The sequence below is a fragment of the Micromonospora sp. SCSIO 07396 genome, from assembly GCF_053667945.1.
The window spans coordinates 2,779,747-2,835,993 of the sequence record NZ_CM132210.1 but is presented as its reverse complement, the minus strand read 5'-3'; the positions used below and the strand labels follow the sequence as shown (position 1 = coordinate 2,835,993).

Here is a 56,247-nt window from a genome sequence, read left to right as displayed (position 1 = left end):
CGCTGCCCGGTCAGCACCCCGGCCAGCGCGCGGGCCTGCCGCTCACCGTCGGGGGTCAGCTCCAGGTCGGTGTACGAGGTGTGCCGTCGGCTGGCGCTCCACGTCGTCTCGCCGTGCCGGATCAGGATGATCTCGCTCATCCGCCCAGTCAACCAGCATCCGCCGGTCCCGGCCGGTCACCTATTGTCCTAGGATGCCCTAGAGGTGGTGCGCCCCGGCGCACCCCTTCTGACCAGCGCCTACGGCGCGATTTTGTTTCGTCCCGGCCCGATCGGGGACGCCACCGGTGCGGGGCTCCTGCCTCGTGACCGCCGCAGCGACAGGAGGCGACATGAGCTTCACCGACAAGGCGAAGAACAAGGCCCAGGAGCTGACCGGCGCCGCGAAGGAGCGGCTCGGCGACATGACCGACAACGAGCGGATGCGGGCCGAGGGCTCGACCGAGCAGAGCGAGGCGCGGGCCCGGCAGGCCGGCGAGCACGTCAAGGACGCCGGTCGGGACGTACGGGACGCCATGCGTTGACGGTCCGCGCCGGCCGGGTGGCCCCTGGGCACGGTACGGGGGCCACCCGGGTTAGCGTGCGGGCATGCTGGTCGCCCGTTCGTTGGTGTTGTTCGTGCTGGCCGCGCTCGCCGAGATCGGTGGGGCGTGGCTGATCTGGCAGGGCTGGCGGGAGCACCGGGGGTTGTGGTGGATCGCCGGCGGGGTGCTCGCGTTGGGCGTCTACGGTTTCATGGCGACGTTTCAGCCTGATGCGAACTTCGGCCGCATCCTGGCCGCGTACGGCGGGGTGTTCGTCGCGGGGTCGCTGGCGTGGGGCGTGGTGGTGGACGGCTTCCGGCCGGACCGGTGGGACCTGACGGGCGCGGCGATCTGCCTGCTCGGCGTCGCCGTGATCATGTACGCCCCGCGCGGGGCGTGACGGCCGCAGCGCCGGTGACCGGTCCGGGTCGCGGGGGCGGCGGGGTGGTGCGGGTCAGTCGTCGCGGTGCGCGGTCCACCACTGCTGGCCGGCCTCGGGGAGGGTGTCGATCGGGTCGTAGTAGGCGTAGCGCTTGTCGAGCGCCGCCAGGTCGGCCGATTCGATGGAGGTGCGGTAGTTCTTGGTCCAGTAGGAGATGCCGCGTTCCCGGTCGTACTCGGTGAGCATGTGCACCCAGCGCTTGCCGACGAAGGGCACGTCGCAGACGATCCGGGGGGTGGCGTAGCCGGGCAGGTAGCCCATGATGTCGTGCTGGAGCTGCTGGGCGTACCAGACCGGGACCCGCCAGTGCTCGGCGTTGGGGATCATGTCGCACATGTAGAAGTAGTAGGGCAGGATGCCGGCTTCGCCCTGCAGGGCGAAGCAGAGGTCGAGCAGGTCGGGGGCGGTGGCGTTGACGCCGCGCATGAGGACGCCCTGGTTGCGGACGTCGCGGACGCCGACGTCGAGGGCGGTCTGGGTGGCCCTGGCGACCAGTGGGGTGATCGACTGTGCGTGGTTGACGTGGGTGTGGATGGCCAGGTTGACGCCGCGGCGGGCGGCGGTGCGGGCGACCCGTTCCAGGCCCTCGACGACGTCGTTCTGGAGCCAGTGTTGGGGCAGGCCCATCAGGGCCTTGGTGGCGAGCCGGATGTCGCGGACGGTTTCGAGTTCGAGCAGCCGCATGAGGTACGACTCAAGGTTGCGCCAGGGGACGTTGGCCACGTCGCCGCCGGAGACGACCACGTCGCGGACGCCGGGGTGGGCCTTGAGGTAGCTGATGTGGGCGTCGTAGCGGTCGACGGGCTTGAGGGTGAGCTTGAGTTTGTCGACGGCGGGGGTGGAGTTGCCGACCAGGTCCATCCGGGTGCAGTGCCCGCAGTACTGCGGGCAGGTGGAGAGCAGTTCGGCGAGGACCTTGGTGGGGTAGCGGTGGGTGAGGCCCTCGGCGACCCACATGTCGTGTTCGTGTAGTGAGTCGCGGCTGGCGTAGGGGTGCGACGGCCAGTCGGTGCGCCGGTCGGCGGCGACGGGGATCATGTAGCGCCGGACGGGGTCGGCGCGGAACGCCTCGGTGGTCATCGGTGCGAACGGCACCATCGTGTTGATCATCTGGGGTGGCACCAGCATCGACATGGTGGCCAGGGCCTGCTGGTCGGCGGCGAGGTCGGCGTAGAAGGTCTCGTCGACGGTGTCGCCGAGGACGGCGCGCAGTTGCTTGATGTTCTTGACGCAGTTGACGCGTTGCCACTGGGCGCTCTCCCACTGCTCGCGGGTGACGTCACGCCAGCCGGGGAAGCGGGTCCAGTCGGGTTCGACCAGGGGGCTGCGGCGGTACTCGTAGGGCTGCCCGGCGGTGGGTGTGGCGGCGGGGGCGGGGCGGGGCCCGGGGATGGTCGCCATCGGTTGGGTCCGGGTCACGGCCCCTCCTCGTGCTGTGTTCGGCCGGGGTGACCGGCGGTCGATGATTGGTAGATCCCGAAGGCTACTGGAAAATATCCGGCGAAGAAATTAGTCTGCCGTAAGTTTTCCCGCGATGTGGGTCCTGGTCGGGGCTTCGGGCGGCGGAGAGGGGAGGTCGGCGTGACGTCACCGGTGGGTCTGCACCGCGTCGTGGAACCGGCGGGGGTGCTGCCGCAGGCGGCCTGGCGGTTGGACGCCGAGCCGCGGATCGCCCCGAACGAGGTGCGGATCCGGGTGGAGCGGTTGAACCTGGACGCGGCGAGTTTCCGGCAGTTGGCGCAGAAGCACGGTGGGGACGGCGAGAAGGTCCGGGCCGAGGTGCTGGAGATCGTGTCGGCGCGGGGCAAGATGCAGAATCCGGTGACCGGGTCGGGCGGGATGCTGATCGGCACGGTGGAGGAGGTCGGTCGGCGGTCACCGTTGGGGCTGGCGGTGGGTGACCGGGTGGCGACGTTGGTGTCGTTGACGCTGACCCCGCTGGTGATCCTCGACGGGTTGGCCCGCTGGGACGGGCGCAGCGAGCAGGTGCCGTGCGACGGGTACGCGATCCTGTTCGCCAGGTCGATCGCGGCGGTGCTGCCGGCGGATCTGCATCCGGAGTTGGCGTTGGCGGTGCTGGACGTGTGTGGTGCGCCGGCGTTGACGGCCCGGGTGGTCGCCGAGCAGGTGGCGCGGCGGGAGCGGGCCGGTGACGGGTCGCCGGTGTCGGTGGCGGTGATCGGTGGGGGCGGTAAGAGCGGGTCGTTGTCGTTGGCGGCGGCGCGGCGGGCGGGTGCCGGTCGTACGGTGGGGGTGGTGCCGGTGGCGGCGGAGCGGGACGCGCTGGTGGCGGCGGGTCTGGCGTCGGTGGTGGCGTTGGCTGACGCGCGGGATCCGGTGGGGTTGTCGTCGGCGGTGACGACGGCGTTGGGTGGGCCGGCGGACGTGACGGTGGTGTGCGTGGACGTGCCGGGGTGTGAGCACGGTGCGGTGTTGGCCACGGCGGACGGCGGCACGGTGATCTTCTTCTCGATGGCGACGAGTTTCGCGGCGGCGGCGTTGGGTGCGGAGGGGTTGGCGGCGGACGTGACGATGCTGGTGGGCAACGGTTACGTGCCGGGGCATGCGGAGTTGGCGTTGGGGTTGGTGCGCTCGGAGCCGGGGGTACGTGGTCTCTTCGCGTCCCGGTTGGCGGCAGACTGAGTGCCATGACGAACCCCTCGACGTTGTACCGCGGTGGAGTGCTGCACTGTCCGGCGGAGCCGAGCGCGACGGCGCTGCTGGTGCGGGACGGGCGGATCGCCTGGTTGGGTGGTGAGGCGGATGTGCCGGCCGCCGACCGGGTGGTGGAGTTGGACGGGGCGTTGGTGACGCCGGCGTTCGTGGACGCGCACGTGCATGCGACGGACACCGGGTTGGTGTTGTCGGGTCTGGATCTGTCGTCGGTGCGGTCGGCGGCCGGGTTGCTGGATGCGGTGGCGGTGTTCGCGGCGGGTCTGCCGTCGGATGCGGTGGTGTTGGGGCACGGCTGGGACGAGTCGGGTTGGGTGGATGCGGCGTTGCCGGATGCGGCGCGGTTGGATCGGGCGGCGGGTGGCCGGCGGGTGTATCTGTCGCAGGCGTCGATCCATTCGGCGTTGGTGTCGCAGGCGTTGCTGGCGGCGTGTCCGCAGGTGGCGGGTTTGCCGGGTTTCGACGCGTCGGGGTGGTTGCGGCGGGATGCGCATCACGTGGTGCGGGCGGCGGCGCGGGCGGGGGTGACGCGGGCGCAGCGGGTGGCGGCGCAGCGGGTGGCGTTGGCGCGGGCGGCGTCGTTGGGGATCGCGGCGGTGCACGAGTGTGGTGGGCCGGAGATTTCCGACGAGGAGGATTTCACGGGTTTGTTGGGTTTGTCGGGTGCGGGGTTGCCGGAGGTGTACGGGTACTGGGGTGAGTTGTCGGGGGCGGCGCGGGCGCGGGAGTTGGGGGCGGTGGGGGCGGGTGGTGATCTGTTCGCGGACGGGGCGTTGGGGTCGCGTACGGCGCATCTGTCGGGGCCGTACCGCGATGGTGAGGGGTGTGGGCACGGGTATCTGAGCGCGGATCAGGTGCGTGACCATCTGGTGGACTGTGCGGCGCACGGGGTGCAGGGCGGTTTCCACGCGATCGGTGATGCGGCGATCGGGACGGTGTTGGCGGGGTTCGCGGCGGCGGCTGCGGTGTTGGGCACGGACCGGGTGCGGGCGGCGCGGCATCGGGTGGAGCACGCGGAGATCATGAGCAAGCGGTTGATCGCCGGGTTCGTGGAGTACGGGATCGTGGCGAGCGTGCAGCCGGCGTTCGACCGGTTGTGGGGTGGTGCGGGCCGGATGTACGAGTCGCGGTTGGGGTTGGACCGGGCGTGGGAGTCGAACCCGATGGGGGCGATGCACGGGGTGGGGGTGGCGTTGGCTCTCGGTTCGGATTCGCCGGTGACGCCGTTGGATCCGTGGGGTTCGGTGCGGGCGGCGGCGGCGCACCACAATCCGGCGCAGCGGCTGAGTGTGCGGGCGGCGTTCGCGGCGCACACCCGGGGTGGGTGGCGGGCGGTGCATCTGGACAACGAGGGTGTGATCGCCAAGGGGGCGCCGGCGACGTTCGCGGTGTGGGAGGCCCCGGCGGGGGTGGAGCGGGGGTTGCCGGTGTTGCAGTCCGGGGATCCGGAGTTGCGGGGTCCGGGGGATCCGACGCCGTTGCCTGTGTGTCGGGCGACGGTGCTGCGTGGCGAGGTCATCTATGAGGAAGGCGTGTCGTGACGGCGAAGCTTGACCTGGATCCGGCGCTGGTGGCGCGGGCGCGGGAGTTGGCGCGTCGGGCCGGGCAGCCGGTGGTGGAGTTGGCGCGTACCCACACCACGGTGTCGGTGGAGCGGGCGGTGTTGCGGCTGGCCGGGGTGACCGGTGCGGACCCGGACGGTATTCCGTGGGTGAACCGGCTGGTGGACACGGTGGTGGCGGACGTGGGTCTGGGGCACGGGGTGGCGCTGCCGGTGTTCGATGCGCTGGTGCGGGAGCAGCACGGGGACGTGACGCTGCTGGCGCAGAAGGCCGCTGCCGGGTCGGTGCGGTTCGCGGTGCCGACGGGCAGGGCGGCCACGGCGGCGCGGCGGGCGGCGCGGCGGGCGGTGGGGGCGGGGGTGCGGCGGATCGACAGGCGGCGGGCCGAGCGGGATCGGCTCGTGCGGCGGTTCGGGGATCCGAAGCAGCGGCCGTGGATCTATCTGATCGTGGCGACGGGTGACATCTACGAGGACATTCCGCAGGCGCAGGCGGCGGCGCGGGCGGGTGCGGATGTGATCGCGGTGATCCGGTCGACGGGTCAGTCGTTGTTGGACTATGTGCCGGAGGGGGCGACCCGGGAGGGGTTCGCGGGCACATATGCGACGCAGGAGAACTTCCGGTTGATGCGGGCGGCGTTGGACGAGTCGTCGCGGGAGTTGGGTCGGTACGTGCGGTTGACGAACTACGCGTCGGGCCTGTGTATGCCGGAGATGGCCACGTTGGCGGGTCTGGAGCGGCTGGACATGATGCTCAACGACTCGATGTACGGGATTTTGTTCCGGGACATCAATCCGGTCCGGACGTTCGTGGATCAGCGGTTTTCGCGGCAGGTGCACGCGCGGGCGGGGATCGTCATCAACACCGGTGAGGACAACTACCTCACGACCGCCGACGCGGTCGAGGAGGCGCACACGGTGACGGTGTCGCAGTTGCTCAACGAGTTCTTCGCGCATGAGGCGGGGTTGACTGACGGGCAGTTGGGGTTGGGGCACGCGTTCGAGATCAATCCGGATGTGCCGGAGTCGTTCCGGTTGGAGTTGGCGCATGCGTTGTTGGCGCGGGAGTTGTTTCCGGATGCGCCGTTGAAGTGGATGCCGCCGACGAAGCACATGACGGGTGACGTGTTCCGGGGGAATCTGCTGGACGGGTTCTTCAATCTGGTGGGGACGATGACGGGGCAGGGGATCCTGCTGGTGGGGATGATGACCGAGGCGGTGGTGACGCCGTGGTTGTCGGACCGGGACATCGCCCTGCAGAACGTGCGGTACGTGTTGGGTGCTGCGGGTGGGCTGCACGAGGATTTCGTGCCGGCGTCGGGTGGGTTCATCCAGCAGCGGGCGCACCGGGTGTTGGGTGAGGCGGTGGAGTTGCTGGAGCGGATCGGGGAGCAGTCGTTGTTGACGGCGATCGCCGAGGGCACGTTCGGGATCATGAAGCGGCCGGCGGACCGGGGTAAGGGCCTGTCCGGGGTGGCGCGGCACGACGCGGACTACTACAACCCGGCCACGGAGATCCTGGAGCGGCAACCATCATGAGTGAGAAGACGGTGGTGCGGCCGTACGGGGACACGACGGGTGACGGCATGGTGCAGGTGTCGTTCACGTTGCCGGTGTCGCACGACAAGCGGGCCGAGGGTGCGGCGGTGCAGTTGGCGAACAGGATGGGCATCGATCCGGCGATGCTGGTGCACGCGAAGCCGATGAGTGACGGGTTCACGTTCTTCGTGGTTTATGGGCGGGTGAACCATCTGGTGGACCTGGCGCAGGTGCAGGTGGTGGAGCGGGACTTTCCGCTGCTGTCGGCCAAGGAGGTCAACGCGGTGGTGAAGCGGCGGTTGCGGCGCAAGTTGTCGGTGGTGGGGGCGTGTATCGGCACGGATGCGCACACCGTGGGTATCGACGCGATCCTCAACGTGAAGGGTATCGCCGGGGAGAAGGGTCTGGAGTACTACCGGGAGTTGAAGGTGTCGAATCTGGGTGCGCAGGTGAGTGTGCCGGAGTTGGTGGAGGCGGCGCGGCGGGAGCGGGCCGATGCGGTGCTGGTGTCGCAGGTGGTGACGCAGCGTGATGCGCATCTGCACAACACGCGGGAGATGTCGGCGGCGTTCCGGGAGGCGATGCCGGCGGGGAGGCGGCCGTTGCTGATCGTGGGTGGGCCGCGGTTCGACGAGACGATGACGGCGGAGCTGGGGGTGGACCGGATCTTCGGTCGGGGTACCACGCCGGGTGAGGTGGCGTCGTATCTGGTGCATGCGTTGGTGACGAGCAGGGAGGCGCGGGGATGAGTGGTGCCCGGTTGGGGTTGACGGTGACGCATCGGCGGTATGTGCCGTACGCGCATGCCCACTATGCGGGGAACCTGGTGGATGGGGCGTACGTGTTGGGGTTGTTCGGGGACGTGGCGACGGAGGTGTGTATCCGTACCGATGGGGACGAGGGGTTGTTCGCGTCGTATTCGGATGTGCAGTTCGTGTCGTCGGTGCGGGCGGGTGACGTGGTGGAGGTGACGGCGACGGTGGTGCGGGTGGGTACCCGTAGCCGGGGGATCGATTTCGTGGCGCGGGTGGTGTGTCGGGGGCGGCCGGAGCGGGGTGCGTCGGCGGCGGAGGTGTTGGCGGAGCCGGTGGTGGCGGTGACGGCGACGGGCACCGTGGTCGTTGCGGCGGCGGCGTGAGGTTGGCGGTCTGCGCTGACGTCGGGTCGACCTGGACGAAGGCGGCGGTGGTGGATCTGGACGCGGGCCGGTTGGTGGGGGCGGCGTCGGCGCCTACGTCGGTGGGGACCGATGTGCTGCACGGATTGGATGCGGCGGTGGGTGCGGCGGCCGATGGGGCCGGTGCGGGGGCGGCGGGGGCGTTGCCGTGGTTCGTGTGTTCGTCGGCGGGTGGTGGGTTGCGGCTGGCGGTGGTGGGTTACGAGCCGTTGGTGACCGCGCAGGCGGGTCGTCGGGTGGGGTTGTCGGCGGGCGCGAACGTGGTGCACGTGGCGGCGGGCCGGTTGGGGGCGGCGGAGCTGGCGGCGGTGCGGGCGACCCGCCCGGACGTGGTGTTGCTGGTGGGGGGCACCGACGGTGGGGACGTCGATACGGTGACGCACAACGCGACGCGGTTGGCGCGGGCCCGGTGGCGGGTGCCGGTGGTGCTGGCGGGCAACGTGGAGGTGCGGGAGACGCTGCGGGGGGTGTTGACGGCGGCGGGGGTGCCGGTGACGGTGGCGGACAATGTGCTGCCCCGGATCGGGGTGTTGGCGCCGGCGTCGGCGCGGGCGGCGATCCGGGAGGTGTTCCTGCGGCATGTCATCGGTGGGAAGCGGTTGTCGCGGGGGGCCCGGTTCGGCCGGTTGGTGCGGGCGGCGACCCCGGATGCGGTGTTGACCGGGGTGGAGGTCCTCGCCGATGTGGTGGGTGGTGATCTGGTGGTGGTGGATGTGGGTGGGGCGACGACGGATGTGTATTCGGTGTTGACGCCGGACGAGCGGGCCGACGGGCCGGGTCGGGAGGTGGCGGGGTCGTTGTGGCGGGCCCGCACGGTGGAGGGTGACCTGGGGATGCGGTGGAGTGCGCCGGGGGTGGTGCGGGCGGCGGTGGAGGAGCGGTTGTTGGATGCGGCGGGGCAGGAGGCGTTGGGGGTGGCGGCGGCGGCGCGGGCGGCCGAGCCGGGGTTCCTGCCTGTCGACGGTCGGGACCGGGCGGTGGAGGGGCGGTTCGCGGCGTTGGCGGCGACGGTGGCGTTGCGGCGGCATGCCCGGGGTGCGGCGACGGGGGAGCGGGCCGGGCGGGATCTGCGGGACGTGCGGCTGTTGGTGGGTTCCGGGGGTGTGCTGCGTCACGCCGATGCGGGGGCGGCGGTGGGGGTGTTGACGCAGGTGTTGACCGACCATGCGGGTGGGTGGCCGTTGCCGCGGGCGGCGCGGCCGGTGGTGGACGTGGATTATGTGCTGGCTGCCGGTGGGTTGCTCGCCGGGGAGCATCCGGGGGCGGCGGGGGCGTTGCTGCGGCGGCATCTGGGTGGGGATTGAGCCGCGCCGACGCGACACGCCGGGTTGGTGGGGGCGACTGGCCGGGGGTGGGTTGACAGCGGCGGGGGTGTAGGCCGTACCGTCTTTGAGTCCTACTACGGGAAGCGGCTGTTGTTCGCTTCGTCCCTTCGTCCGCTGGCCGAGCGACATTGTTGGTGTATCGCGTCGCGGCGGCCAGGTCCAGCGGGCGGGGGTCGGCGGGGCGGCGCGAACCGGCCGCGGTTACCGGTGTACGGGCAGGGTGAGGGGCACGGCCAGTAGACAACGGCCAGGCGGGGGCAGCCAGTCCACCGTCGGGTCGGTCCGAAGGTCGGCGTCGCTCGTTCTCGCCCCACCGGCCGGGAAGGGCCTGGGAGCATCGGGGCGCGGCTTAGGCCGCGCCCCGATTTCGTGTCCGCCCACCGCTTCGCACGGCGACGTCGGCCGGTTCGGGCTCGGTGGCGTCGGGGTGCCGGGCTGGGGCGGGTAGCCTTCGGCCCGTGATCGTGGTGAGGTGCCGGTGACGACGCTCGACCGGGATGAGACGCGTACCCCGACTGTGGTGCGGCCGGTGGCGTCGCCGTTGCCGTTGCGGGTGGCGGTGCCGGTGGCGGTGGCCGCCGGGGTGGCGTTGCTGGCGGCGTTCCCGCCGTACGGGTGGTGGCCGTTGGCGGCGGTCGGGGTGGCCGGGTTGGCGGCGGTGACGCACCGGCGGCGGCTGCGGGCGGGCGCCGGTTTGGGTTTCCTGACCGGGGTGGCGTTGTTCGCGCCGCTGCTGGCGTGGACGAACCTGCACACCGGGCTGCTGCCGTGGGTGCTGCTGTCGTTGTTGCAGGCCGGCTACCTGGCGGTGCTGGGGGCGGCGACGGCGTGGGTGTCGCCGGTGGTGGACCGGTGGCGGTGGGCGTGGCCGCCGGTGACCGGGGTGTTGTGGGTGGGGCAGGAGGCGCTGCGGGACCGTACCCCGTTCGGTGGGTTCCCGTGGGGGCGGTTGGCGTTCAGTCAGGATGCGTCGCCGCTGCTGGGTTGGGCGTGGTTGGGGGGTGCGCCGCTGGTCACCGGGGTGGTGGCGGTGGCCGGCGGGTTGCTGCTGGTGGCGGTGTGGCGGCGGTGGCCGGGGGTGCGGTGGCAGCCGGTGGTCGGGGCGGCGGCGGGGGTGGTGGCGCTGGTGGCGGTGGGGTGGCTGGTGCCGTCGGGGGCCGATTCGGGTGGCCGGTCGGTGCGGGTGGCGATCGTGCAGGGCAACGTGCCCCGGTTGGGTTTGGATTTCAACGCCCAACGGCAGGCGGTGCTGAACAACCACGTCGACGCGACGTTGCAGTTGGCGGAGCGGGTCGCCTCCGGTGCCGAGCGGCGGCCCGACCTGGTGGTGTGGCCGGAGAACTCCTCGGACATCGATCCGTTGCGCAACGCCGCGGCGGGGGCGCGGATCTCGCAGGCGGCCGACGCGGTCGGCGCGCCGATCCTGGTCGGGGCGGTGCTGGCCGGCCCGGGTGACGGTGAGGTCCGCAACGCGGGCATCCTGTGGCGGCCGGGCAGCGGCCCGGATCTGGGCCAGGTGTACACGAAACGGCATCCGGTGCCGTTCGCCGAGTACGTGCCGATGCGGTCGGTGGCGCGTGCGGTGTCCAAGCAGGTCGACCGGGTGCGGGCCGATTTCGTCGCGGGGTCGACGCCGGGGGTGGTCGACGCGGGTCCGGTGGTGCTCGGTGACGTGATCTGTTTCGAGGTGGCCTACGACGGGCTGGTGCGGGACACCGTCGACGGTGGGGCGCAGTTGCTGGTGGTGCAGACGAACAACGCCACGTTCGACGTGGCGGAGGCCCGGCAGCAGTTGGCGATGGTGCGGTTGCGGGCGGTGGAGCACGGTCGTGCGGCGTTGATGGCCTCGACGGTCGGGGTGTCCGGGTTCGTCGCCCCGGACGGGCGGGTAAGCGACGCCACCGGGTTCAACACCCGGGCGGTGGTGGTGCGGGAGGTGACGCTCGCCGACGGGCGTACCCCGGCCACCCGGGCCGGTCGGTGGCCGGAGGTGGCGCTGGCCGGGTTGGCGGTCGTGGCCCTGGTCGTCGCGGGGGCGGTGCGGCGTCGCCGGGAGGTCACCACCGGCGGGTGAGCCGGCAGGAACGGGGGACGGACGTGGGTGAGGCAGCCGCGGGACAGCCGGGGGTGGGCCGGGTGCTGGTGGTGATCCCCACCTACAACGAGGCCGACAACGTCGCCGACGTGGTGGCCCGGGTGCGTCGGGCCGCGCCGGCGGTGGACGTGCTGGTCGCCGACGACAACAGCCCCGACGGTACGGGGACGCTGGCCGAGGCGATGGCCGGCACCGACGCTCAGGTGCACGTGCTGCACCGGCCCGGTAAGCAGGGGTTGGGGGCGGCGTACCTGGCGGGGTTCGGGTGGGCGCGGCAGCACGGCTACGACGCGGTGGTGGAGATGGACGCCGACGGGTCGCACGCTCCGGAGGACCTGCCGGCGTTGCTGGTGGCGGCCCGGGACGCCGACGTGGTGATCGGGTCGCGGTGGGTGGGTGGGGCGCGGGTGGTGAACTGGCCGTGGCGGCGGCTGCTGCTGTCGCGGTGCGGGAACCTGTACGCGCGGATGGCGTTGGGGATGCCGGTGTCGGATGCGACGGGCGGGTTCCGGGTGTACCGGTTGTCGGCGTTGCGGGCGATGGGCCTTTCGTCGGTGTGTTCGCAGGGGTATTCGTTCCAGGTGGAGTTGTCGCGGTTGGCGCACCGGGCGGGGGTGCGGATCGTGGAGGTGCCGATCACGTTCGTCGAGCGGGAGCGGGGGGCCAGCAAGATGAGTCCGCTGATCGTGGCCGAGGCGTTGTGGCGGATCACCACGTGGGGGTTGCGGGACCGGCGGCCGGTGCGGTGGCGTCGTGGTCACGACCGGTGGCCGTGAGTGGGGGCGTGGCATGCTGGAGGGGCGGGCCTGTCGCCCCGCGGGCATTGTCCGGCCGGTGGCGGTGAGCGGGTGCCGCGCGACGCGGATGAGGTGAGATGCGCCGATACCTGAGGTTCGTGCCACCGGCCCTGCTGCTGGCGGTGGTGGCGGAGTTGGCCGTGTTCATCGGGGTGGGCCGGACCGTCGGGTTCGGTGCGGCGGTGCTGCTGGTGTTCGCCGCGTCCCTGCTGGGGTTGGTGTTGCTGCGCCGGGAGGGGATGCGCGCCTGGCGGGGGTTCCGCACGTCGGTGGAGTCCCGGCAGCCGCCGGGCCGGCAGGTGACCGACGGGCTGGTCGGTTTGGCCGGTGCGTTGCTGCTGGCGATCCCTGGCCTGCTCAGTGGGCTGGTGGGGGTGTTGCTGCTGGTGCCGCCGGTGCGCCGGTTGGCGCGGGCCGGGGTGCAACGGGCCACCGAGCGGCGGGTGTCGTCGATGGTCGCCGGTGACCTGTTCGGTCCGCGTACGGTGCGGGTGCGGCGGGGGGAGCCGGCCGCGCCGCCGCCGGAGGATGTGGTGGCTCCGCAGGTGGTCGACGGGGGGCGGGCCATCGAGGGGGAGATCGTGGAGCCCCGCCGGCCCTGAACACCTGACACACCACGACGCCCCCGGACGTGTTCCGGGGGCGTCGTGGTGATGTGGGTCAGGCGCGGCCGCGGCGGGTGCGGACCTCCTGGAGCCGTTCGGCGAGGATGTCCTCCAGCTCGGCGATGGACCGCCGCTCCAGCAGCATGTCCCAGTGGGTACGCGGCGGCTTGGCCTTCTTCTGTTCCGGTTCGGTGCCGTCGACGAGCCGGGCGACGCTGCCGTCGAACTTGCATTCCCAGGTGGTGGGGACCTCGGCGTCGACGGCGAACGGCACCTCGAACTGGTGGCCCTTGGCGCAGAGGTACTCGCGGGTCTGGCGCGGCGCGAGCTCCGTGTTGCGGTCGGATTCGTAGCTGACCGCGCCCAGCCGGCTACCGCGCAGCATGCGCTCGCCCATGTTCGACTTCCCCTCGCTCGTGGTGCTGGTCTTCCGGTGTAACGGCCGGTCACCGCCGGGGCATTCCCGCCCGGCGGATGGGACGACCCCCGCAAGGGTAGCCGGCCACCACACCGACCCGGCGGGTTCGCCCCGGCCGGGTCGACATCGGTGTGTGCACCGCGATGGTAGCCGCCGTGGGCCGCCGGGGCAGCCGGGACGGGCCGTGCGGGGCCGCCGGTGGCGATAGCATCCGCGGCATGGCCACCACCGTGCATCCCGGCGCGTGTCCCCTGGACTGCCCCGACACCTGCGTCTGGCAGCTCACCGTCACCGACGGGCGTCCGGTGGGGTTGCGTGGCGATCCGGAGCATCCGTTCACCCGGGGCGCGTTGTGCGGCAAGGTGAACCGTTACCTCGACGCGGTCACCGGCCCCGACCGGCTGACCACCCCCCTGGTGCGGGTCGGCCCGAAGGGTGTCGGGCCGGTGTCGTACCGGCCGGCGAGTTGGGAGGAGGCGGTCCGGCGGGTCGCCGACGGGTTACGCGCCAGCATCGACGTGCACGGCCCGGAGTCGGTCCTGCCGTACTACTTCGCCGGCACGATGGGGCTGGTGCAGGGCTGGTCGATGGGTCCGCGGCTGTTCGCGCACCTGGGGGCGTCGCGGCTGCGGACCACCATCTGCACGGCCGCGTCCCGGGCCGCGCTCGGGTCGGTGTACGGCGGGTCGGTCGGTTTCGAACCGGAGTCGGTGGTCGAGGCGAAACTGGTCATCCTGTGGGGGGCGAACCTGCTCGCCACCAATCTGCACCACTGGCCGTTCGTGCGGCAGGCCCAGCAGCGGGGCGCCCACGTGGTCACCATCGACCCGCTGCGCACCGACACCGCCGCCCGCAGCGACGAGCACGTGGCGCCACTGCCCGGCACCGACGCCGCGTTGGCGCTGGGGTTGATGCGGCACGTGCGGGACGTCGGCGCGGTCGACCGGTCGTGGGTGGCCGCGCACACCGTCGGCTGGGAGCGGATGGAGGCCCGCCTCGACCAGTGGCCGGTGCAGCGGGCTGCCGCCGAGTGTGGTCTCGACGTCGACGTGGTGCGGGACCTCGGCGAGCGGATCGCCACCACCCGTCCCACCGCCATCCGGGTCGGGTTGGGTCTGCAACGGCACGCCGGTGCCGGGCAGGCGGTCCGCGCCATCGCGGCGATTCCCCTGCTCACCGGGGATTTCCGGTATCCCGGTGGTGGGGCGTTGGCCACCACCAGCGGGCACCACCGCATCGACGCCGACCGGGTCGCCCGGCCCGCCGGGATGTCCGCGCCGCCGGCCCGGTCGATCAACATGAGTCGGCTCGCCGCGGCGCTCACCGACGAGGCCGATCCGCCGGTCACCGCGCTGGTGGTCTTCGACACCAACCCGGTGGCGACCGTGCCCGACCAGAACCGGTTGCGGCGTGGCCTGACCCGCGCCGACCTGTTCACCGTGGTGCTGGAGCAACGCTGGACCGACACCTGTGACTTCGCCGACGTGGTGCTGCCGGCCACCATGCAGCCGGAACACCTCGACCTGCACACCTCCTACGGCCACCACTACGCCACCCTGAACCGGCCGGTGCTCGACCCGCCGGGTCAGGCGCTGCCCAACACGGAGATCTTCCGGCGGATCGCCGCGGCCCTCGGGTTGGACCATCCGCGGCTGCGCGACAGCGACGAGGACCTGGTGCGGCAGCTGCTCGACGACACCGGCATCGACTACGACGAGTTGAGCCGCCGTACGTACGTGCGGGCCACGGGTGTGGCGGTGGGGTCGGCCCCGTACGCGGCGGGCGGGTTCCCCAGCCTCGACGGGCGGGCCCGGTTCCACGATCCGCGGCTGACCGCGCAGGGCGTCGACCCGCTCGTCGGGTACACCCCGCCGGCGGAGGTGGGTGACGCGGTGCTGGCCCGCCGGTTCCCCCTGGCGTTGATCTCCCCGGCGGGCCGGTTCTTCCTCAACTCGACGTTCGCGTCGCTGCCGTGGCATCTCGGTCGTACCGGCCCGCCGCGTATCCACCTGCACCCCGTCGACGCCGCCGCCCGGGGTCTGGCCGACGGCGACCCGGCGCGGGTGCACAACGACCGGGGGGAGTTCCTGGCCACCGTCGCCGTGGACGACGCCACCCGCCCCGGGTTGGCGTTCACCTACAAGGCGTACTGGGCGCGGTTGAGCCCCGGCGGCAGCACCGTCAACGCGGTCACCGGGGTCCGGGACACCGACCTCGGTGGTGGGCCGACGTTCCACGACACCCGGGTCGAGGTGGCGGCCGCCCCGGCCGACGTGGCTCAGCCCGACTGACCGCTGAGCCGCGCCAACGCGGTGGCCAGGTCACTGACCTGGTTGGCGAGTTGACCGGCGCGGCGTTGGGCGGCGTCGGCGTCGGCCAACGCCCGGTCCAGGTCGGCCAGTCGGGCCCGGTCGGCGGCCGATGCCCGGTGCGCCCGCTGCAACTCGGCGTGGGCCTCGGTCAGCTCGGCGGTCAGGGCGTCCACCCGGGCCAGCGCGGCGGCCAGTTCCTCGGCGGCGTGGGCGGTCCGCGCGGCGGCCTCCTCCCGGGCGGCGTCGGCGTCGGTGCGCGCGCCGTCGGCGTCACGGCGGGCCGCCTGCGCCGCGGCCTCGGCCTGCCGGGCCTGGTCGGCGGCGGCGGTGGCGTCGGCGCGGGCCGCCGCCTCGGCGGCCTGCGCCTGCCGGGTCTCCTGGCGGGCGGCGGTGGCGTCGGCGGCGGCCCGCTGCGCGTCGGTGGCGTGCCGGGCGGCGTCGGCGCGGGCGGCGTCCCGGTCGACGGTCAGGTCCGCGGCGAGTTGCCGGGCGGCGTCCCGGTCGGCGCGCAGCGCCCGCAGCTCGTGGCGGGCGGCGTCGCGGTCCCGTTCGGCCTGCACCCGCAGCGCCTGGGCGGCGGCGGTGTCCCGGCGGGCCGTGTCGGCGGCGGCGACTGCCTGTTCGGTCTGTTCCTGGGCGGCGGCGGCGCGGGCGTCGGCCTGCTCCGCGCGGTCGCGGGCCGCATCGGCGGCGGCGAGCGCGGACCGGGTCTCCTGCCGGGCGCGGGCGGCCTCGGCGGCGGCCGTCTCGGCGGCCTCGCGGGCCTCGTCGCGGGCGGTGTGCGCGGCGGCGATCTCGGCGGCGGCGTCGGCGCGGGCCTGGGCGAGCTGCCGCTGCACCCCGGCCGGGGACAACTCGGCGTGCAACGCCTCGGTGAGGGTCTGCACCACCTGGTCGAGCCGGTCGACGACCTCCCAGGTGCGGGCCACCTGACCGGGCAGGCCGGGGGCGTTGCGGTGGCGCATCCGCGAGTTGCGCGACGCCCGCTGGCAGGCGCCGTCGTTGTCCCGGCAGTACCGGAAGGGACGTCCCGCGCCGGCGCGTTGCGGCACGTCACGTCCACAGTGCGCGCAGGGACGCAGGTCGTCGGGGGTGGTGGGCTGCGGGTCCATCGACGGGGAAGTCTAGAGGCTGCCCGGGCGCGCCCCCACCACCGGTAGGTCCCGGCCGGCCGGGACCGTTACCGTGGGCCGGTGGCCGTCTCCCCGTACATCTCGAAGTTGCGCGCCCACGTGGGGCACGACCTGCTGTTGCTACCCGGGGTGACCGGGGTGGTCCACGACGACGCCGGGCGGGTGCTGCTGGCCCGCCGCGCCGACAACGGCCGCTGGTCGCTGCCGGCGGGTGTGGTCGACCCGGGTGAGCAGCCCGCCGACGCGGTCGTGCGGGAGGTGTGGGAGGAGACCGGGGTGCGGGTCGTCGTCGAGCGGATCGCCGGGGTCGCCACCCACCCGGTGGTGTACCCCAACGGTGACGTCTGCGAGTACCTCAACGTGTGGTTCCGGTGCCGGCCGGTCGGTGGGCGGCCCCGCGCCGACGGTGACGAGTCCACCGAGGTCGGCTGGTTCGCCCCCGACGCGTTGCCGGAGCTGGACGAGTGGGCGCGGCTGCGGCTGGACACCGCCGCCGCCCCCGACGCCGCCCCCTGGTGGGCGCGTCCCGGCCAGCGGCATCCCGCCCTGTGCCGGCCCGACGCGCTGTGACCCGGCGGGTCACCGGCGGTGGGTCACCCGCACCGGGGTGCCCGCCGGCAGGTCACAGCCGGTGTCGCCGTAGGGGCTGCGGACCCGGATCCGTTGGCCGGTCGCGGCGACCAGCCGGGCGGTGACCTGACCGTCGTCCCAGCTCAGCTCGTCGACGGTGAGCCGGCCCCGGCAGGTCACCCCGCGCAGCGTCCCCCGGGGCAGGCCCGGCGGCAGCGCCGGCAGCAGCCGCAGCAGGCCCGGCCGGGACTGCACCAGCGCCTCGATCAGCACCGCCGGCAGGGTGTGCGCCGCGTCGGCGTTGTAGGTCACCCGGCCCGGGTTGTGGGCGCTCATCAACGACCGGAAGAACATGTCCGCCGCGACGATCCGCCTCAGGTACGTCCCGACCAGCGGCCCGTCGCCGAGGCGGGCGGCCACCAGGGCCCGGTGCAGGGTGCCGTGGGCGGAGCCGTCCTCGTCGCCGCGGACGGTCAACGCCCGGTGCGCCGCCGCCGCCAGCTCCGGGGTGTCGTCGGGGTCGATCTCCCCGGTCGGCCACACCGGGTAGAGGTGGCTGACGTGCCGGTGGTCGTCGTCGGGGCGGTAGCCGGGCCACGCCCACTCGGCCAGCGCGCCCCGCGCGTCGATGCGGTAGCCGGGCAGCCGGTCCCGGACCGCCGCCCACCGCTGCGACCCGGTCACCTCGGCGGCGACGGTCATCGCGTGCCGGGCGGCGGCGACGTCCATGGTGGCGTTCACGGCGACCGGCACCGGCCGGCCGGCGTCGTCGAGGGGACCGGTCTCCGGCGAGTACGACGGCACCAGCGCCGGCTGCCCGTCGACGTCGGTGAGCACGTCGGTGAAGAAGTCCGCCACCTCGGCCAGCCACCCGGCCACCTCCCCCAGCGGTTCCCCGGTCACCTGGTGGTGTTCGTACAGCGGGTGCAGCAGCCAGTGCGCACCGGCCAGCCACGCGGTGAACGGCCAGTGCGGGTGGACGTGGAACAGGTGCCCGTGTTCACCGTCGGTGCGGCTGGGCGCCAGTAGGCCCCGTGCCCCGTAGACGGCGTGGGCGTTGTCCCGCCAGTGCCCGACCTGGGCGCGGACCAGCCGGGCGTGCGCGGCGGTCACCTCCGGCAACGCGCCGACGTTCGCGCCGGCCAGTTGCAGGTTGAGGTTCGCGTCGGTGGTGAAGTCCCCCGCCCAGGCCGCGTCCCAGGAACCCGTCCAGATGCCGGTCAGTCGGGGCGGCAGCACCCCGCTGGCGCTGAACAGCAGGTACCGGCCGGCGTGGAAGAGCCGTTCCAGCAGCGCCGGGTCCAACCGGTCACCGGCGGTGGCCTGCCGGGCGAGCAGCGCGCCCACGGGCAGGTCCCGGTCCGCCGCCGACACCGCCAGGTCCAGGTCGACCCGCCGGTAGGGGCCGGTGTGCCGGGTGACGTGCCGGGCCAGCAGCGTCGGGTAGTCGGCCGGGCCGTCGGCGAGTCGCCGCTGCTGCGCGGCGGTGGGCCACGCCGCGGTGGCGGTGCGTTCCACAGCGGTGGTCAGCAGCGCCGGCCCGCGTACCAGCACCCGGTCACCGGCGGGTTCGGCGTCGCCCCGGACCAGGGTCACCGCCTCGAAGCCGTACGCGCCGCCGACGTCGGGGTAGCGGCCCCGCACCCGCAGGAACACCAGCCCGTCGTGGCGGTGGGCGGTGGTGTCGTAGTGCACCGTGTCGGGGCGGCCGGGCAGGTCACCTGTCGCCCCGACGACACAGTCGCCCTGGTCGAGGTGGGTGACGACCAGCCGGTCGGCGCGGGAGACGAAACTGCGTCGCCGCCGCCCGGACCACCGCACCACCACCTCGCCGGTGGTGAAGTCGGTGTGCCGCCGGTAGTCCCGCACCGGCGTCGCGGGGGCGTCGACGGTCAGCGCGAACCCCGGATGGTACGACTGGGTCCAGGCCAGGTCCCGGCCGCCGGTGAGCAGTTCACCGGCCTCGGCGCGGCGGCCGGTGAGGACCAGTTCCCGGATCCGGGGCAGCAGTGCGGCCAGGTGTGGGGCCCGCGCGTCGTGGGTGCCGTTGGGCAGCACGAACCGGTGGTGGTTGACCACCAGCCGTTCGGCGTGCGGGTCGCCGGGGACCATCAGCCCGTACTCGCCGTTTCCGGTGAGGAAGGCGTCGGTCCAGTCGACGGCCGGTGCGTCGTCCCAGACCTGGTGTGCCGACGGGGGTGGCCCGCCGGTCACCGGGGGGTCCGGGCCGTCGGTGCGGCGGTGCTGTCCCGGATGGTCAGTCGGGGCGGCAGCAGCGTCACCTCGGGCACCGCCTCGTCGTGCAGTTTGCGCATCAGCAACGCCACCGCCTGCCGGCCGATCTCCTCGGCGGGCACCGGCACCGAGGTGATCCGGGGTGCGGCCTGTTCGGCGAACTGGTCGGGGCAGATCGCCACCACCGACATGTCCTGCGGCACCCGCCGGCCGAGGGTGGGCAGGCAGGCCAGCACCGGCCCGACGGCCGCCTCGTTCTGCACCACCAGCGCCGACAGGTCGGGGTGCCGGTCGAGCAGGTCGGCCAGTTCCTGACGGATCGCGGCGGGCCCCTCCTCGAAGGGTTGGGTGACGACGGTGACGCCGTGCCGGTCGGCGGCGGCGGCCACCCCGGCGCGGGTGCGGTGGGCGAAGCCGGTGCCCCGGTCGTAGACGGCGGCGGGTGCGCCGAGCAGCGCCACCCGGTGGTGCCCGAGCCGGGCCAGGTGTTCCACGCACACCTGACCGGCGCGGTGGAAGTCCAGGTCCACACAGGTCAGGCCGGTCGGGTCGGCGGGGACGCCGATCAGGACGCTGGGTCGGGTCAGGTCCCGCAGCAGCGGCACCCGCGAGTCGTCCAACTCGACGTCCATCACCAGCATCCCGTCGACCATGGCGCTGCCGGCGATGCGGCGCAGCCCCGACGGCCCCTCGTCGGAGGTGACGAGCAGGACGTCGTGGTCGAAGCGGCGGGCCGTGGTGACCACCGCGATGGCGAACTGCATCACCACCGGCACCTGCATGCCGGCGCGCAGCGGCAGGACCAGGGCGATGGTGTTGGCGCGGCGGCTGGCCAGCGCCCGCGCCCCGGCGTTGGGGTGGTAGCCCAGTTCCCGGATGCTGGCCAGCACCCGGGTGCGGGTCACCTCGGAGATGGCCCGTTTGCCGCTGAGCACGTACGACACGGTGCTGACCGCCACCCCGGCGTGCCGGGCGACGTCGACGATGGTGACCTGGTCGGGCGATTTGCGGCTGCGCCCGGGTGCGCCGGTCACCGGGTACCGCCGGCGGCGACCGCCGGGCGGGGCCGCGGCGCGGCGGCGCGGGTGTGCACGGTCACCGCGCCGACGGCGCGGATGTCGCGGGCGGAGCGGCCCACCAGCAGGGTGTGGGTGGCGTCCTCCAGCACCGGGCCGCCGCGTTGCTCGTCCCACCAGGTCAGGTCGTCGACGCGCAGCCGCAGGGTGACCGTGCGCCGCTGGCCGGGGGTGAGGGTGACCCGGGTGAAGTCACGCAGCTGCCGCAGCGGCTGCTTGACCCGGGAGCGTCGCTGCCGGGTGTAGAGCTGCACGATCTCCTCGCCCTCCCGGTCGCCGGTGTTGGTGACCTCGACGCTCACCTCGACCTCGTCGCCGGCGTTGACCGTCGGCGTGTCGACCCGCAGGTCAGCGTAGTCGAACCGGGCGTAGCTGAGGCCGTGCCCGAACGGGTACAGCGGCTCTCCCCGGTAGTAGAGGTAGGTGCTGTCGGCGCCGATCACGTCGTAGTCGAGCAGGTCGGGCAGGTCGGCGGCATCGGGGTACCACGTCTGGGTGAGCCGGCCGCCGGGGTCGGCGGCACCGAGCAGCACCTGCGTCAGGGCGGTGCCGTGCTCCTGACCGCCGTGCGCCGACCACAGCACCGCCGGCAGGTGCTCGTGCGCCCAGCCCACCGCGTACGGGTAGCTGCTGGTGAGCACCAGCACGGTCTGCGGGTTCGCCGCGTGCACGGCGCGCAGCAGCCGTTCCTGCCCGGCGGGCAGGGCCAGGTCGACCCGGTCCTCGGTCTCCCGGCCGTTGACCATCGGGTGGTTGCCGAGGACGACGACGGCCACGTCGGCGGCGTCGGCCAGCGCGGCGGCCTCGGCCGCGCCGTCGGCGACGAGTTCGACGGTGAACGCGGTGGCGGTGTCCGGGTCGGTGGCGTCGGCGCGTAGCCGTCCGCCCTCGTCGACCCGCACGTACGCGCCGGTGGCGAGGTGGTGCAGCAGGGCGGTGCCGTCGGGGCGGTGCCGGAAGCGGAAGGTTTCCCGCACGATCCAGCCGCCCGGTCCGGGGCGGTCGTTGGCCAGTGCCCCGTCGTCGGCGGCGCCGACGTGCCGGCCGTTGGCGACGGCGCGCAGCGCCACCACGTCCTGCCCCCAGTCGAACACGTCGAACCAGGTGCCGTCGCGGCCGTCGTCGGCGGTCAGCGGCCCGCCCTCGGAGGAGCGGGGGCAGCGGACGTACCGGTCGCCGACACGCAACGCGATCCGGTCGGCGCCACAGTGGTGGGTGACGGTGGGTAGTTCCCGGGCCAGTGCCTCCCGGACGGTGACCGCGTACGGCAGGGTGCCGCTGTACCAGTCCTCGTGGACGGTGTCGGCGAGCGGGCCGAGGACCGCGACCCGCGGTGGGGTGCGGGTGGGCAGTGGCAGCAGCCCGTCGTTGTCGAGCAGCACGATCGACTGGCGGGCGGCCTCGCGGGCCAGGTCCCGGTGGGCGGGGCTGTCGAGCAGGTCGGGGGAGACCCCGGCGAACGGGTCCTGCCCGGGTGGGTCCAGGTCGCCGAGGCGGATACGGATGGTGAGGATGCGCCGGACGGCCCGGTCCACGTCGGATTCGTCGACGAGTCCCCGGCGCAGGGCTTCGGTCAGGCGTTGGACGGTGGGTGCGCTGTCGGTGTCGTCCTCGGTGAAGTTGTCGATGCCGGCGCGCAGGGCGGCGGCGAAGCCGGTGACGTGGTCGGGTAGGTGGCGCTGTACGCCGGCGAGGTTGGTGACGGCCCCGGCGTCGCCGACGACCATCACCTCGTCGCTGGTCCACCGGCGCAGCTCGCCGTTCAGCAGTGGGCTCAGGTGGGCGGGCACCCCGTCGACCAGGTTGTAGGAGGCCATCACGGCGACCGCCGCACCGGCGGCGAGGGGGGCGCGGAACGCGGGGAGTTCGTATTCGTGCAGGACCCGGGGTGGCAGGTCGCTGGAGGTGGTGGCCCGGTCGGTCTCGTTGTTGTAGCCGAGGAAGTGTTTGACCGTCGGGGCGGTGCGCAGCCGGTGGGGGTGGTCGCCGCGCAGCCCGTGGGCGTAGGCGGTGGCGAGCCGGCCGGTGAGCCACGGGTCCTCCGACCAGCCTTCCTCGTTGCGGCCCCAGCGGGGGTCGCGCAGCGGGTTGACCACCGGTGCCCACACGTTGAGCCCGACGCCTGCGGGGTCGGCCTGGTGTTTGATGCGTACCTCGGTGCCGACGGCGTCGCCGACGGCCCGGATCAGGTCGGGGTTCCAGCTGCTGGCCAGGCCGATGGCCTGCGGGAAGACGGTGGCCGGGCCGAGCCAGGCGACCCCGTGCAGCGCCTCGGTGCCGGTGCGGAAGCCGGGCAGGCCGAGCCGGGGCACGGGGGCCTGCCACTGGTGCAGCAGGCCGATCTTCTCCGGCAGGGTGAGCCGGGTCAGCAGGTCGTCGGCGTGCGCTTCGGGGGACGGTCCGGTGGGGTCGTTCATCTGCGGTTACCTTCCGGTGGATCGCGGTGAGGCGTCCGGCCGGCGGTCGAAGCGTTTCGACGGCCGTGGTGACGTGCGGCATCGCGCGGTGAGGGTGGTGGCGGTCGTCGGCCCGGAGCGGCGAAGCGCTTCGACGACTGCGGAAAACACGCCGCCCCGGGTGCCCGAACGACGGGGCGGCGGTTCGAGGTTGGCACCTGCGCGTCGGCCGGTCAAGGGGTGACCGGCACCCGGATCAGTCGACGGGGAGTCGACCGGCCTCGATGGCGGCCAACGCGGCGGTGGCACCGCCGAGCGCGGTGGCGGCCGAGTCCAGCGTGGAGGCGTCGAGACGGCAGCCCCCGGCCTGCGGGGCGAGGGTCCGGGTGACCAGTTCCGCGCGGGCGGCCGGCAGCAGCCACGGCGCCAGGGTGGCGAAGTGCCCGCCGACCACGATCGCCTCGGGGTTGAGCAGGTTCGCCAGGATCGACGCCCCGTGCCCGAGGCGCCTGCCGATCTCGGCGAGCCCGGCCAGCACCGCCGGTTCCTCCTGCCGGGCCGACGCCACGATCCGGTCGAGTTCGGGCAGGTAGTCGGTGACCGGGCCGTCCCGGGTGGTGTCGGGCAGCAGGCGGGCCACCACGGCCGGCAGCGCGGTCCACGCGGCCAGGCAGCCGCGTCGGCCGCAGGGGCACGGGGGCCCGGCCGGGTCGAGGCTGAGGTGGCCGAGTTCACCGGCGTGGCCCCGGCCACCGCGCAGCAGCCGGCCACCGGCGAGGACCCCCGCGCCGACGGAGACCCCGCCGGTGACGTGGACCAGGTCGGTGGCGCCGGCGTACGCGCCGTGCCGCTGCTCGGCCAGCACGGCGAGGTTGGCGTCGGTGTCCACCGTGACGGTGAACCCGGTTTCGCGCAGCGCGGCCCGCAGGTCGGCGGCGAGCGGCACGTCACGCCAGCCGAGGCCGCTGGCCAGGGGCACCCCGCCGGTGGTGTCGACCAGGCCGGGCACCCCGACGGCGAGGCCGAGCACGGTGCGGCCCTGCCCGGTGACCCGGCCGATCGCGCGTCGGGCGAGGGTGGCCAGCGCCCGGACGGTGTCGGCGGGGGAGGCGGTCGAGGTGGGGAACGCCCGTCGCCAGGTGAGCAGCCGGTTGCCGCCCAGGTCCACGGCGACCACCACCAGATCGTCCGCGCCGATCTGCAGGCCCAGCGCCGCGTACTGCGCGCCGTCGAGGACGAGCATGGTGGCGGGGCGGCCGACCCGGTTGCCGGTCAGCCCGGTCTCGCGGACCAGTCGTCTGTCGAGCAGTTCGCCCACCAGGCTGGACACGGTGGCCTTGTTGAGCCCGGTGGCGGCGGCTATGTCGGCCCGGGAGCAGGGCGCGTGCAGGCGGACGTGCCGCAGGACCACGGCCCGGTTGGCCACCCGGACGTCGCCCAGGTCGGTCGCCTGCGGTTCGTTGTGGATGCTGATCACGGTCTGTCCGCTCCCTGCGCCCGACGGTGGGTGGTGCCGTGCCGGTGCATCATCGCCCACCGTCGACCCCGCACGGGCACGCCGGGTCGGCCGGTGGGCGACGCCGTCGGCGGGCCGGTGCACCGTCGGAACGTCTGTTCGGCTGGAAACTCAACTAACTCTAGCGGCACGTCCGGAGCCCGGACAGCCACCCGGCCCGGTGGGGTCAGTCCGGCGGGAACCACGGCACGAACGGCGTCGGGGCGACCGGTTCGCCGTTGAGCAGCAGCCGGCGGGGGGCGTCGTCGCCCACCACGCTCACCCGGCGCACCCGCAGCGGCCCGTCGGTGCGTACCCGCAGGGTGTCACCGTCACGCAGCGCCCGCACCACGGTGTCGCCGTCGACGTCGTGCAGCACCGTGCTGGCGTCCGAGCCGCCCCAGCTGACCAGGGTGACGTCGTCGAACGGGCCGTCGCCGACGGTGCCGGCGGCCGGGACGAGCGGCACCAGCGCGCCGTGCCGCACGAACAGCGGCAGCCGGTGCAGCGGCACGGCCACCCGCAGGTGCCGCCCGCCGCCGTGCCGTTCGCCGGTGCCGGCGTCCATCCAGTCGTCGCCGGTGGGCAGGTAGACGGCCCGCCGCCCGGACGGGTCGATGACCGGGGCGACGAGCAGGTCGGTGCCGAGCCGGTACTGCAGGTCGGTGGTCCACGCGGTCGGGTCGTCGGGCGTGTCGACGAGCAGCGCCCGCATCATCGGCGCGCCGGTGCGTGCCGCCTCCACGGCAGCCGACCACAGGTACGGCATCAGCCGGTACCGCAGCCGCAGCGCGGCGACCGCGTCCCGTTCGGTGTCGGCGGGGAAGTCCCAGGGCAGCCGGCTGGTGGTGCCGTGCAGCCGGACCAGCGGCGACAGCGCCCCGAACTGGGTCCACCGCACGTACAGGTCCGCCTCGGGGGTGCCGTGGAAACCGCCGGTGTCGTGGCTCCAGAACGGCACCCCGGACAGCCCGTGCGACAGCCCGCCGCGCAGGGTGCTGGCCAGGCCGGGCCAGGTGGCGTTGACGTCGCCGCTCCACTGCGCGCTGTGCCGTTGCCCGCCCAGGTACGACGAGCGGGCCCACACCGTACGGTGCCCGGCGACCTCCCCGGTGAGGTCGGCGACGACGTCGTTGAACAGCAGGGTGTAGACGTTGTGCAGTTCGACGCCGGTCATGCCGTTGTGCGCCACCGCGTCGGCCGGCACGCCCTCGGCGAAGTCGGTCTTGAACACGGCCACCCCCTGTTCCAGCAGGGGCCGCAGCAGCCCCCGGAACCAGTCGACGGCGTCGGGGTTGGTGAAGTCGACGATGGCGCTGGCCGGGTAGCTGCCGTGCCACACGTCCGCCACGTACGTGCCGCCGTCCGCGCGGCGCAGGAAGTAGCCGGCGCGGGCCGCGTCGGCGTACAGCGGGCTGTCGGTCATCAGGTACGGGTTCATCCACAGGCACACCCGGAAGCCCTGCCCGGTGAGGGTGGCCAGCATCCCGGCCGGGTCGGGGAACGCCTCGTCGTCCCAGCGCAGTTCCGACCAGCGGCCGGCGACCTGCCAGTAGCAGTCCAGGTGCAGCACGTCGCAGGGGATGTCGCGGTCCCGGATGCGGCGGGCCCGCTCCAGCACCCGCTGCTGGCTGTCGGGGTAGAACCCGGAGGAGATCCACGCCCCGAAGGCCCACTTCGGCGGCAGGTACGGCCGGCTGGTCAGTTCGTCGAACCGGTCCAGCACCTCGACGGGGGTGGGGCCGGCGAGCACGTAGTAGTCGAGCAGGTCGTCGGGGACGAGGATCTGCACGGCGCTGTGGGTGGACTGGCACATGTCGAACTCGACGGGCATGCCGCTGTCGACGAGCACCCCGTAGCCCCGGTCGGACAGGTAGAACGGCACGTTCTTGTGGGACCGGTCGGACTCTCCGCCGAAGGCGTCGTAGTTCCACATCAGGGCCCGTTGGCCGCGTTTGTCCAGCGGGGTGAACTTCTCCCCGAAGCCGACGAACCGTTCGTCGCCGAACGCCACGAAGCTCTCGTGCCAGGCGACGGGCGTGCCGTCGACGCTGCTGCGGCCGAACGGCAGGGTGCGGCGTCGGCCGCTGATGTCCCGGGTGCCCGGGTCCTGGTCGAGCAGCACCCGCCCGTCGGGGGTGAGGAACCGCAGGTGCCACGGGTCGAGGCGGATCTCGGCGACGACCGCGCCGGCGTCGATGAGCACGTGGGTGTCGTCCACGGTGATCGCGGCGGGGTGGGGCCGGGGGTGGACCAGGGGCACCGCGCGGGCTGAGCGGCTGCGGGCCTGCGGGTCCTCGGTGAGGCGGACCCGGATCACGCCGTGGCCGGCGGCGTCGAGGCGGACCACCAGGCTGCCGCCGTCGGAGAGGGTGGCCTTGACGGTGACCCCGTGCCCGTCGGTGGCGACGACCTCGGCCCGGCCGACGGTGGCGACCCCGTCCTCGCCCGGTTCCCGTACGGGCAGGTCGGGCGGGTCGGCCACGAACGTCTCGTACGGGACCAGCGGCGGTCGGTACGGCATCGGCGTCTCCTCGGGGCTTTTCCGGCGGTACCGACAGTTTCTTTGCCTTCCCAACGAACTGTCAACGAGGGACTTCGATTGACCTGCGATCAACCCGATTGACATGGGTAAATCACCTCCATAGTTTGGACGCCTATCAAACAAAGTCGACGGGATGGTGGGTATGTGGGACGACGGGCGGCTCTGCCACGGCGGTGACTACAACCCCGAGCAGTGGCCCGCCGCCACCTGGCGCGAGGACATCGCCCTGATGCGCCGGGCCCGGGTCAACCTGGTCACCGTCGGCGTGTTCGCCTGGTCCCGGCTCGAACCCGCCCCCGGCCGCTACGACCTCGGTTGGCTCGACGAGGTGCTGGACCTGCTGCACGACGGCGGCATCCGGGTCGCCCTGGCCACCCCCACCGCCTCCCCACCGCCCTGGTTCTCCCTGGCCCACCCCGACGCGCTGCCGGTCACCGCCGACGGCGTCCGGCTGCACCACGGCAGCCGCGACACCTACTGCGCCGCCGCCCCCGCCTACCGGGCCGCCGCCCGGGGCATCGCCGCCACCCTCGCCGCCCGCTACGCCCACCACCCGGCCGTGGCCCTGTGGCGCGTGCACAACGAGTACGGCACCACCTGCCACTGCCCGCACGCCGAGACCGCGTTCCGGCGCTGGCTCGTCGAACGCCACGGCGACCTGGCCACCCTCAACGCCGCCTGGGCCACCAGCTTCTGGAGCCAGCACTACACCGACTGGGCGTACGTGAGCACCCCCCGGGCCACCCAGTACCTCGGCAACCCCGGCCAGCTGCTGGACTTCCGGCGGTTCTGGTCCGACACCCTGCTCGCCGCGTACGTCGAACAACGTGACCTGCTGAAGGCGGCCAACCCGGCGCTGCCGGTCACCACCAACTACGTCCTGGGCGACTGGGTGCCGGTCGACCACGCCCGCTGGGCCGCCGAGGTGGACCTGGTCGCCGTCGACCACTACCCGACGGCGGTCGACGGCGGCGCCGAGGAACAGACCGCCCTCGCCGCCGACCTCGCCCGCGGCTGGGCGCGACACGGCCGCCGCCGGGCCACCACCCGACCCGGCGCGACCCCCGTCGACGGGCCCGCCAGCTGGCTGCTGATGGAGAGCGCCGCCAGCCAGATCCACACCACCGGACGCTCGCACACCAAGGAACCCGGCCGGATGGCCCGGCACAGCCTGTCCCACGTCGCCCGGGGCTCCCGGGGGGCGATGTTCTTCCAGTGGCGGGCCCCGGCCGGCGGCGCGGAACGCTTCCACTCCGCGCTGGTGCCGCACACCGGCCCCGACAGTCGGGTCTTCCACGAGACGGTCCGCCTCGGCGAACACCTCGACCGGCTCGCCGAGGTCACCACCGGCGAGGTGACCGCGTCGGTCGCGCTGGCCTTCGACGCCGCCAGCAGCTGGGCGCTGCGCCACCCCGGCATGCCCTCGACCCTGCTCGACGGGCACGCCGAACTGGCCGCCGCGCACCGGGCGCTGTGGCGGGCCGGCTACGGCTGCGACGTGATCGTCCCCGGCGACCCGCTCGACCGGTACCGGCTGCTCGTCCTGCCCGCCGTCTATCTCGCCGACGACGCCACCGCCGGTTGGGTCCGCGACCACGTCGAGGCGGGCGGGCACCTGCTGGTCGGCTACCTCAGCGGCGTCGCCGACCCGCACGGCCGGGTACACCTCAGCGGCTACCCCGGCGCGTACCGCGAGCTGCTCGGCCTGCGCGTCGAGGAGTTCCATCCGCTCGCCGCCGACGAACAGGTGCTGCTCTCCGGCGGCGGCACCGGCCGGATCTGGTCGGAGACCGTGCACCTGGACGGCGCCGAACCCGTCGGCACGTACGTCGGCGGGGTGCTCGACGGCCGACCGGCGGTGACCCGGCACCGGGTCGGCGACGGCACCGCCTGGTACCTGTCGACCCGACCCGACGACCGCACCTACCGGCAGCTGGTCACCCAGGTGGCCCAGGCCGCCGGGGTCGTCCCGGTATGCCCGGACGCCCCGCCCGGCGTGGAGGCGGTACGCCGCGCCCACCCGCAGGCGAGCTGGCTGTTCCTGCTCAACCACACCGACCGGCCGCAGCGGGTGCCGGCCATCGGGGTCGACCTGCTCACCGGCATCGTCGCCGACGGCACGGTGGTCCTGCCGGCCGGCGGCCTGGCGGTGATCCGCGAGCAACCGGCCCCGATGGCGTCGGTCCCAGCCACTCCGCCGATGACCGACCGGACCCCACCCGCCTAACCTTGCCCCGGTGAGGACGAGGAACGCGGTGCCGCCGCGCGCACTGCCACTCTGGCCGCTGTACCTGATGTTCGCGGCGATGCCGCTGTGGTGGCTGCTCGGCGGGCTCTACCTCGGCTGGGCGCTGTTCGGGATGCTGCTGGCGGTGGTCCTGCTCACCCACGGCCGGGTGTCCTGGCCACCCGGCTCGGCGCTGTGGTTCGTCCTCGTCGGCCTCATCATGGTCAGCGCCACCCGGCTGGAGAAGGCCAGCAGCCTGCTCGTCTACGGCCTGCGGCTGGGCTTCGTCGTCACCGCCCTCGTGGTCTACCTGTACGTCTACACCGCCGCCCGGCAGGGGGCCCGCTGGGACCGGCTGTTCCAACCGGTGCTGTTCTTCTGGCTGGGGATGGTGGCGCTCGGCTGGCTCGGCGTGCTGGCTCCCCGGCTGGCGTTGACCACCCCGGTGGAGGTGCTGCTGCCCGACGGGCTGGCCGGGCAGCGGATGATCCGGGCGGTCACCCACGTGCACTCCACCGAGTTCAACCCTACCGGCCGCAACCCGTACTACCGCACGGCCGCCCCGTACCCGTACACCAACAACTGGGGTACGGGATTCGCGTTGCTGGTGCCGTGCGTGCTGGCGTACCTGTCGGCGGTGCGCACCGGGCCGCTGCGCCGGGTGCTGCTGGTGTCCCTGCCGCTGGCCATGGTGCCGGCGTTCCTCACCCTCAACCGGGGCATGTTCATCGGCCTCGGGGTGGGCCTGGCCTACCTGGGGCTGCGCGCCCTGCTGCGCGGCGACGTCCGGCTCATCGGCACGATCACCGCCGCGGTGGCCGTGGCCTGGGTGGTCACCCTGGTCGTCCCGGTCGGCGACATGATCATGAATCGGGTGGAGAACACCGACTCGACCCGGGACCGCGCCGACCTCTACCGCCAGACCCTGGACGCGGTCCTGCACTCGCCGCTGCTCGGCTACGGCGCCCCCCGCACCGCCGACACCACCACCGGCGCGGAACCCCTCGGCACCCAGGGTCAGGTCTGGCTGACCATGTACAGCCACGGCGTGCCCGCCCTGCTGATGCTGCTGGCCCTGCTCGTGGTGCTGGTCCGCAGCACCGCCGTCGCCGTGTCCGCCGCCGGCCGGTGGCTGAGCGTGGTGCCGGTGGTCGCCCTCGCCCTGGCCCCGTTCTACGGCTTCACCGACATGAACCTGTCGGTGATGTTCTATGCGATCGGGCTGGCCGTGGCCGCCGTCGACGGCCCGGTGAACCGGCAACTACCGACGGCGACGCCCCGGCCGGCGGCGGTCTGAGCGGGGTCAGCCGGCCGCCACCGCGGCCCGGGACCGGTCCGCCGCAATCCGTACCGCCATCGCCGCGAGCATGCTGCCGGTCACCCACCGCTGGACCCGCGCCCAGCCCGGCCGGCGCACCAGGAACGTCGACACCGACCCGGCGGTCAGCACGATCAGCGTGTTCACCGCCAACGCGACGGTGATCTGGGTGCCGCCGAGCAGCAGGCTCTGCACCGCCACGTCGCCTCGGGCGGGGTCGACGAACTGCGGCAGCAACGACACGTACAAGATGGCGATCTTGGGGTTGAGCAGGTTGGTGAGCAGCCCCATGGCGAACAGCCGACGCGGCCGGTCCACCGGCAGCGCCTGCGGCGTGAACGCCGAGCGCCCACCCGGGCGCAGCGTCCGCCAGGCCAACCGCAGCAGGTACGCCGCCCCGGCCAGCTTCACCGCCGTGTACAGCGGTGGCACCAGCACGAAGACCGTGGCGATGCCGGCGACCGCGGCGGCCAGGTAGACGCCGAAGCCGGCGGCCACCCCGAGCAGGGAGACCAGCCCGGCCCGACGGCCCTGGCTGACCGACCGGGAGACCAAATAGACCATGTTCGGCCCCGGCGTGAGCACCAGACCGAGCGCCACCAGGGCGATTCCCGCCACCGCACCGACCGTGACCATCGCGCCCCCGTCCGTCGTTCCCACCCCGCACCCTACGCCGCGTCGTCGTCGCGCGACGTCCCGGCAGGGGTTCCGGACACCGCACGGCAACGGCCACACTGCTCAGATGTCTGTGACCCTGCGGGCCGCCCCCACCGTCACCGCGCCCGCCCTGGTCCTGCGCTGCTGGCGCGACGACGACGTCGACGCGTTGGTCGAGGCGTACCGGGATCCACAGCTGCGGGCCCGCACGCGTAACCCGCTGACCACCCCGGCGCAGGCCAGACGCTGGGTCGACGGCAACCGGCAGGGCTGGGCGGCGGGCCGCCGGTTCAGCTTCGCCGTCTGCGAACCCGCGCCCGACGGCGACCTGGTGGTCGGTTGCGTCCTGCTCAAGGACGTCGCGCCGGGCCGCGCCGACGCGGAGATCGGCTACTGGACGGCCGGGCCGGCGCGTGGCCGTCAGGTGGCGTCCCGGGCGGTGGACGCGGTGAGCCGGTGGGCGTTCACCCGGTTCGCCGCGACCGGGCTGGCCCGGCTGGAACTGCTGCACCAACTGGACAATCCGGCGTCCTGCCGGGTGGCGCAGAAGAGCGGCTTCCCGTTCGTCGAGGTGCTGCCGGCCCGGCCGCCGTTCCCCCTCGACGGGCACCGCCACGTGCGTCACCACCGCTGAACGCCGGGAATGTCTCCCGCCGTGCAGGCGCTGCACCGGTGACGGCCGGTTGGATACGGTGGCGGGGGAGGTGTCCGCAGGATGGTGGACGCGTGGGAGGCTTCGGTCGAGGCGCAGATCCGCAGCGCCCAGGAACGGGGCGAGTTCGACAATCTGCCCGGCGCGGGCAAGCCGATCCCCGGCCGTGACCTGCCCTATGACGAGTCCTGGTGGATCACGAGTTTCCTGGAGCGGGAGGCGCTGCCCACCGATCTGCTGCTGCCCACCCCGCTGCAGTTGCGCCGCCGGGTCGAGCAGGTGCCCGACGAGGTTCGCGACCTGCCCACCGAGGAGTCGGTCCGGGAGTTCGTCGGGCTGCTCAACCAGGAGATCGTGGCGTGGCTGCGGTATCCCGCCGGGCCCCGGGTGGCGGTCCGCCCGGTCGACACCGAGGCGGTGCTGCGCGGGTGGCGGGCCCACCGCGCCACCCGCGCCGTCCCCGCTCCGTCCGCTCCGACGCCCACGCCCCCGGCACGACGCCCCCGGTTCCGCTGGCCGTGGCGGCGACCGCCGGGGTAGCCGCCGGATCAGTCGACGGCGGCCCGCCAGGTCCACGAGACGCGCCGGGGCCGCTCACCCAGGGTCGCCCGACCGGTCATCCAGAGCAGCACGTCGGCCGGGTCACCGGTGGGCGCGTCGGGGAACAGCCGCCCCAGCACCGCCGCGCTGGCGGCCGCCGGCGGCCGCCACGTCACCTCCAGCCCCCGGGTGATGTCGTACGTGTGCAGCAGCGTCTCGGCGATGCCCATGGCGGCGAAGCCGGGCGGGTCGCAGGGCCCCCAGTGCCAGGCGCGGGTGTGCGCGGGGACGGTGTCGAGCGCGGCGGCGAGCAGCCCCCCGCAGGCGGTCACCACCACCAGCACCTGCGCCGGGGTGGCGTCGGGGTGGACCCGCAGGTCGAGCGGGAGGTAGCCGGTGTCGGGCCGGCCGGTGAGCTGGGTGGCGTAGCCGAGCAGGTCGTGGGCGATGTGCGCGGCGGTCGTCCGGCACGACCAGTCCAGGCCCCCGGCGGGGCCGGTCCAGTCCCGTCCGGTGTACGGGCCCAGTGTGCGGGTCGCCTCGTCGACCGCGTCGCGGACCCCGCGACCGGTCAGCCGTTCGTCGGTGGGCATACGGCCGATCCTCGCACCACAGTGGCCCGCGTGCCGGGTCGCGCGGCGCGGCTCAGACCGGCCGTACGGGCTGCGGGCCGGCGGCGACGAGAGTTTCGACCACCGACCGGGCTGGTGTCGGACGCCGGCCCAGCAGAGCCTGAAGGGCCGGGTCGGTGACCGCGAACTCGCCCCGCCGGGCCGCCCGGTACATGCCGAGGGTGAAGTCGGCAGCGGCCTCGGGCATGCCCCGGGCGACGGCGGTGGACCGCCACTCGTCGTCGTCGAGGACGACCCGGGTGACGGTGCGGCCGGTCAGTTCGGTGAGAATGTCGGCCACCGCCGCCAGGTCGAGGGCCTCCCCGGCGGTCAACGCGGGGGTGACGCCGTCGAGCCCGCCCCGACCGGCCAGCGCGATGGCGGCGGCCTCGGCCAGGTCGTCGTGCGCGGTCCAGGACACCGGCCCGTCGGCCGGTGCCACCAGGCGGCCGGTGGTCACGGCGTCGCCGATGACGAACCCGAGGGTGCTCGCGTAGAAGCCGTTGCGCAGCGCGGTGAACGGCACCCCGGTCGCGGCCAGGTGCTCCTCGGTCACGGCGTGGGTGACCTGGGCGGGGAAGAGTGAGTCGCGGGAGGCGGCCTGGTGGCTGGTGTAGAGGATGCGGGTGGCTCCGGCGGCGCAGGCGGCGTCGATGGCGGCCCGGTTCGCTCCCACCGCGTCGCCGCCCCGGATCGCGGCGGACACGATCAGCACCTGGTCGGCCCCGGCGAATGCCTGCTCCAGCGTGGCGGGGTCGGTGAAGTCCCCCCGGCGGACCCGCACGCCGCGTTCGGCCAGGTGGGCAGCCTTGTCGACGTCGCGCACGCTCACCCCCACGGTGGCGGCGGACACCCGGGCCAGCAGTTGGTCGACGATCCGGGAGCCGAGCTGCCCGGTGGCGCCGGTGATGACGAACACGATGACGACCCTTCGACGAATCAACGTTACGCCAGAGACGTTAACACTGATATTTCACCGCTAACAAGGTGCTGTTATCGTTGATCCGTGACGGTGACGCCAGACCCCCCGCCCCGCGACGACGTACGGACCGACATCGTCGTCGCCGCCGCCCGCCTGCTGCGCGAGCACGGTGCGTCCGCGGTGACCACCCGCGCCGTCGCCCAGGCCGCAGGCGTGCAGGCACCCACCATCTACCGGCTGTTCGGTGACAAGAACGGCCTCGTCGACGCCGTCGCCGAACACGTGATGGCCACCTACGTCGCCACCAAGACGGCCGACGACGTGTCGGGGGACCCGGTGGCCGACCTGCGCGCCGGATGGCACACGCACCTGGAGTTCGGCCTGGCCAACCCCGAGCTGTTCCGGCTGCTCGGCACGCGCGGGCCCGGCGACCCGTCCCCGGCGTCGGTGGCCGGCCTCGCGGTGCTGCGCTCCCGGGTACGTCGGCTCGCCGCCGCCGGCCTGCTACGGGTCGACGAGCAGCGGGCCACCATGATGGTCCACGCCGCCGGCACCGGCGTCATCCTCACCCTGCTGGGCACCCCCGCACCGCAGCGCGACCCCGGACTGGGCGACGCCGTGCTCGACGCCGTGCTCGGCGGCATCCTCACCACCACCCCGGCGCCCCCCGACCCGACCCTGCGCACGGCCGCGGTGACCCTCGCAGCGGTGACGCCGGACCTGCCCGGCCTCACCGACGCCGAACGCACGCTGTTGACCGAATGGCTCACCCGGTCCCTGGCCCGGCTGAGCCACCCACCGCAGTAGCCGTGACGGTCAGCGGAACCGGTCGACGGTGACAGGGATCAGCCCCTGCTGCCGCACCTGCGTGGTCAGGTCGCGCAGGAGCACACCGACCGCCTCGTCACGCCCGCCCGCCAGATCGCAGGTCACATCCAGTCCCCAGGCGGCGCCCGCGGCGACCCGGCGCAGCTCCCAGCGGAAGGCGTCACGGCCGACCCGACGGCGCACCGTGCCCAGGACCCGTACCCCGGGCTCCCCGAGATCGCCGGTGACCGGCATCCGCCACTCCTCGCCCAGCGCCGCCAGGCCACCGGGGGGCAGCGCGCCGACGAACAGGATCCGGTAGACGCGCGTCTCGCGGAACCCCGGTGTCGCCTCGGGCCGGTGCAGCAGCAGGGGCGGCGACGGCGGTACGCAGGGCACGCCGAAACACGCCCGCAGCGTGGTCTCGCCCGGCAGGTCGGCACCGCAGAGGCTCCGGTACAGCGTCGCCGCCCCGGCCCGACCGGCAGGCGTCACCCGGGCCCACAGCGTGGGATCGACGCGCACCCGCCGGCTGGTGGCCGACGCGTCGGACCACCGGCCCTGCGCGCGGTGCCAGCCGGCACTCACCAGCCCGACGCAGGAGTGGTCCACCGCGAGGAGGAACTCCTCGACAAGCAGCCCCTCCGGCCCGCCGGCACCATCGTGGACCAGGTAGTAGTGCAGATCGGTGGAGGGTCCGGCCATCTGCCGCGCCCCGAAGGCCGTCGTCACCCGTCAATTCTCCGGCCGGCCGGCGTGCGGCCCCAGTCCGGCTCGCCGCAGGCTTCGTCCTGCACCTCCTAATTATCCCACGAGCGCCTTCTGTCGCTACAACAGGTAGCGGCTCACGTGCCGACCGGTGACCGCTACGGTGCCGGCATGCTTACTGGCGAGGAGAAGTTCGTTCGGTGCGGGCAGGTGCGGTTGTGGACCGAGCGTTTCGGTCACCCCGACGACCCCACCGTCCTGTTGGTCATGGGCACGTCCACCCAGGGCATCGGCTGGCCCGACGAACTGGTGCAGGCCCTGGTGGACAGCGGCCGGCAGGTGATCCGGTTCGATCACCGGGACACCGGCCGTTCCGACTCCGTCGATTTCGCGACGCGCCCCTATGCGCTGGCTGACCTGGCCACGGACGCGGTCGGCGTCCTGGACGCGTACGGTGTCGCCGCCGCGCACGTCGTGGGGACCTCGCTGGGGGCGGCGATCGGGCAGTGGCTCGCCGTGCACCGGGCGGCCCGGGTCCGCACCCTGACGGCGATGGCTTCGTCTCCGATGGGGAACAACCCCGGTCCGGCGTGGGCGCGGGCGCTGGCCGGTCAACCGGCGGCACCGGATGCGCTTCCCCCTCCGACGGCGCGGTTCCTCGCCCACCTCATGGACGCGGCGAAGGCACCCCGGGCGACGGCCCGGCAGCGGGTGGACGCCGACGTGCAGACCTGGCGGGTGCTCAACGGCGACGTGTTGCCCTTCGACGAGCCGGCCGCACGACGGTTCGTCGAACACTGTCACGACCGGGCCGACAACCTCGCCGCCGCCGCGAACCACGATCTGGCCGGTCGGCGCTGGGACGACGACCGGCGGGCGTCGCTGTCCGGCATCACGGCCGCGACGTTGGTCCTGCACGGCAGCGACGACCCGCTGTTCCCACAGGCCCATGGTGAGGCGCTCGCGGCGCAGATCCCCACGGCGCGGCTGGAGATCGTGCCCGGGATGGGCCACCACCCGTTCTTCGCACCCGGGCTCACCGAGCGGATCGCCGGCTCCGTCATCCGCCACACGACCTGATCCTCGCCCCGCGGCGGCGTGCCGGCCGCCGCGGGGCGAGGGGACCGCTTCGACAGCCAGCCGATCATCCGGCTCTAATTATCGTATTACCGATAACTGCAATACGATAATTAGAGCCGCCAAAAAGGGCATAACAGTGCAGCACCATAATGACTGTTCTGTTGTATCCCGCCCCGCTCCCGCAACTGGGTGACGGGCGCGACGGCCGAGGGCTCCGGTGGCCGTCGCGACGGCGAACAGTTCGGTGGGCATGGGCACACCCTCGCCAGCGACGCCGTCGCCGACAGCCGGATTTCCCGGGTCACCCGGACAGTCGGGCGGCCACGGCGTCGAGGACCCAGTCCAGGCCGGTGGCGAAGGAGGTCGCGGCGTCCACCTCGGTGCCGTCGTGCACGGCCCGGGCCAGCGCCGGATAGCGGCCGGTGGCCAGGATCCTCGTCACCTGCGGGCCGTGGGCGCGCTGCCAGTCGCGTTCGGACAGGCCCGTGGCACGTTCGGCCCGCAGGTTGGCGATCTCCCGTCGGAGCGCGCCGATGACGTAGGCGGCGACGGTTTCCACGGCGCGCAGGACCGTGTCGGTGTCGGCGCGACCGTCGAGGGCGGCCAGTTGGGCCTCGGCCACGGCGAGGCCGTTCGGCCCCAGGGAGGGTCGGCCGCCGAGCAGGTCGGCCAGCCACTCGTGGCGCAGCACGGTCCGCCTGGTGCCGTGGGCGACGACCCGCAGTGTCGCGCGCCAGCCGGCGGGCTGTCCGGCGGGAAGGATCTCGGCGTACACGGCGTCGACCATCAGGTCGAGCAGCTCGTCCTTGGTGGCGATATAGCCGTACAGCCGCATCGGGCCGGCGTTCAGGCGGGCGGCGACCTTGCGCAGCGACACCGCCGCGAGGCCACCCTCGTCGGCCAGCGCGACGGCGGCGGCGACGATCTGTTCCCGGTCGAGCGGCACCGGGGGAGGTGGCGGCATCGGCCGGTCCCACACGGTCACGGATCACCTCCGGCTGGTGGCGGCGAGACGGGCGCAGTCAATACAGTGTATCGCCATGAGACAGCGTATCGCCGTGGTGGGTGCCGGCCCCGGTGGCCTCACCTTCGCCCGGGTCCTGCACCGCCTCGGCCATCCCGTCGTCGTCCTCGAACGCGATCGGGGGCCCGACGCCCGCCCCCCGGGCGGCACGCTGGACCTGCACGAAGGGCTGGGTCAGCTGGCGCTGGACAAGGCGGGGCTGCTGGCCCGGTTCCGGGCGGTGTCGCGTCCCGAGGGGCAGGCCATGCGCATCCTCGACCCGGCGGGAACGGTGCTGCGGGACTGGCGGCCCCGCCCGGACGAGCGGGCCAATCCGGAGATCGACCGTGGACAACTGCGTGACCTGCTGCTCGGCCCGCTCGACGTGCGGTGGGGGCAGCAGGTTACCGGCGTGACGCCGGGGGACGGCGCGGCGGTGCGTTTCGCCGACGGGCGACAGGAGACGTTCGATCTCGTGGTGGGCGCGGACGGCGCGTGGTCGCGGGTGCGGCCGGCGGTGTCGCCGGCGACCCCGCGCTACACCGGCGTCACCGCGGTCGAGACCTCCCTCGACGACGTCGACGCCCGCCATCGCGACCTCGCCGGGCTGATCGGCGACGGCGCGGTCGGGGTGTACGGGGTGAACCGCGCGATCGTCGCCCAACGCACCAGCGGCGGCCACGTCAAGGTGTACGCCCAGTTCCGCGCGCCGTTGGACTGGCACGCCGGGCTGGATCTGACCGACGTCGAGGCGACCCGACGGGTCCTGCTGGCCCTGTTCGACGGGTGGGCGCAACCGGTGCGCGACCTGCTCGGCCGGGGCGCCGCGTTCGTCCACCGCCCCCTGCACGTGCTTCCCGTGTCCCACACGTGGGCGCACGTGCAGGGGGTCACACTGCTGGGTGACGCCGCGCACCTGATGCCGCCGTTGGGGGCGGGCGCGAACCTCGCGATGCTCGACGGCGCCGAACTGGCGGAGTCCGTGGCCGCCGACGGGGGCGACCTGGACGCGGTGGTGCGGGCCTGGGAGGAACGGATGTGGGCCAGGGCCGCCAGGTGGGCGGCGATCACCGCTGCCGGTCTGGACCGTCTGGTCGGTCCGGACCCGGCCGCGGCCCTCGCCCTGTTCGACGAGGTCCAGCCCTCCTGAGCGCCACCCGACGGCCCCGCCGCCGACGCATCGGGCCGTGAACGGCGGCGGCGGCGCGGCCGGGTTGACGGACGCGCCGCCACGAGGTAAATACTGAAGTACGAGTTGAGCCGACCCGACTCAACTCAAAGGACCTTCGGCCCGAGGAAACCGAGGAGGCACGACCATGCTGATGCGTACCGACCCCTTCCGTGAGATCGACCGGCTCGCCGAGCAGCTCTTCGGCACCACCAGCCGCCCCGCGGTGATGCACCTGGACGCCTGGCGCGACGGCGACCACTTCCACGCCGCGTTCGACCTGCCCGGGGTGGACCCCGACAGCATCGACTGCACGGTGGAGCGCAACGTGCTGACCGTCCGCGCGCAGCGCCGCCGTCCCACCACCGACACCGTCGAACTCGTCGCCGCCGAACGCCCGATGGGCACCTTCTCCCGGCAGCTGTTCCTCGGCGACACCCTCGACACCGACCGGCTGGAGGCCAGCTACGAGCACGGGGTGCTGACGCTGCGCATCCCGATCGCCGAGCGGGCCAAGCCGCGTCGGGTCCCGGTCACCGCCGGTAACGGCCACCGGCAGATCACCGCTTGACCGGCACGCCCACGGTGGGGGTCGACACGGCCCCCACCGGGCCAAACACCGTCGCGCCCGGGCGTCGGGCAATCCGCTCGGGCGCGCCTCACCGTGATTACCCAGCAGGGCTGAGAGTCTTTCTCGCATGCCACGTCCCGACGTCCCCGTCCTGCCCCACGCCTCGACCCACCCGGCGCTCACCGGCACACCCGTCGACTTCACCGAGGCGTGGCTGCGTAACCGGCGGTTGTCGGCACACACCCGCGACGCGTACCGGCGCGACATCGCCGGCTGGCTCACCTGGTGCGCCGCCGCTGACCTCGACCCGCTGCGGGCCAACTTCCTCACCGTCAACGCCTACGCCCGGCAACTGGAGGCCACCCCGTCGGCGCGCAGCGGCCGACCGTTGACCCCGGCCACCGTCGCCCGGAAGCTCTCCGCCCTGTCCAGCTGGTACGAGTTCCTGGTCAAGCTGCGGGCCGTCGAGGCCAACCCGGTCGCCGGCGCCGACCGGCCCCGCATCGACCGGGACCACTCGGCAACCGTCGGGCTCACCCCGCAGGAGGTCGACGCGCTGCTCGCCGCCGCCGACACCGACACCGGCCCGACCGCCGCCCGCAACCGAGCCGCCGTCGCCCTGCTGGCCGACCTCGGCCTGCGCGTCGGTGAGCTGGTCTCGCTCGACCTGGCCGATCTCGGCGCCGAACGCGGGCACCGCAGCGTCCGCTTCGTCGGCAAGGGCGGCAAGGCCCGCCGCCGGGCGCTCACCCCCGGCACCGCCCACGCGGTGGACGCCTACCTGGCCGACCGGGCGGCGGCAGCGGGGGTGAGCGTGGACGCGTTGACCGGCCCGCTGCTGGCCACCGCCACCGGCGGCCGCCTCGACCGGCACTCGGTGTTCCGGCTGGTGCGCCGGCTGGCCGAAGCCGCGGGCATCGCGGCGGCGGCGAAGCTGTCCCCCCACTCGCTGCGGCACGCCTTCGCCACCACCGCCCGCGAGGAGGGGGTGCCGCTGGAGGACGTCCAGGACGCGATGGGCCACGCCGACCCGCGGACCACCCGCCGCTACGACCGCGACCGGCACAACCTCGACCGGGATCCGGCGTACGTCATCTGGGCGGCCCGGGCGCGGCGGCGCAGCTGAAAAAAACCGATTGACGGAGTAAGCGCTCACTCCCGAGCCTGGTGCCATGACGGCATCCGGGGGACGTCGGCGGCGCGCGCCGGCCATGAGCGCCGACCGACGTCGCGCCATGATCGTGCAGACCGCCCTGCCGCTGCTGACCCGCCGGGGCACCGCCCTGACCACCGCCGAGGTGGCCCGCGCCGCCGGGATCGGCGAGGCCACGGTGTTCCGTGCCTTCGCCGACAAACAGGCGCTGCTCGACGCCTGCGTCGCCGAGGTCCTGCGTCCCGACCCGCTGCTGGAGCGGTTGGCGCGGGTCGAGCGGACCCGGCCCCTCGCCGACCGGCTCACCGAGGCCGCCACCGTCATCCGCACCCACCTGGCCCGGCTGGGTGCGGTGCTGGGTGCCCTGCACGCGGCCGGCCGGTCCCGGCACATCCCACCGCCCACCGGTGCGGCGGTCCGCGCAGCGGTGGCCACGCTGTTCACCCCCGACGCCGACCGGCTGCGGCTACCCGCCGACCAGCTCGCCGACCTCTTCCTCGGTCTGCTGTCCCCACCCGGACCGTTGGCCACCGCAGCGCCGTCGACGACAGTCCTGGTCGACCTGTTCCTGCACGGCACGCTCACCGACCACTGACCCCGTCGGGGCCGGCACGGCAGACCCCCCGGCGGGCTCAGCCGAGCAGGTCGAGATGGTGGTGGGCGTCGGCGGCGATGTCCTCGTGCCGCAGCCACCGCCGGGCCGACAACCGGGCGGCCACCTCGGCCTGCCCGTCACCCCAGGCGGCGTGTTCGACCAGCAACGCCGCCGCCAGCGCGTACGCCATCCGCAGGGCGATACCGCGGGCACCGGCCAGCACCGCGACCGCACCCGGGTCGGCGGTGACCTCACCCAGGGTGACCCGCAGCTCCCCGACCGCCGTGGCGAGGGTGTCGGCCAACACCGGGGACAACGGCCGGGCCAGCTCCACCGCCCCGGCGAGCCGCGCCAGCAGCGGCGTGCCGGCGTCCTCCCGGGTGACCGCGCGCAGCACGTCCACCGCCAACACGTTCGTGGTGCCCTCCCAGATCGGCAGCACCTGCGCGTCACGCAGCAACCTCGGCACACCGGTGTCCTCGACGTAACCGGCCCCGCCGAACGCCTCCCCGTACTCGGCGGCGCTGGCCACCGCCAGCCGACCGGTGGCCAGTTTCGCCAACGGCGCGACCACCCGCAGCTCGGCGGCGGCCTGCGGATCGCCACCGACCTCCACCCGGCCGAGCAACGTGAACGCGTGCCCGGCCAGGGCGAACGGCCCGCTGCGCCTGCCAGCCGGCGCTGGTGTCGATCCGGTCGACGCGGGCACCCCACGGGTCGTAGCGGACCAACGTCGGCGGATGGGCCTCGGCGTCGGCGCGCAACGGCCCGACCACGTCGGCGGCCAACGCGGTCAGCCGGTCCCGGGCGGCGGCGTGCCCGGCCGCGCCGAGCTGCCGGGTCAGCCACGACCGCAGCAACCCGTCCCCGGCCTACGGGGCGTCGATGTCCGGGACCGGCTGCACGTAGCGGCTCATCCGTCGCTCCTTGACCAGGGGTGTGCGCCGACGGTAGACGATCGCCCCGCCGGCGCGACAGGGGACGAACCGCCTGCGCGAGCCCGGCCCGTCCGCCTACCGTCGAGGTGATGAGTGTGCAGCAGGCGTGGACCCGACCGGCGCGGCGGCGTCGCCCGGTACGCACCGGTCTGTTCCTGGGTGGTCTGGCCGTCGGCCTGTGCCTGGTCGGGGTGGCCGGGCTGGGCCTGTGGAACGTGCAGGTCGTGGCGGGCGCCACCGGCCCGGTGCGGGAGACCGCTGACGGGTTCTTCCGGGAGCTGTCCACCGGACACGTGGACCGGGCCTACCGGCGGCTGTGCGCGCCGACCCGCAGCCGGTGGAGCGAGGTCGGGTTCGCCGGCTGGGTCCGCACCCCACCCGTGGTCACCGGCTACGAGATCCTCGACGTGTCGGTCCGCACCAAGGGGGGCCGGCCCGCCGGGGAGGTGGCGGTTCGGGTCACCCGCGACGGCGGGGCCGCCGAGCAGCGCCGGCTGCCGGTGGTGAAGGAGGACGACGGGTGGCGGGTCTGCGGCGACCCGTACTGACCCGCCGGCCCGGTCAGGCGCGCGGGCCCAGGTCCCCGGAGCGGTAGTGCCGCCGGCACAGCACCTGGTAGCGCACGTCGGCGGTGTCGACGGTGTCCCCGATGACGACCTGCGCGCCCTCGCGGACCACCCGCCCGTCGACGACGCGGGCGTTGAGCAGCCCTTCCCGCCCGCACCAGCACAGCACCTCCACCTGGATGCGGGCCACCTCGTCGGCCAGCTCGAACAGCCGCCGGGCGGCCGGGAACAGGCAGGACCGGAAGTCGGTGGCCAGGCCGAAGGCGTACACGTCGACGTCGTAGCCGTCGACCAGTTCGGCCATCTGCTCGACGTGCGCCACGTCGTAGAACGACGCCTCGTCGCAGATCAGGTAGTCGATGCGGACCCCTTCGGCCCAGGTGTCGCGGACCAGGGCCCGCAGGTCCAGCTCGTCGGTCACCTCCACGGCCGTGTGGGCCAACCCGATACGGGTGGTGACCTGCGGCCCCAACGATCTGTCGATGCGGGTGGTGACCAGCCCCCGCCGACCCTGCCGGGCATGGTTGTAGTTCATCTGCAACGCCATCGTCGACTTGCCGCAGTCCATCGGACCCCAGAAGAACTTCAACGCGGCGGCGTGCAACGGGCGGCCGTCGACGCCCCGCGCGGCGGCGCAGCCGGCCCCGCCGTCATCCGGGCCGGGCAGGGGACGGGCCAGGCAGGTGGGGGTGGCAGCGGCGTCGTCGGTCACGTCGGGGCAGCCTAGCCCATCGGCGCGGGTGGATCGGGCCGATGGTCACAGCACCCGGGGCGGGGTGTTGCCGGCGGCGACGATGGCCCGGCGGATCGGCACCGCGGCCAGCAACGCGAACCCCACCACGAAGAAGATCAGCAGGGAGACCAGACCCACCCGGTAGGAGGAGGTGAGCTGGAAGACCAACCCGAACGCCAGCGGGCCGAGCCAACTGGTGCCCTTGTCGCTGATCTCGTAGAACCCGTAGTACTCGCCCTCCTTGCCGGCGGGGATGAGCTGGCTGAACAGCGACCGGCTCAACGCCTGGCTGCCGCCGAGGACCAACCCGATCGCCCCACCGAGGATCATGAACGGCAGCGGGGCCTCGGCGGGCAACCGGAACGCCCCGATGATCACCCCGGTCCACAGCACCAGCGACAGCAGCACCGTCTTCCACGCGCCGATGCGCCGGGCCAACGCCCCCAACGCCAACGCCCCGCCGAAGGCGAGGAACTGCACCAGCAGGATCGTCACGATCAGCGTGCTCTGCCCGAGCCGCAACTCCTCGGTGCCGTACTGGCTGGCCAGCGTGATCACCGTCTGGATGCCGTCGTTGTAGACCAGGAACGCCAGCAGGAAGAACAGCGTCAACGGGTACGCCTTGATCTCCCGCAGGGTCCGCCCCAACTGCCGGAACCCGTCGGTGACCACGTTGCGGCCCGCCCCGCGCAGCGCCTCGGCGGTGGGGTGCTCCCGCAGCCACCGCAGCGGCACCAACGTGAACGCCGCCCACCACACCCCGGCCGACACGATCGACCAGCGGGCCAGGTCCAGGGTGCGCTGCGGGTTGTCGTCCTCGCTGAGCAGGGTCACCGCCACCAGGTTCAACGCCAGCAGCAGACCACCGCCGAGGTAGCCGATGGCCCAGCCGCGACTGGACACCGCGTCGCGTTCGTCCGGGCCGGCCAGCTGCGGCAGGAACGAGTTGTACACCACCACCGCCGCCCCGAAGGCGATGTTGGCGACCAGGAACAGCGCCCCACCGAGCAGGTACCGCTCGCCGGTGACCAACGCCATCGCGATGGTCGCCCCGGCGCCGGTGAACGCCGCCCCGGCCAGCAGCCGCTTCTTGTGCACCGTCCGGTCGGCGATCGCCCCGACCACCGGCAGCACGAACACGGTCAACAGCACCGACAACGAGATCAGGTACGGGTAGTACGAGCCGGCGGCGACCCGGACGCCCAGCGGGTGCACGTACCCGTCGCAGCTGTCCGCGCCCAGCTCGCAGCCGGCGGCCAGTTCGGTGACGGTGGTGAGGAACGGGCCGAGGAACACCGTGATGACGGTGGTCTGGAAGGCCGAGTTGGCCCAGTCGTACAGGTACCAGCCACGCCGTTCCCGGCGCAGTCCCGCCGGGGTGTCGACGGGGGCGGGGGTGGTGGCGACCGGGTCGGCCATCGGGGTCCTCGGGGCTCAGGCGGCCCAGAGGCCGCGGCTGCGGTAGACGTCGCGCAGCAGGCCGACGTGATCGGTCATGATGCCATCCACACCACGATCCAGTAAGTCGTGCATCCGGGTAGGTTCGTCGATCGTCCAGACGTGCACCTGCACCCCCAACCGGTGGCAGTAGGCCAGGAACCGGCGGTCGACCACCGGCACCCCCGCGTACCGCGGCGGCACCTGCGCGGCCACCACCGACGGCGGCAACCGCACCGGCCGGCCATGCCGCGACGCCAGCCACAACCGGGCCACCCCGCGCATGCCCAGGCCGGTGGCGACCCGCCCGCCGGTGGCCGCGCGCAGCCGGGCCAACCGGGCGTCGCTGAACGACGCCAGCAGCACCCGGTCGGCCGCGCCGGCCCGGGTCACCGCCGTCACCGCCGGGGTGACACCACCGTCGGCCTTCACGTCGATGTTGAACCGGACCTGCGGCCACGCGGCCAGCACCTCGTCGAGCCGGGGCACGACCGCCGCGCCGCCGACCCGCACCGTCGCCAGGTCGGCCCAGCGCAGGTCGGCGATGCGGCCCCGCTGCCCGGTGACCCGGCGCAGGGTGGCGTCGTGGAAGACCACGCACACCCCGTCGGCGGTGGCGTGCACGTCGGTCTCCACGTACCGGTAGCCCAGCTCGACGGCCCGGGTGAACGCGGCGACGGTGTTCTCGTCGCCGTCGGCGGCGCCGCCGCGGTGCGCGAAGGCCAGCGGGGTGGGGGCGTCCAGGTAACCGGGTCGGGTCGACACGCAGCGCAGTATGCCCGCCGCCGGTGGCCGCCGGGTGGCCGACCGGCGGCGGTCAGGCCGACGTGGGCCGGCGGTGCACCCGGCTGGTGTCGACGGGGCGTCCCGGGTCGACGTGCCGGGGCCGGTCCGGTTCGTCGGGCCGCAGCGGCACCAGGGTGTCGGTGATCGCGTCGATGATTCGGTCGGTGCCCCGGCGGGCCGCGCCGGGCGCGGCGGGGGAGAGGTCGTGCAGGTGCAGCGGCGCGCCGAAGCGGACCCGGATCACCGGGCGGCGCACCAGCGCCCGGGCCAACGCGCGCAGCATGCCCCGGGGCGCCCGGTAGGGCAGCACCTCGTGCGACCCCCACTGGGCCACGGGCACCACCGGGGCGTCGCAGGCCATCGCGAGGCGGGCGGTGCCGGTCTTGCCGCGTTCGGGCCACATACCGGGGTCCAGCCCGATGCGTCCCTCCGGGTAGACCAGCACCACCGACCCGGCGGCGACCGCCACGGCGGCGTCGTCGAGGGCCTGCCGGACGGCGGTGCTGCCCCGGTCGACGCGCAGGTGCCCGGCGTGGCGCATCAGCGCGCCGAGCCCCGGGGTGCGGAACAGCCCGCCGGTGGCCATGAAGCGCGGCGACACGCCCCGGGCCCGGCAGGCCGCGCCCAGCACGATCGGGTCGAAGGGGCTGATGTGGTTGGCGGCCAGGATCAGCGGCCCCCGGCGCAGGTGCGCCGGGACGTCCCCGCTGACCTCCAGCCGGGCGAACAGGGCGACGACCAGCCGGGCGAGCAGTTGGGCGGCACGCCAGAACAGTGGTGGCTGCCAGCCGGGGCGCGGGGTGTCCATCAGTCGCCGATGGTCGCACGGGGGTGGGGGAGGACCGGACCCGGGTCGTGCGGCCCGTGGTGATCAGGGTCATTGGTCCCGGGCCGGGTCGGGCCCCCCGGCCCTGCCCGACAACCTACGACACGCAGTAGTATCTACTACGTCTCGTAGTATCAACGGCAGGGGGATCCCGGTGGACGCGTTGGACGTCGCCCGCTGGCAGTTCGGTGTCACCACCGTCTACCACTTTCTCTTCGTACCACTGACCATCGGGCTGTCCGTCCTGGTCGCCATCCTCCAGACCCGCTGGCACCGCACCGGCGACGAGAAATACCTCAAACTCACCAAGTTCTACGGCAAACTCTTCCTGATCAACTTCGCCATGGGCGTCGTCACCGGCATCGTGCAGGAATTCCAGTTCGGCATGAACTGGTCGGACTACTCCCGCTTCGTCGGCGACATCTTCGGCGCACCCCTGGCCATCGAGGCCCTCGTCGCCTTCTTCCTCGAATCCACCTTCATCGGCCTGTGGATCTTCGGCTGGGACCGGCTCCCCAAACGCCTGCACCTGGCCAGCATCTGGGCCGCCGCCATCGGCACCAACCTCTCCGCCTACTTCATCCTCGCCGCCAACTCGTTCATGCAGAACCCCGTCGGCTACCGCCTCAACCCCGACACCGGACGCGCCGAACTCACCGACTTCGTCGCCGTCCTCACCAACAAGGTCGCCCTGATCACCTTCCCGCACACCCTCGCCGGCGCCTTCCTCGTCGCCGGCTCCCTCGTCACCACCGTCGGCCTCTGGCACCTCATGCGCCGCCGCGACAACCCCGACACCGACGCCTACCGCCACGCCACCCGCTTCGGCGCCTGGGTCGTCCTCATCTCCGCCACCCTCGTCGTCCTCACCGGCGACATCCAAGGCAAGATCATGACCCAGGTGCAACCCATGAAAATGGCCGCCGCCGAAGGCCTCTACACCACCGAAAGCCCCGCCTCGTTCTCCGTACTCACCGTCGGCAGCCTCGACGGCAGCCGCGAAATCTTCGCCCTCAAAATCCCCTATCTGCTGTCCTACCTCGGCACCGGCGACCCCAACGGCACCGTCCACGGCATCGACGACCTCCAGGCCCAGTACGCCAGCCAGTACGGCCCCGGCAGCTACACCCCGATCATCCCGGTCACCTACTGGAGCTTCCGCTTCATGATCGGCTTCGGACTCGCCGCCGCCGCCATCGCCCTGCTCATCCTCTGGACCCAACGCAAAGGCCGCACCCCCACCAACAGATGGCTGCTGCGCGCCGGCCTGATCATGCCCGCGCTCCCACTGCTCGCCAACTCCTTCGGCTGGATCTTCACCGAGATGGGCCGCCAACCCTGGATCGTCTTCGGCGAAATGCTCACCCGCGACGGCGTCTCCCGCAGCGTCTCCCTCACCGAAGTCCTCACCTCCTTCACCGCCTTCACCCTCATCTACGCCGTCCTCGCCGTCATCGAATTCAAACTCCTCCTGCGCTACGCCCGCGCCGGCGTACCCGACGTCACCCCCACCCCCGACGACACCGACGACGCCGAGCGCCCGCTCGCCTTCGCCTACTGACCCGGAGCCCCACCGTGGAACTCACCACCATCTGGTTTCTCCTCGTCGCCGTGCTCTTCACCGGCTACTTCATCCTCGAAGGCTTCGACTTCGGCGTCGGCATGCTCCTACCCGTCCTCGGCCGCGACGACAGGCAACGCCGCGTCCTCATCAACACCATCGGCCCCGTCTGGGACGGCAACGAGGTCTGGCTCATCACCGCCGGCGGCGCCATGTTCGCCGCCTTCCCCGAGTGGTACGCCACCCTCTTCTCCGGCTTCTACCTGCCCCTACTGCTCATCCTGCTCGCCCTCATCGCCCGCGGCGTCGCCTTCGAATACCGCCACAAGCGCCCCGAAGCCACCTGGAAACGCCGCTGGGACCACGCCATCTTCTGGGGCTCCGCCATCCCCGCCCTGCTCTGGGGCGTCGCCTTCGCCAACATCTTCCGCGGCGTACCACTGGACGCCGACCACGAATACGTCGGCGGCCTGGTCGACCTGCTCAACCCCTACGCCCTGCTCGGCGGCCTGACCACCCTCGGCCTCTTCCTCACCCACGGCGCCGTCTTCCTCGCCCTCAAGACCACCGGCGACATCCGCCACCGCGCCGGCACCCTCGCCGTCCGACTCGGCGCCGGCACCGCCGTCGCCGCCGTCGCCTTCCTCACCTGGACCCTCACCATCCGCGCCAACCCCGCCGCCATCACCCTCGCCGCCGGCGCCGCCCTCGCCCTGCTCGGCGCACTCGCCGCCGCCCGCGTACGCCGCGAAGGCTGGGCCTTCACCGGCACCGCCCTGGCCATCGCCCTCGCCGTCGCCACCCTCTTCACCGCCCTGTTCCCCAACGTCATGCCCTCCACCGGCGACCCCACCGGCACCCTCACCGCCACCAACGCCGCCTCCACCCCCTACACCCTCAAAATCATGACCTGGGTCGCCGTCGTCTTCACCCCGATCGTCCTCGCCTACCAAAGTTGGACCTACTGGGTGTTCCGCAAGCGAATCGGGGTACAGAACATCCCGCAACACTGAGAGACGCGCGAGGGGCGCGGGGACGCGGGGCCGGAGCGAGGGGGTCGCACCGGCCCCGCAACGCGTCCACCACAAACCCGTCGCCACCCCACCCACCCACCGCTATCGTCGCCGCATGCCGCACGACCCCCACATCCGCGAACTCACCGCCGACGACCACGCCGCCGCCTGGCACCTCGGCCGCACCGCCTTCGGCTCCGACCCGCAACCCGCACCACCACCCCCCACCACCCCCGGCATCACCCGCTACGGCGCGTTCGACCACACCGGCCGCCTCATCGGCAAAGCCATCGACCTGCACCACCACCAGTGGTGGGACGGCCGCACCATCGCCGCCGCCGACATCGCCGGCGTCGCCGTCACCCCCGAAGCCCGCGGCCGCGGCACCGCCCGCGCCCTGCTCACCACCCTGCTGCGCGGCGCACACGACCGGGGCGCCGCCATCAGCGCGCTGTTTCCCACCGTCGCCGCCCCCTACCGCGCCTGCGGCTGGGAAACCGCCGGCACCCTGCGCACCGTCAACCTCCCCACCGCCCTACTCACCCGCCACCACCCCAGCCCACACCTCACCGTCCGCCCCGGCACCCCCGCCGACCTCACCACCGTCGACGAACTGCACACCCACACCATCCGCCACCGCCGCGGCCTACTCGCCCGCAACGGACCCCTGCACGAACACCACCGCACCCGCCACACCACCGACAACACCCTGCCCTACGACGGCCTCACCCTCGTCGAACACCACGGCCACCTCGTCGGCTACGCCGGCTGGAACCGCCGCAACCACTACGGCGACGACGGCACCATCACCGTCGAAGACCTCGCCGCCACCACCGCCGACGCCGCCCGCGAACTCGTCGGCATCCTCGCCAGCTGGCACAGCGTCGCCCCCACCCTGCGCCTCACCCTGCTCCCCGGCGACCCCCTCACCCCCCACCTGCCCGTGGAGAAGGCCCGCGAACACCACCAGGACACCTGGATGCACCGCCCCGTCGACGTCACCCGCGCCGTCCGCGACCGGGGCTGGCCCACCCACCTGCACGGCACCGCCACCTTCACCCTCGACGACCCGCTCGCCGACTGGAACACCGGCACCTGGCAGCTGGAGGTCACCGACGGCCACGCCGACCTACGCCGCACCACCGCCCCCGCCGACCTGCACCTCACCGTCCGCGGCTTCGCCCTGCTCTACACCGGCACCGCCACCGCCCGCACCATCGCCCAGGCCGGCCTGCTGCACCACCCGGCCGGCACCGACCCCACCCCCCTCGACCTGCTCGCCGCCCCCGGCCCCGCCCAACTCGGCGACTACTTCTGACACCCCGCAGATTCCGGCCACCACGCACCCCGCCACCCCGGCCGCTACACCAGCCCGGCACACCCACCCACCCACCTGCGCCGCGGTGACGCCCCGACCGCCGCAACAGCCGCCGGGCCGCCCACCACGAACCAACCTCAACGGGCCTCGCGCAACTCCGCCAACCGCGCCTCGATCTCCGCCAACTCCGCCCGCAACTTCTCCGCCTGCTGCTCCGCCTCCGACCGCTCCGCCGACAGGATCTGCTCCACCGCCTCCTGCACCCCCGGCACATCCACCAACGCCACCATCCGCAACGCCTCCGCCGGCTTCACCACGTACGGCTTCGCCAACGCCTTCGCCCCCTGCTGCGCCGCCACCGTCCACTCGCCATCGGCGTACGCCAACGTCACCGTCAACCCCGCCGGCCCCTTCGGCTTCGCCACCTTCGCCGGCCGACGCACCGCCGGCTTCTCCGCCACCGGCTCCGACTCCACCCTCGGCTCCTCCCGCCTCTGCACCGGCACCCGGGGCGTGTCCAACACGAACTCCGGCTCCACCTTCGCCGTCGGCTCCACCTGCTCCACCACCGGCTCCGACTTCGCCTCCACCACCCGACGACCCGCACCCCGCGGCGCCACCGCCAGATCGGCGGGGGAGAAGGGCAACTCGTCGCGCCCGAACCGCACCACCACGAACTCGTCGGACACCGCCGGATCGGTCAACTCCACCACCTGACCCACCTGACCGGCGATCTGCCCCGCCGACGCGGTGAACACCACCCTCGGCTTCCGCCCCGCCGTCAACGCCTCCCGGATACCGCGTACCTCGTCATCGGACAAACCCTGGCCCGCCATCACAGCCCTCTTTCGTACACGTGTCTGATCCTGCCTTGATACCAGCCCACCACGACAACCGGAAGATCAGCCCCCCAGCACCCGCAACGCCTCGTCCGCATGCTCGTTCATCCCCAACTCACTGTGCACCACCGCCAGCACCCGCCGGTCCCGACCGATCACGAACGTCATCCGCCGCGTGCTCAACGGCCCCAACGGCAACCGCCGCCGCACCCCGAACGCCTGCGCCACCACACCGTCGACATCCGACAACAACGGATAGTCGAACCCGTGCATCCGGGAGAACTCCGCCTGCCTCTCCACCGGATCCCGACTGATGCCCACCCGCTGCGCCCCCACCGCCGCGAACTCCGCCGCCAGATCCCGGAAATGACAACTCTCCGCCGTACAGCCACGGGTCATCGCCGCCGGATAGAAGAACAACACCACCGGCCCCGACGCCAACAACTCCGACAACCGCCGCGGCGTACCCGTCTGGTCCGGCAGCTCGAAATCCTCCACCAGATCGCCGACACTCACACCCACCACGCACCTCCACCGATCCGATCCGTCCGAAACGCGGTGAGCGTAAGCGATCACCCCACCCACCGCCGCGCCACCGCGCCACGTGAGCACCCACACCCTGCCCACCACGCCGACACGCAGGTACCGTCACACCACCACACCGGACCGGCAGGGGAGCGCAGGAAATGACCGCGGTCACCGTCATCACCGGCGGCAGCCGGGGCATCGGCGCCGCCGTCGCCCGCCGACTCGCCGCCGAAGGCCACCACCTCGTCATCGGCTACCGCCACGACCACGCCGCCGCGGCCACCGTCGTCGCCGACGTCCACCGCCTCGGCGGCCACGCCGCCGCCGTCCCGGCCGACACCACCGACCCCACCCACGTCGACCGCCTCTTCACCGCCGCCGCCGACCTCGGCCCCCTCACCGCACTGGTCAACAACGCCGGCGTCACCAGCCCCATCGGCCCCTTCACCGACCTGCACCCCGACGACCTACGTCGGGTCGTCGACGTCAACCTCATCGGCTACGTCCTCTGCGCCCAACAGGCCGCCCGCCGGCTCACCCACGGTGGCGCCATCGTCAACATCTCCTCCGCCGCCGCCACCCTCGGCAGCCCCGGCGAATACGTCCACTACGCCGCCGTCAAAGCCGCCACGGACACCCTCACCATCGGCCTGGCCAAGGAACTCGCCCCCCGCGGCATCCGGGTCAACGCCGTCGCCCCCGGCATCATCCGCACCGACATCCACGCCGACTCCGGCGTACCCGACCGCGCCGACACCGCCGCCGGGCGCATCCCGCTCGGCCGCGCCGGTGAACCCGACGAGGTCGCCGGCGCCGTCGCCTGGCTGCTCGGACCCGACGCCACCTACACCACCGGCGCGGTGCTGCGCGTCGCCGGCGGCCTCTGACCGGCGTGCCGTCCGGCCACTCCCGACGAACAGCACACCAGCGCGGTCGTCGACCGGGTCGACAGGGGAGGGGCCGCCAGCGCCCCCATGACCGCCGGTCCGGCGGCCGGAACCGGCCGGGTCGGCCATCCAATTGATCAACATGGGGACGGGGGAGACGTGGCCGACGTACGGCAGCCGCAGCCGCCCGGTGGCGATGGTCGGCGCGCGCCGACGCCGGACCCGGCCACCGCGAAACACGCCGGGACGGACGTTGCCCCCACCCGTTCACCTCGACCCGACGATGACCACCGTGGGAGGTAGGCGACCAGGGAGTTCCTGCGGACCGTCGTGGTGGCCTCCGGGCCACATCGGTGGTCCCGCATGGCGACCCGACCAGCCCTGGCTCTGATTCGATAATGCACATTATGTAAAGTCGCCCGGAAGGGGGGTCCCCTGCGACCGGGAAGCCACTGCGGGTCGGACCGCGACCAGACGGGTCCGGTGGCTCAGCGACACGCGACGGGCGGCGCCTTCCGCCGCAGCGACGTCGTACGGGTGGGCCGCCGGCGGCAGCTGTCGGTCCGGGATTTCGCCGGCTCGCTGCGATGTCCGCGTCACGCCCCACCAGGTGCGCTGGGTTGCGTCCGGCCGCAGCATCCTGCGCCGGGGCGCGCTGGCGGCACCCATGGCGTGTGAGCGATCGACGGAGCAGTCTCCCGCCGCTCCCCTCCCCCTGGGTGGTCGACAACCCGAGAAAGCTGCATAATATCCCTTATGCATGACAAACAGGACGAATCGGTTGGACGACTCATCGAGGGGTTCCTGACCGCGCGGGCCACCCGGAAGCCCTCCCCGCACACCCAGGAGGCGTACCGGCGGGATCTGCGGGCCGTCGCGGCGCTGGCCGGCACGCAGTGCACCCCTCCCCTGTCCCCCGACGAGCTGACGATCTCCGCCCTCTCCCCCCGCGTGATGCGGGCGGCGTTCGCCCAGTTCGCCGCTCCCCGCGCGGCGGCGTCGGTACACCGGGCCTGGTCGAGCTGGAACGGTTTCTTCTCGTTCCTGGTGGCCGAGCAGGTGGTGGCGGGCAATCCGATGCCGGCGGTGGGACGTCCACGCACGCCACTGCCCCAGCCGAAGCCGTTGCGGGGTGAGGACACCCCGGAGGTGCTGTTGGTGTCGGTGTCGCGGGAGGACGCGCGGCAGCGTGATCCGTGGCCGGAGCGGGACGTGGCGGTGCTGGCGTTGGCGTTGTGCGCGGGGTTGCGCCTGGCGGAGCTGTTGGCGTTGCGGGTGTCGTCGGTGTCCGGGCGGGCCGGTGAGCGGCGGGTGGCGGTTGCCGGTAAGGGCGGTCGGCCGAGGGTGGTGCCGGTGGAGCCGGAGTTGGACGAGGTGGTGTCGGCGTACCTGGACAGTCGGCGGCGGCGGTTCGGGGCGCGCAGCGTACGCCCGGACGGGGTGTTGCTGGTGGACCGGCGGGGTGATCCTCTGCGTCGGGGCGGGTTGCAGTACCTGGTGGATTCCTGTTACCGGCGGGCGGGGATCACCGATCGGGTGCCGGTGGGGGCGCGGTTGCATGCTTTGCGGCACACGTTCGCGACCCGGTTGGCCGAGGACGGGGCGGGGGCGGCGGAGATCATGCGGTTGTTGGGGCATGCGTCGTTGGCGTCGTCGCAGACGTACATCGAGGTGACAGCGGGTCAGCAGCGGGCGGCGGTGCGGTCGAACCGGACGAACCGGGTGTTGGCGGGGTTGGTGTCGGGGGGGCGTCCGGGTTGAGGGTGGGGTGGTCCGGGGTGTGTCGGCCGTCGGCATGACGGTTCATCGCTCGCTGAATACAGCGCATGCTGTACTGTCGTGGTGTGGAGACGTTGACGCACGGGCAGGTCCTTGCCCGCTTCGGCCATGCTCTGTCCGACCCGGTCCGGGCCCGGCTGCTGCTCGCGTTGCGCGAGCGCCCCGGCTACCCGGCCGAGCTCGCCGACCTGCTCGGCACCAGCCGGCAGAACCTGTCCAACCACCTGGCGTGCCTGCGCGGCTGCGGCTTGGTCGTCGCCGTCCCTGAGGGCCGACGCACCCGGTACGAACTGGCCGACGCCCGGCTCGCGCACGCCCTGGGCGACCTGCTCGGCCTGGTCCTCGCCGTCGACCCGGCTGCCTGCCCGGAGGCCGGCACCGACGGGTGCTGTTGATGACCGGGCCGCTGCCGCTGCTGAGCGCCGGGCCGGGGCCGGCGCGGCGGGCGTCGCTGGTGCGTCGGGTTCGCCTGCTGGTGGCGGCCACCATCACCTACAACGTGATCGAGGCGGTCGTCGCGCTCACCGCCGGCACCGTCGCCGAGTCCACCGCGCTCGTCGGGTTCGGGTTGGACTCGGTCATCGAGGTGTCCTCGGCCGCCGCGGTGGCGTGGCAGTTCACCGCTGCTGACCACGAACGCCGCGAGCGGGCCGCGCTGCGGATCGTCGCCGGCTCGTTCTTCGCCCTGGCCGCTTATGTGACCGTCGAGTCGGTGCGGGCTCTGGTCGGCGGCGACCGGGCCGGGCATTCCACGGTGGGACTGGTGCTCGCCGTGTTGTCGTTGCTGGTGATGCCGCTGCTGTCGGCGGTGCAGCGGCGCGCCGGGCGGGAGTTGGGGTCGGCGTCGGCGGTGGCCGATTCCCGGCAGACGCTGCTGTGCACCTATCTGTCCGGGGTCCTGCTGGTGGGGTTGGCGGTCAACTCGCTGTTCGGCTGGTGGTGGGCCGACTCCGCCGCTGCATTGGTCATCGCCGCCGTCGCGGTCAGAGAAGGCCGCGACGCGTGGCGCGGGCGGACCTGCTGTGCCCCGGCCGTGTCCGACAGCGTCCCGACGTCCGACGGCTGCGCGGTCGGGTGTTGCACACCCGGCAGTCCGCGGTGACGGCCGCGCCTGTCCGTCGGACCGGTATGCTCGGGCCGTCGTCGATCCTCGGGTGGCACGCGTGTCCGTTCCCGGGCCGGATCAGCTTGTCGGCGGCGGGGCCTGGGAACGGCCGGTGTGGCGTGGGCGTACGGGGTGGGTGGTTGTGGCATGGTGTGGGTGGACGCGACTGGCGGCACGGGGATGGGTCAACCATCGGGGAGCTCGTCGCGGGGGTCGACCGCCTGGGCCTCCGTGGTCGAGGTGAGCCATGTCTGTTTCTTCTTCGCTCTCCCCCACGTCTGGTACGGCCCGGTTGTTGCCGGGTGGGCCGGTGGCGGAGCGGATTCTCGCCGAGGTCGCCGCGGGGGTGGCGTCGTTGCGGGCGGCCGGGGTGGTGCCGGCGTTGGCGACGGTGCTGGTGGGTGACGATGACGCGAGTGCCGGGTACATCCGGATAAAGCAGCGTCAGGCGGCGGAGTTGGGTTTCGCGTCGCCGCACGTGCGGTTGTCGGGGTCGGCGTCGCAGGCGGATCTGCACCGGGTGTTGCGGGATTTCAACGACGATCCCGGGGTGCATGCGGTGTTGGTGCAGCATCCGGTTCCGGGGCATCTGGACTATGACCGGGCGTTGCAGGTGTTGGATCCGGATTCCGACGTGGACGGGATGCATCCGGTGAACATGGGCCGGTTGGCGTCGGGGTTGCCGGGTCCGGTGCCGTGTACGCCGGCGGGGATCGAGGCGTTGTTGGCGTTCCACGGGGTGCCGGTGGCGGGGCGGGAGGTGGTGGTGTTGGGTCGTGGTGCGACGTTGGGGCGTCCGTTGGCGATGTTGTTGGCGCAGAAGCGGCCGACGGCGAATGCGGCGGTGACGGTGGTGCACACGGGGGTGGCGGACTGGCCGCGGTACACGCGGCGGGCGGAGATCCTGGTGGCGGCGGCGGGGGTGCCGGGGATCGTGCGGCCGGAGCATGTGCGTCCGGGTGCGGTGGTGGTGGGTGGTGGGGTGCGGTACGAGGGTCGTCG

The 56,247-nt window shown here is 73.3% G+C and carries 53 protein-coding genes and 1 riboswitch (2 of these 54 cut by a window edge); of the genes, 32 read left to right on the top strand and 21 right to left on the bottom strand.

Annotated elements, in window-relative coordinates; genetic code table 11:
* Positions 1-140: the 5' portion of a histidine phosphatase family protein gene (locus tag ACWCHM_RS12155; protein WP_454222479.1), read on the bottom strand. The gene continues 427 nt to the left of window position 1, outside the view; the window shows 140 of its 567 coding nt (coding positions 1-140); its start codon is at positions 138-140; its stop codon lies beyond the left edge, outside the window.
* Positions 141-331: 191 nt separating this feature from the next.
* Here ACWCHM_RS12155 and ACWCHM_RS12150 point away from each other — a divergent pair, with 191 nt between their 5' ends.
* Positions 332-523, top strand: coding sequence for a CsbD family protein (locus ACWCHM_RS12150; protein ID WP_204959831.1), 192 nt, complete (start codon positions 332-334; stop codon positions 521-523).
* Positions 524-587: 64 nt separating this feature from the next.
* The gene (locus tag ACWCHM_RS12145) at positions 588-923 is read left to right on the top strand and encodes a YnfA family protein (RefSeq protein ID WP_454222478.1); all 336 of its coding nucleotides are present in this window, start codon (positions 588-590) and stop codon (positions 921-923) included.
* A gap of 54 nt (positions 924-977) precedes the next feature.
* Here the strand turns inward: ACWCHM_RS12145 and ACWCHM_RS12140 are convergent, their stop codons facing one another.
* Positions 978-2,384 (bottom strand): KamA family radical SAM protein, encoded by a 1,407-nt coding sequence (locus ACWCHM_RS12140; RefSeq protein WP_372446001.1) that lies wholly within the window; start codon positions 2,382-2,384, stop codon positions 978-980.
* A gap of 162 nt (positions 2,385-2,546) precedes the next feature.
* On the opposite strand from ACWCHM_RS12140, the gene kdd reads away from it, so the two are divergent.
* The 9 genes from kdd (at position 2,547) to ACWCHM_RS12095 (ending at position 12,734) form a co-directional block, all read left to right on the top strand.
* Entirely contained in the window at positions 2,547-3,608 is a 1,062-nt protein-coding gene (kdd, locus tag ACWCHM_RS12135) for an L-erythro-3,5-diaminohexanoate dehydrogenase (RefSeq protein WP_449560102.1), read from the top strand.
* A 5-nt stretch (positions 3,609-3,613) separates the two neighbouring features.
* Positions 3,614-5,179, top strand: a complete 1,566-nt coding sequence (locus tag ACWCHM_RS12130) for an amidohydrolase (protein WP_454222476.1) — start codon at positions 3,614-3,616, stop codon at positions 5,177-5,179.
* Positions 5,176-6,738 carry a lysine 5,6-aminomutase subunit alpha gene (gene kamD / locus ACWCHM_RS12125; RefSeq protein ID WP_421488396.1) on the top strand — a complete coding sequence of 521 codons (1,563 nt, stop codon included), beginning with the start codon at positions 5,176-5,178 and terminating at the stop codon, positions 6,736-6,738. The genes ACWCHM_RS12130 and kamD overlap by 4 nt, the downstream gene beginning before the upstream one ends.
* On the top strand, positions 6,735-7,487 hold the full coding sequence (kamE, locus tag ACWCHM_RS12120; RefSeq protein WP_204959827.1) for a lysine 5,6-aminomutase subunit beta: 753 nt from the start codon (positions 6,735-6,737) through the stop codon (positions 7,485-7,487). Before kamD ends, kamE begins: the two co-directional genes overlap by 4 nt.
* Positions 7,484-7,876 (top strand): 3-aminobutyryl-CoA ammonia lyase, encoded by a 393-nt coding sequence (gene kal, locus ACWCHM_RS12115; protein ID WP_204959826.1) that lies wholly within the window; start codon positions 7,484-7,486, stop codon positions 7,874-7,876. The genes kamE and kal overlap by 4 nt, the downstream gene beginning before the upstream one ends.
* Entirely contained in the window at positions 7,873-9,219 is a 1,347-nt protein-coding gene (locus ACWCHM_RS12110; RefSeq protein WP_454222475.1) for a glutamate mutase L, read from the top strand. The genes kal and ACWCHM_RS12110 overlap by 4 nt, the downstream gene beginning before the upstream one ends.
* 499 nt (positions 9,220-9,718) lie before the next feature.
* Entirely contained in the window at positions 9,719-11,314 is a 1,596-nt protein-coding gene (gene lnt, locus ACWCHM_RS12105; protein WP_454222474.1) for an apolipoprotein N-acyltransferase, read from the top strand.
* Between the two features lie 23 nt (positions 11,315-11,337).
* Positions 11,338-12,111, top strand: a complete 774-nt coding sequence (locus tag ACWCHM_RS12100) for a polyprenol monophosphomannose synthase (RefSeq protein WP_281897607.1) — start codon at positions 11,338-11,340, stop codon at positions 12,109-12,111.
* Positions 12,112-12,209: 98 nt separating this feature from the next.
* Positions 12,210-12,734, top strand: a complete 525-nt coding sequence (locus ACWCHM_RS12095; protein WP_204959822.1) for an FxsA family protein — start codon at positions 12,210-12,212, stop codon at positions 12,732-12,734.
* Between the two features lie 58 nt (positions 12,735-12,792).
* Here ACWCHM_RS12095 and ACWCHM_RS12090 read toward each other — a convergent pair whose 3' ends face one another.
* On the bottom strand, positions 12,793-13,134 hold the full coding sequence (locus tag ACWCHM_RS12090; RefSeq protein ID WP_007070998.1) for an RNA polymerase-binding protein RbpA: 342 nt from the start codon (positions 13,132-13,134) through the stop codon (positions 12,793-12,795).
* 239 nt (positions 13,135-13,373) lie between these two features.
* Between ACWCHM_RS12090 and ACWCHM_RS12085 the strand changes: the two genes are divergently transcribed.
* Complete coding sequence (locus tag ACWCHM_RS12085; protein WP_454222473.1) at positions 13,374-15,446, top strand: molybdopterin-containing oxidoreductase family protein; 2,073 nt, start codon at positions 13,374-13,376, stop codon at positions 15,444-15,446.
* On the opposite strand, the gene ACWCHM_RS12080 is transcribed toward ACWCHM_RS12085, so the two are convergent.
* Positions 15,434-16,579: a hypothetical protein gene (locus tag ACWCHM_RS12080; protein WP_454222472.1), complete on the bottom strand. Its 1,146-nt coding sequence runs from the start codon at positions 16,577-16,579 to the stop codon at positions 15,434-15,436. The genes ACWCHM_RS12085 and ACWCHM_RS12080 overlap by 13 nt on opposite strands.
* An 81-nt stretch (positions 16,580-16,660) precedes the next feature.
* Here ACWCHM_RS12080 and ACWCHM_RS12075 point away from each other — a divergent pair, with 81 nt between their 5' ends.
* Positions 16,661-17,170 carry an NUDIX hydrolase gene (locus ACWCHM_RS12075; protein ID WP_454222471.1) on the top strand — a complete coding sequence of 170 codons (510 nt, stop codon included), beginning with the start codon at positions 16,661-16,663 and terminating at the stop codon, positions 17,168-17,170.
* A 9-nt stretch (positions 17,171-17,179) separates the two neighbouring features.
* Here ACWCHM_RS12075 and ACWCHM_RS12070 read toward each other — a convergent pair whose 3' ends face one another.
* From ACWCHM_RS12070 to ACWCHM_RS12050, 5 genes are all read right to left on the bottom strand, one after another.
* Complete coding sequence (locus tag ACWCHM_RS12070) at positions 17,180-19,384, bottom strand: glycosyl hydrolase family 95 catalytic domain-containing protein (protein ID WP_454222470.1); 2,205 nt, start codon at positions 19,382-19,384, stop codon at positions 17,180-17,182.
* A complete protein-coding gene (locus ACWCHM_RS12065) occupies positions 19,381-20,439 on the bottom strand; it encodes a LacI family DNA-binding transcriptional regulator (protein WP_204959817.1) in 1,059 nt (352 codons plus the stop codon). The genes ACWCHM_RS12070 and ACWCHM_RS12065 overlap by 4 nt, the downstream gene beginning before the upstream one ends.
* Positions 20,436-22,898 (bottom strand): glycoside hydrolase family 3 C-terminal domain-containing protein, encoded by a 2,463-nt coding sequence (locus ACWCHM_RS12060; protein WP_454222468.1) that lies wholly within the window; start codon positions 22,896-22,898, stop codon positions 20,436-20,438. The genes ACWCHM_RS12065 and ACWCHM_RS12060 overlap by 4 nt, the downstream gene beginning before the upstream one ends.
* Before the next feature lie 235 nt (positions 22,899-23,133).
* Complete coding sequence (locus ACWCHM_RS12055) at positions 23,134-24,354, bottom strand: ROK family transcriptional regulator (RefSeq protein ID WP_204959815.1); 1,221 nt, start codon at positions 24,352-24,354, stop codon at positions 23,134-23,136.
* Positions 24,355-24,559: 205 nt separating this feature from the next.
* Entirely contained in the window at positions 24,560-26,896 is a 2,337-nt protein-coding gene (locus tag ACWCHM_RS12050) for a TIM-barrel domain-containing protein (RefSeq protein WP_454222467.1), read from the bottom strand.
* A 154-nt stretch (positions 26,897-27,050) separates the two neighbouring features.
* Here ACWCHM_RS12050 and ACWCHM_RS12045 point away from each other — a divergent pair, with 154 nt between their 5' ends.
* The gene (locus tag ACWCHM_RS12045; RefSeq protein ID WP_454222466.1) at positions 27,051-29,144 is read left to right on the top strand and encodes a beta-galactosidase; all 2,094 of its coding nucleotides are present in this window, start codon (positions 27,051-27,053) and stop codon (positions 29,142-29,144) included.
* A gap of 10 nt (positions 29,145-29,154) precedes the next feature.
* Positions 29,155-30,441 (top strand): O-antigen ligase family protein, encoded by a 1,287-nt coding sequence (locus ACWCHM_RS12040; RefSeq protein ID WP_281897587.1) that lies wholly within the window; start codon positions 29,155-29,157, stop codon positions 30,439-30,441.
* Positions 30,442-30,447: 6 nt separating this feature from the next.
* Here the strand turns inward: ACWCHM_RS12040 and ACWCHM_RS12035 are convergent, their stop codons facing one another.
* Entirely contained in the window at positions 30,448-31,098 is a 651-nt protein-coding gene (locus ACWCHM_RS12035) for a LysE family translocator (RefSeq protein WP_454223066.1), read from the bottom strand.
* Between the two features lie 106 nt (positions 31,099-31,204).
* Between ACWCHM_RS12035 and ACWCHM_RS12030 the strand changes: the two genes are divergently transcribed.
* Positions 31,205-31,753 carry a GNAT family N-acetyltransferase gene (locus ACWCHM_RS12030; protein ID WP_454222465.1) on the top strand — a complete coding sequence of 183 codons (549 nt, stop codon included), beginning with the start codon at positions 31,205-31,207 and terminating at the stop codon, positions 31,751-31,753.
* A gap of 81 nt (positions 31,754-31,834) precedes the next feature.
* The gene (locus ACWCHM_RS12025; RefSeq protein WP_204959811.1) at positions 31,835-32,311 is read left to right on the top strand and encodes a DnaJ family domain-containing protein; all 477 of its coding nucleotides are present in this window, start codon (positions 31,835-31,837) and stop codon (positions 32,309-32,311) included.
* An 8-nt stretch (positions 32,312-32,319) separates the two neighbouring features.
* Here ACWCHM_RS12025 and ACWCHM_RS12020 read toward each other — a convergent pair whose 3' ends face one another.
* Together ACWCHM_RS12020 and ACWCHM_RS12015 are read right to left on the bottom strand one after the other, a co-directional pair.
* Complete coding sequence (locus tag ACWCHM_RS12020; RefSeq protein WP_454222464.1) at positions 32,320-32,904, bottom strand: maleylpyruvate isomerase N-terminal domain-containing protein; 585 nt, start codon at positions 32,902-32,904, stop codon at positions 32,320-32,322.
* A 52-nt stretch (positions 32,905-32,956) separates the two neighbouring features.
* Positions 32,957-33,841: an NmrA family NAD(P)-binding protein gene (locus ACWCHM_RS12015; protein WP_454222463.1), complete on the bottom strand. Its 885-nt coding sequence runs from the start codon at positions 33,839-33,841 to the stop codon at positions 32,957-32,959.
* An 87-nt stretch (positions 33,842-33,928) separates the two neighbouring features.
* On the opposite strand from ACWCHM_RS12015, the gene ACWCHM_RS12010 reads away from it, so the two are divergent.
* Positions 33,929-34,651 (top strand): TetR/AcrR family transcriptional regulator, encoded by a 723-nt coding sequence (locus tag ACWCHM_RS12010; RefSeq protein ID WP_454222461.1) that lies wholly within the window; start codon positions 33,929-33,931, stop codon positions 34,649-34,651.
* A gap of 9 nt (positions 34,652-34,660) precedes the next feature.
* Here the strand turns inward: ACWCHM_RS12010 and ACWCHM_RS12005 are convergent, their stop codons facing one another.
* Complete coding sequence (locus tag ACWCHM_RS12005; RefSeq protein WP_454222460.1) at positions 34,661-35,383, bottom strand: hypothetical protein; 723 nt, start codon at positions 35,381-35,383, stop codon at positions 34,661-34,663.
* A gap of 147 nt (positions 35,384-35,530) precedes the next feature.
* Here ACWCHM_RS12005 and ACWCHM_RS12000 point away from each other — a divergent pair, with 147 nt between their 5' ends.
* A complete protein-coding gene (locus ACWCHM_RS12000; protein WP_421488382.1) occupies positions 35,531-36,439 on the top strand; it encodes an alpha/beta fold hydrolase in 909 nt (302 codons plus the stop codon).
* A gap of 301 nt (positions 36,440-36,740) precedes the next feature.
* On the opposite strand, the gene ACWCHM_RS11995 is transcribed toward ACWCHM_RS12000, so the two are convergent.
* Positions 36,741-37,424 carry a TetR/AcrR family transcriptional regulator gene (locus ACWCHM_RS11995; protein WP_281897571.1) on the bottom strand — a complete coding sequence of 228 codons (684 nt, stop codon included), beginning with the start codon at positions 37,422-37,424 and terminating at the stop codon, positions 36,741-36,743.
* 55 nt (positions 37,425-37,479) lie between these two features.
* Here ACWCHM_RS11995 and ACWCHM_RS11990 point away from each other — a divergent pair, with 55 nt between their 5' ends.
* The 4 genes from ACWCHM_RS11990 to ACWCHM_RS11975 all read left to right on the top strand — a co-directional run bounded on the left by ACWCHM_RS11990 (position 37,480) and on the right by ACWCHM_RS11975 (position 40,929).
* Complete coding sequence (locus ACWCHM_RS11990; RefSeq protein WP_454222459.1) at positions 37,480-38,592, top strand: FAD-dependent oxidoreductase; 1,113 nt, start codon at positions 37,480-37,482, stop codon at positions 38,590-38,592.
* A gap of 166 nt (positions 38,593-38,758) precedes the next feature.
* Positions 38,759-39,181 (top strand): Hsp20/alpha crystallin family protein, encoded by a 423-nt coding sequence (locus ACWCHM_RS11985; protein ID WP_454222458.1) that lies wholly within the window; start codon positions 38,759-38,761, stop codon positions 39,179-39,181.
* A 127-nt stretch (positions 39,182-39,308) separates the two neighbouring features.
* Positions 39,309-40,307, top strand: a complete 999-nt coding sequence (locus tag ACWCHM_RS11980) for a tyrosine-type recombinase/integrase (protein WP_204959804.1) — start codon at positions 39,309-39,311, stop codon at positions 40,305-40,307.
* A gap of 46 nt (positions 40,308-40,353) precedes the next feature.
* The gene (locus ACWCHM_RS11975; RefSeq protein ID WP_454222456.1) at positions 40,354-40,929 is read left to right on the top strand and encodes a TetR/AcrR family transcriptional regulator; all 576 of its coding nucleotides are present in this window, start codon (positions 40,354-40,356) and stop codon (positions 40,927-40,929) included.
* Between the two features lie 37 nt (positions 40,930-40,966).
* On the opposite strand, the gene ACWCHM_RS11970 is transcribed toward ACWCHM_RS11975, so the two are convergent.
* Positions 40,967-41,638, bottom strand: coding sequence for an acyl-CoA dehydrogenase family protein (locus ACWCHM_RS11970; RefSeq protein ID WP_454222455.1), 672 nt, complete (start codon positions 41,636-41,638; stop codon positions 40,967-40,969).
* A gap of 318 nt (positions 41,639-41,956) precedes the next feature.
* Here ACWCHM_RS11970 and ACWCHM_RS11965 point away from each other — a divergent pair, with 318 nt between their 5' ends.
* Positions 41,957-42,415: an Rv0361 family membrane protein gene (locus ACWCHM_RS11965; protein WP_454222454.1), complete on the top strand. Its 459-nt coding sequence runs from the start codon at positions 41,957-41,959 to the stop codon at positions 42,413-42,415.
* 13 nt (positions 42,416-42,428) lie between these two features.
* Here ACWCHM_RS11965 and ACWCHM_RS11960 read toward each other — a convergent pair whose 3' ends face one another.
* The 4 genes from ACWCHM_RS11960 to ACWCHM_RS11945 are packed head-to-tail and all read right to left on the bottom strand — an operon-like array spanning position 42,429 to position 46,197.
* Positions 42,429-43,145, bottom strand: a complete 717-nt coding sequence (locus ACWCHM_RS11960; RefSeq protein WP_204959801.1) for a thymidine kinase — start codon at positions 43,143-43,145, stop codon at positions 42,429-42,431.
* 45 nt (positions 43,146-43,190) lie between these two features.
* Positions 43,191-44,585, bottom strand: coding sequence for an MFS transporter (locus ACWCHM_RS11955; protein WP_204959800.1), 1,395 nt, complete (start codon positions 44,583-44,585; stop codon positions 43,191-43,193).
* Between the two features lie 15 nt (positions 44,586-44,600).
* Positions 44,601-45,368 (bottom strand): glycerophosphodiester phosphodiesterase, encoded by a 768-nt coding sequence (locus ACWCHM_RS11950; RefSeq protein ID WP_204959799.1) that lies wholly within the window; start codon positions 45,366-45,368, stop codon positions 44,601-44,603.
* A 52-nt stretch (positions 45,369-45,420) separates the two neighbouring features.
* A complete protein-coding gene (locus tag ACWCHM_RS11945) occupies positions 45,421-46,197 on the bottom strand; it encodes a lysophospholipid acyltransferase family protein (RefSeq protein WP_421488378.1) in 777 nt (258 codons plus the stop codon).
* A gap of 172 nt (positions 46,198-46,369) precedes the next feature.
* Here ACWCHM_RS11945 and ACWCHM_RS11940 point away from each other — a divergent pair, with 172 nt between their 5' ends.
* The 3 genes from ACWCHM_RS11940 to ACWCHM_RS11930 all read left to right on the top strand — a co-directional run bounded on the left by ACWCHM_RS11940 (position 46,370) and on the right by ACWCHM_RS11930 (position 50,107).
* Positions 46,370-47,776, top strand: a complete 1,407-nt coding sequence (locus ACWCHM_RS11940; protein ID WP_454222453.1) for a cytochrome ubiquinol oxidase subunit I — start codon at positions 46,370-46,372, stop codon at positions 47,774-47,776.
* Between the two features lie 14 nt (positions 47,777-47,790).
* Positions 47,791-48,789 carry a cytochrome d ubiquinol oxidase subunit II gene (gene cydB / locus ACWCHM_RS11935; protein ID WP_204959796.1) on the top strand — a complete coding sequence of 333 codons (999 nt, stop codon included), beginning with the start codon at positions 47,791-47,793 and terminating at the stop codon, positions 48,787-48,789.
* Positions 48,790-48,904: 115 nt separating this feature from the next.
* Entirely contained in the window at positions 48,905-50,107 is a 1,203-nt protein-coding gene (locus ACWCHM_RS11930) for a GNAT family N-acetyltransferase (protein ID WP_454222452.1), read from the top strand.
* A gap of 137 nt (positions 50,108-50,244) precedes the next feature.
* Here the strand turns inward: ACWCHM_RS11930 and ACWCHM_RS11925 are convergent, their stop codons facing one another.
* Positions 50,245-50,943, bottom strand: coding sequence for a hypothetical protein (locus ACWCHM_RS11925; protein ID WP_204959794.1), 699 nt, complete (start codon positions 50,941-50,943; stop codon positions 50,245-50,247).
* A 66-nt stretch (positions 50,944-51,009) separates the two neighbouring features.
* Complete coding sequence (locus tag ACWCHM_RS11920; RefSeq protein WP_443673891.1) at positions 51,010-51,471, bottom strand: peroxiredoxin; 462 nt, start codon at positions 51,469-51,471, stop codon at positions 51,010-51,012.
* 161 nt (positions 51,472-51,632) lie between these two features.
* Here ACWCHM_RS11920 and ACWCHM_RS11915 point away from each other — a divergent pair, with 161 nt between their 5' ends.
* The 5 genes from ACWCHM_RS11915 to ACWCHM_RS11895 form a co-directional block, all read left to right on the top strand.
* Complete coding sequence (locus ACWCHM_RS11915) at positions 51,633-52,361, top strand: SDR family oxidoreductase (RefSeq protein WP_204959792.1); 729 nt, start codon at positions 51,633-51,635, stop codon at positions 52,359-52,361.
* A gap of 756 nt (positions 52,362-53,117) precedes the next feature.
* Positions 53,118-54,122 (top strand): tyrosine-type recombinase/integrase, encoded by a 1,005-nt coding sequence (locus ACWCHM_RS11910; protein WP_454222451.1) that lies wholly within the window; start codon positions 53,118-53,120, stop codon positions 54,120-54,122.
* A gap of 65 nt (positions 54,123-54,187) precedes the next feature.
* Positions 54,188-54,535, top strand: coding sequence for an ArsR/SmtB family transcription factor (locus tag ACWCHM_RS11905; RefSeq protein ID WP_454222450.1), 348 nt, complete (start codon positions 54,188-54,190; stop codon positions 54,533-54,535).
* Complete coding sequence (locus ACWCHM_RS11900; RefSeq protein ID WP_454222449.1) at positions 54,535-55,242, top strand: cation transporter; 708 nt, start codon at positions 54,535-54,537, stop codon at positions 55,240-55,242. Before ACWCHM_RS11905 ends, ACWCHM_RS11900 begins: the two co-directional genes overlap by 1 nt.
* A gap of 160 nt (positions 55,243-55,402) precedes the next feature.
* Positions 55,403-55,479: riboswitch (ZMP/ZTP riboswitch) on the top strand.
* Positions 55,480-55,492: 13 nt separating this feature from the next.
* On the top strand, positions 55,493-56,247 hold the 5' portion of the coding sequence (locus ACWCHM_RS11895) for a bifunctional 5,10-methylenetetrahydrofolate dehydrogenase/5,10-methenyltetrahydrofolate cyclohydrolase (RefSeq protein WP_454222448.1). 217 nt of this gene lie beyond the right edge of the window; only the first 755 of its 972 coding nucleotides appear in the window; the start codon lies at positions 55,493-55,495; its stop codon lies beyond the right edge, outside the window.

Bases quoted from the DNA above. Each gene is read 5' to 3' on its own strand.
- ACWCHM_RS12045 (WP_454222466.1), top strand. From the start codon at position 27,051: ATGGTGGGTATGTGGGACGACGGGCGGCTCTGCCACGGCGGTGACTAC.
- ACWCHM_RS11985 (WP_454222458.1), top strand. From the start codon at position 38,759: ATGCTGATGCGTACCGACCCCTTCCGTGAGATCGACCGGCTCGCCGAG.
- ACWCHM_RS12030 (WP_454222465.1), top strand. From the start codon at position 31,205: ATGTCTGTGACCCTGCGGGCCGCCCCCACCGTCACCGCGCCCGCCCTG.
- ACWCHM_RS12035 (WP_454223066.1), bottom strand. From the start codon at position 31,098: ATGGTCACGGTCGGTGCGGTGGCGGGAATCGCCCTGGTGGCGCTCGGT.
- ACWCHM_RS12150 (WP_204959831.1), top strand. From the start codon at position 332: ATGAGCTTCACCGACAAGGCGAAGAACAAGGCCCAGGAGCTGACCGGC.
- ACWCHM_RS11990 (WP_454222459.1), top strand. From the start codon at position 37,480: ATGAGACAGCGTATCGCCGTGGTGGGTGCCGGCCCCGGTGGCCTCACC.
- ACWCHM_RS12060 (WP_454222468.1), bottom strand. From the start codon at position 22,898: ATGAACGACCCCACCGGACCGTCCCCCGAAGCGCACGCCGACGACCTG.
- ACWCHM_RS11980 (WP_204959804.1), top strand. From the start codon at position 39,309: ATGCCACGTCCCGACGTCCCCGTCCTGCCCCACGCCTCGACCCACCCG.
- ACWCHM_RS12145 (WP_454222478.1), top strand. From the start codon at position 588: ATGCTGGTCGCCCGTTCGTTGGTGTTGTTCGTGCTGGCCGCGCTCGCC.
- ACWCHM_RS11925 (WP_204959794.1), bottom strand. From the start codon at position 50,943: ATGGCGGGCCAGGGTTTGTCCGATGACGAGGTACGCGGTATCCGGGAG.
- ACWCHM_RS12085 (WP_454222473.1), top strand. From the start codon at position 13,374: ATGGCCACCACCGTGCATCCCGGCGCGTGTCCCCTGGACTGCCCCGAC.
- ACWCHM_RS11905 (WP_454222450.1), top strand. From the start codon at position 54,188: ATGCTGTACTGTCGTGGTGTGGAGACGTTGACGCACGGGCAGGTCCTT.
- ACWCHM_RS12080 (WP_454222472.1), bottom strand. From the start codon at position 16,579: ATGGACCCGCAGCCCACCACCCCCGACGACCTGCGTCCCTGCGCGCAC.
- ACWCHM_RS12025 (WP_204959811.1), top strand. From the start codon at position 31,835: ATGGTGGACGCGTGGGAGGCTTCGGTCGAGGCGCAGATCCGCAGCGCC.
- kamE (WP_204959827.1), top strand. From the start codon at position 6,735: ATGAGTGAGAAGACGGTGGTGCGGCCGTACGGGGACACGACGGGTGAC.
- kal (WP_204959826.1), top strand. From the start codon at position 7,484: ATGAGTGGTGCCCGGTTGGGGTTGACGGTGACGCATCGGCGGTATGTG.
- ACWCHM_RS11930 (WP_454222452.1), top strand. From the start codon at position 48,905: ATGCCGCACGACCCCCACATCCGCGAACTCACCGCCGACGACCACGCC.
- ACWCHM_RS12020 (WP_454222464.1), bottom strand. From the start codon at position 32,904: ATGCCCACCGACGAACGGCTGACCGGTCGCGGGGTCCGCGACGCGGTC.
- ACWCHM_RS12000 (WP_421488382.1), top strand. From the start codon at position 35,531: ATGCTTACTGGCGAGGAGAAGTTCGTTCGGTGCGGGCAGGTGCGGTTG.
- ACWCHM_RS11975 (WP_454222456.1), top strand. From the start codon at position 40,354: ATGACGGCATCCGGGGGACGTCGGCGGCGCGCGCCGGCCATGAGCGCC.
- ACWCHM_RS11965 (WP_454222454.1), top strand. From the start codon at position 41,957: ATGAGTGTGCAGCAGGCGTGGACCCGACCGGCGCGGCGGCGTCGCCCG.
- ACWCHM_RS11910 (WP_454222451.1), top strand. From the start codon at position 53,118: ATGCATGACAAACAGGACGAATCGGTTGGACGACTCATCGAGGGGTTC.
- ACWCHM_RS12050 (WP_454222467.1), bottom strand. From the start codon at position 26,896: ATGCCGTACCGACCGCCGCTGGTCCCGTACGAGACGTTCGTGGCCGAC.
- ACWCHM_RS11945 (WP_421488378.1), bottom strand. From the start codon at position 46,197: ATGGACACCCCGCGCCCCGGCTGGCAGCCACCACTGTTCTGGCGTGCC.
- ACWCHM_RS12090 (WP_007070998.1), bottom strand. From the start codon at position 13,134: ATGGGCGAGCGCATGCTGCGCGGTAGCCGGCTGGGCGCGGTCAGCTAC.
- ACWCHM_RS11915 (WP_204959792.1), top strand. From the start codon at position 51,633: ATGACCGCGGTCACCGTCATCACCGGCGGCAGCCGGGGCATCGGCGCC.
- ACWCHM_RS12130 (WP_454222476.1), top strand. From the start codon at position 3,614: ATGACGAACCCCTCGACGTTGTACCGCGGTGGAGTGCTGCACTGTCCG.
- ACWCHM_RS11955 (WP_204959800.1), bottom strand. From the start codon at position 44,585: ATGGCCGACCCGGTCGCCACCACCCCCGCCCCCGTCGACACCCCGGCG.
- ACWCHM_RS11900 (WP_454222449.1), top strand. From the start codon at position 54,535: ATGACCGGGCCGCTGCCGCTGCTGAGCGCCGGGCCGGGGCCGGCGCGG.
- ACWCHM_RS12095 (WP_204959822.1), top strand. From the start codon at position 12,210: ATGCGCCGATACCTGAGGTTCGTGCCACCGGCCCTGCTGCTGGCGGTG.